48 protein-coding genes and 5 tRNA genes (1 of these 53 only partly in view) are annotated in these 53,869 nt (G+C 72.9%); 21 read left to right on the top strand and 32 right to left on the bottom strand.

The genetic code is table 11. The annotated features are described in order from the left end of the window. Positions 1 to 837 precede the first annotated feature (837 nt). Positions 838 to 1,758 carry an SGNH/GDSL hydrolase family protein gene (locus G339_RS0124455; RefSeq protein WP_019633693.1) on the top strand — a complete coding sequence of 307 codons (921 nt, stop codon included), beginning with the start codon at positions 838 to 840 and terminating at the stop codon, positions 1,756 to 1,758. On the opposite strand, the gene G339_RS0124450 is transcribed toward G339_RS0124455, so the two are convergent. Continuing rightward, the gene (locus G339_RS0124450) at positions 1,739 to 2,242 is read right to left on the bottom strand and encodes a PaaI family thioesterase (RefSeq protein WP_019633692.1); all 504 of its coding nucleotides are present in this window, start codon (positions 2,240 to 2,242) and stop codon (positions 1,739 to 1,741) included. The two genes, G339_RS0124455 and G339_RS0124450, sit on opposite strands and share 20 nt — an antisense overlap. Before the next feature lie 138 nt (positions 2,243 to 2,380). On the opposite strand from G339_RS0124450, the gene G339_RS40035 reads away from it, so the two are divergent. After that, positions 2,381 to 3,394 (top strand): phosphorothioated DNA-binding restriction endonuclease family protein, encoded by a 1,014-nt coding sequence (locus G339_RS40035; protein WP_205625626.1) that lies wholly within the window; start codon positions 2,381 to 2,383, stop codon positions 3,392 to 3,394. A 200-nt stretch (positions 3,395 to 3,594) separates the two neighbouring features. Further along, entirely contained in the window at positions 3,595 to 4,383 is a 789-nt protein-coding gene (locus G339_RS0124440; protein ID WP_019633691.1) for an alpha/beta fold hydrolase, read from the top strand. A gap of 1,797 nt (positions 4,384 to 6,180) precedes the next feature. Here the strand turns inward: G339_RS0124440 and G339_RS0124435 are convergent. The 9 genes from G339_RS0124435 to dnaA form a co-directional block, all read right to left on the bottom strand. Further along, positions 6,181 to 6,254 (bottom strand) — tRNA-Ile (locus G339_RS0124435). 90 nt (positions 6,255 to 6,344) lie between these two features. Continuing rightward, positions 6,345 to 7,511 (bottom strand): DUF3566 domain-containing protein, encoded by a 1,167-nt coding sequence (locus G339_RS40615; protein WP_240489885.1) that lies wholly within the window; start codon positions 7,509 to 7,511, stop codon positions 6,345 to 6,347. A 33-nt stretch (positions 7,512 to 7,544) separates the two neighbouring features. Beyond that, the gene (gyrA, locus tag G339_RS0124425; protein WP_019633689.1) at positions 7,545 to 10,055 is read right to left on the bottom strand and encodes a DNA gyrase subunit A; all 2,511 of its coding nucleotides are present in this window, start codon (positions 10,053 to 10,055) and stop codon (positions 7,545 to 7,547) included. A gap of 232 nt (positions 10,056 to 10,287) precedes the next feature. Then, the gene (gyrB, locus tag G339_RS0124420; RefSeq protein ID WP_476692185.1) at positions 10,288 to 12,249 is read right to left on the bottom strand and encodes a DNA topoisomerase (ATP-hydrolyzing) subunit B; all 1,962 of its coding nucleotides are present in this window, start codon (positions 12,247 to 12,249) and stop codon (positions 10,288 to 10,290) included. A 628-nt stretch (positions 12,250 to 12,877) separates the two neighbouring features. Beyond that, positions 12,878 to 13,531 carry a DciA family protein gene (locus G339_RS35190; protein WP_019633687.1) on the bottom strand — a complete coding sequence of 218 codons (654 nt, stop codon included), beginning with the start codon at positions 13,529 to 13,531 and terminating at the stop codon, positions 12,878 to 12,880. Continuing rightward, positions 13,528 to 14,652 carry a DNA replication/repair protein RecF gene (recF, locus tag G339_RS0124410; protein ID WP_019633686.1) on the bottom strand — a complete coding sequence of 375 codons (1,125 nt, stop codon included), beginning with the start codon at positions 14,650 to 14,652 and terminating at the stop codon, positions 13,528 to 13,530. Before recF ends, G339_RS35190 begins: the two co-directional genes overlap by 4 nt. 246 nt (positions 14,653 to 14,898) lie before the next feature. Continuing rightward, entirely contained in the window at positions 14,899 to 15,867 is a 969-nt protein-coding gene (gene gnd / locus G339_RS0124405; RefSeq protein WP_276203775.1) for a phosphogluconate dehydrogenase (NAD(+)-dependent, decarboxylating), read from the bottom strand. A gap of 33 nt (positions 15,868 to 15,900) precedes the next feature. Then, on the bottom strand, positions 15,901 to 17,031 hold the full coding sequence (dnaN, locus tag G339_RS0124400; protein WP_019633684.1) for a DNA polymerase III subunit beta: 1,131 nt from the start codon (positions 17,029 to 17,031) through the stop codon (positions 15,901 to 15,903). A gap of 525 nt (positions 17,032 to 17,556) precedes the next feature. After that, positions 17,557 to 19,704, bottom strand: coding sequence for a chromosomal replication initiator protein DnaA (dnaA, locus tag G339_RS0124395; protein WP_019633683.1), 2,148 nt, complete (start codon positions 19,702 to 19,704; stop codon positions 17,557 to 17,559). 751 nt (positions 19,705 to 20,455) lie between these two features. Here dnaA and rpmH point away from each other — a divergent pair. The 6 genes from rpmH to G339_RS0124365 all read left to right on the top strand — a co-directional run bounded on the left by rpmH (position 20,456) and on the right by G339_RS0124365 (position 23,379). After that, positions 20,456 to 20,593, top strand: a complete 138-nt coding sequence (gene rpmH / locus G339_RS0124390) for a 50S ribosomal protein L34 (protein WP_019633682.1) — start codon at positions 20,456 to 20,458, stop codon at positions 20,591 to 20,593. A 12-nt stretch (positions 20,594 to 20,605) separates the two neighbouring features. Then, positions 20,606 to 20,977 (top strand): ribonuclease P protein component, encoded by a 372-nt coding sequence (gene rnpA, locus G339_RS0124385; protein ID WP_019633681.1) that lies wholly within the window; start codon positions 20,606 to 20,608, stop codon positions 20,975 to 20,977. Next, positions 20,974 to 21,318 (top strand): membrane protein insertion efficiency factor YidD, encoded by a 345-nt coding sequence (yidD, locus tag G339_RS0124380; RefSeq protein ID WP_019633680.1) that lies wholly within the window; start codon positions 20,974 to 20,976, stop codon positions 21,316 to 21,318. Before rnpA ends, yidD begins: the two co-directional genes overlap by 4 nt. After that, on the top strand, positions 21,311 to 22,249 hold the full coding sequence (gene yidC, locus G339_RS0124375; RefSeq protein WP_019633679.1) for a membrane protein insertase YidC: 939 nt from the start codon (positions 21,311 to 21,313) through the stop codon (positions 22,247 to 22,249). The genes yidD and yidC overlap by 8 nt, the downstream gene beginning before the upstream one ends. Before the next feature lie 37 nt (positions 22,250 to 22,286). Beyond that, positions 22,287 to 22,772, top strand: coding sequence for a Jag family protein (locus tag G339_RS0124370; protein WP_019633678.1), 486 nt, complete (start codon positions 22,287 to 22,289; stop codon positions 22,770 to 22,772). 175 nt (positions 22,773 to 22,947) lie between these two features. After that, positions 22,948 to 23,379, top strand: a complete 432-nt coding sequence (locus G339_RS0124365) for a hypothetical protein (protein WP_019633677.1) — start codon at positions 22,948 to 22,950, stop codon at positions 23,377 to 23,379. A gap of 123 nt (positions 23,380 to 23,502) precedes the next feature. Here G339_RS0124365 and G339_RS40030 read toward each other — a convergent pair whose 3' ends face one another. Then, complete coding sequence (locus tag G339_RS40030) at positions 23,503 to 23,982, bottom strand: DUF6458 family protein (protein WP_019633676.1); 480 nt, start codon at positions 23,980 to 23,982, stop codon at positions 23,503 to 23,505. A 125-nt stretch (positions 23,983 to 24,107) separates the two neighbouring features. Here G339_RS40030 and rsmG point away from each other — a divergent pair, with 125 nt between their 5' ends. From rsmG to G339_RS0124340, 4 genes are all read left to right on the top strand, one after another. Further along, entirely contained in the window at positions 24,108 to 24,758 is a 651-nt protein-coding gene (gene rsmG / locus G339_RS0124355; RefSeq protein ID WP_019633675.1) for a 16S rRNA (guanine(527)-N(7))-methyltransferase RsmG, read from the top strand. A 269-nt stretch (positions 24,759 to 25,027) separates the two neighbouring features. Next, on the top strand, positions 25,028 to 25,915 hold the full coding sequence (locus tag G339_RS0124350; RefSeq protein ID WP_019633674.1) for a ParA family protein: 888 nt from the start codon (positions 25,028 to 25,030) through the stop codon (positions 25,913 to 25,915). Further along, entirely contained in the window at positions 25,912 to 26,880 is a 969-nt protein-coding gene (locus G339_RS0124345) for a ParB/RepB/Spo0J family partition protein (RefSeq protein WP_019633673.1), read from the top strand. Before G339_RS0124350 ends, G339_RS0124345 begins: the two co-directional genes overlap by 4 nt. A gap of 1 nt (position 26,881) precedes the next feature. Continuing rightward, complete coding sequence (locus G339_RS0124340; RefSeq protein ID WP_019633672.1) at positions 26,882 to 27,685, top strand: pentapeptide repeat-containing protein; 804 nt, start codon at positions 26,882 to 26,884, stop codon at positions 27,683 to 27,685. Positions 27,686 to 28,049: 364 nt separating this feature from the next. Here G339_RS0124340 and G339_RS0124335 read toward each other — a convergent pair whose 3' ends face one another. Next, positions 28,050 to 28,991: a D-alanine--D-alanine ligase family protein gene (locus G339_RS0124335; RefSeq protein WP_019633671.1), complete on the bottom strand. Its 942-nt coding sequence runs from the start codon at positions 28,989 to 28,991 to the stop codon at positions 28,050 to 28,052. A gap of 74 nt (positions 28,992 to 29,065) precedes the next feature. Further along, positions 29,066 to 30,301 carry an aminotransferase-like domain-containing protein gene (locus tag G339_RS0124330; RefSeq protein ID WP_157407990.1) on the bottom strand — a complete coding sequence of 412 codons (1,236 nt, stop codon included), beginning with the start codon at positions 30,299 to 30,301 and terminating at the stop codon, positions 29,066 to 29,068. Positions 30,302 to 30,638: 337 nt separating this feature from the next. Between G339_RS0124330 and G339_RS0124325 the strand changes: the two genes are divergently transcribed. Next, complete coding sequence (locus G339_RS0124325; RefSeq protein WP_019633669.1) at positions 30,639 to 31,241, top strand: N-acetyltransferase GCN5; 603 nt, start codon at positions 30,639 to 30,641, stop codon at positions 31,239 to 31,241. A 60-nt stretch (positions 31,242 to 31,301) separates the two neighbouring features. Here G339_RS0124325 and trxA read toward each other — a convergent pair whose 3' ends face one another. Further along, positions 31,302 to 31,616: a thioredoxin gene (trxA, locus tag G339_RS0124320; protein WP_019633668.1), complete on the bottom strand. Its 315-nt coding sequence runs from the start codon at positions 31,614 to 31,616 to the stop codon at positions 31,302 to 31,304. A 54-nt stretch (positions 31,617 to 31,670) separates the two neighbouring features. Continuing rightward, positions 31,671 to 32,651 carry a thioredoxin-disulfide reductase gene (trxB, locus tag G339_RS0124315; protein ID WP_019633667.1) on the bottom strand — a complete coding sequence of 327 codons (981 nt, stop codon included), beginning with the start codon at positions 32,649 to 32,651 and terminating at the stop codon, positions 31,671 to 31,673. Positions 32,652 to 32,779: 128 nt separating this feature from the next. Here trxB and G339_RS0124310 point away from each other — a divergent pair, with 128 nt between their 5' ends. Further along, positions 32,780 to 33,352, top strand: coding sequence for a dienelactone hydrolase family protein (locus tag G339_RS0124310; RefSeq protein WP_019633666.1), 573 nt, complete (start codon positions 32,780 to 32,782; stop codon positions 33,350 to 33,352). Between the two features lie 31 nt (positions 33,353 to 33,383). On the opposite strand, the gene G339_RS37085 is transcribed toward G339_RS0124310, so the two are convergent. The 5 genes from G339_RS37085 to G339_RS35175 all read right to left on the bottom strand — a co-directional run bounded on the left by G339_RS37085 (position 33,384) and on the right by G339_RS35175 (position 40,673). Beyond that, positions 33,384 to 34,160 (bottom strand): anti-sigma factor family protein, encoded by a 777-nt coding sequence (locus G339_RS37085; RefSeq protein ID WP_019633665.1) that lies wholly within the window; start codon positions 34,158 to 34,160, stop codon positions 33,384 to 33,386. 26 nt (positions 34,161 to 34,186) lie between these two features. Further along, positions 34,187 to 34,780, bottom strand: a complete 594-nt coding sequence (gene sigM / locus G339_RS0124300) for an RNA polymerase sigma factor SigM (protein WP_019633664.1) — start codon at positions 34,778 to 34,780, stop codon at positions 34,187 to 34,189. A 158-nt stretch (positions 34,781 to 34,938) separates the two neighbouring features. After that, positions 34,939 to 36,489 (bottom strand): protein kinase family protein, encoded by a 1,551-nt coding sequence (locus G339_RS0124295; RefSeq protein WP_026341739.1) that lies wholly within the window; start codon positions 36,487 to 36,489, stop codon positions 34,939 to 34,941. A gap of 184 nt (positions 36,490 to 36,673) precedes the next feature. After that, entirely contained in the window at positions 36,674 to 38,323 is a 1,650-nt protein-coding gene (gene murJ / locus G339_RS0124290; RefSeq protein WP_019633662.1) for a murein biosynthesis integral membrane protein MurJ, read from the bottom strand. 61 nt (positions 38,324 to 38,384) lie between these two features. Continuing rightward, positions 38,385 to 40,673, bottom strand: coding sequence for a DUF6049 family protein (locus G339_RS35175; protein WP_019633661.1), 2,289 nt, complete (start codon positions 40,671 to 40,673; stop codon positions 38,385 to 38,387). Positions 40,674 to 40,939: 266 nt separating this feature from the next. On the opposite strand from G339_RS35175, the gene G339_RS0124280 reads away from it, so the two are divergent. Next, complete coding sequence (locus tag G339_RS0124280; RefSeq protein WP_019633660.1) at positions 40,940 to 42,370, top strand: CCA tRNA nucleotidyltransferase; 1,431 nt, start codon at positions 40,940 to 40,942, stop codon at positions 42,368 to 42,370. Beyond that, complete coding sequence (locus G339_RS0124275) at positions 42,367 to 43,680, top strand: adenosylmethionine--8-amino-7-oxononanoate transaminase (protein ID WP_019633659.1); 1,314 nt, start codon at positions 42,367 to 42,369, stop codon at positions 43,678 to 43,680. Before G339_RS0124280 ends, G339_RS0124275 begins: the two co-directional genes overlap by 4 nt. On the opposite strand, the gene G339_RS35170 is transcribed toward G339_RS0124275, so the two are convergent. The 9 genes from G339_RS35170 to G339_RS0124230 all read right to left on the bottom strand — a co-directional run bounded on the left by G339_RS35170 (position 43,643) and on the right by G339_RS0124230 (position 48,773). Continuing rightward, a complete protein-coding gene (locus G339_RS35170; protein ID WP_019633658.1) occupies positions 43,643 to 44,452 on the bottom strand; it encodes a patatin-like phospholipase family protein in 810 nt (269 codons plus the stop codon). The genes G339_RS0124275 and G339_RS35170 overlap by 38 nt on opposite strands. A gap of 17 nt (positions 44,453 to 44,469) precedes the next feature. Continuing rightward, positions 44,470 to 45,759, bottom strand: coding sequence for an MFS transporter (locus G339_RS0124265; protein ID WP_019633657.1), 1,290 nt, complete (start codon positions 45,757 to 45,759; stop codon positions 44,470 to 44,472). Positions 45,760 to 45,870: 111 nt separating this feature from the next. Further along, positions 45,871 to 46,071, bottom strand: a complete 201-nt coding sequence (locus G339_RS0124260; protein ID WP_033324144.1) for a hypothetical protein — start codon at positions 46,069 to 46,071, stop codon at positions 45,871 to 45,873. Between the two features lie 231 nt (positions 46,072 to 46,302). Further along, entirely contained in the window at positions 46,303 to 47,469 is a 1,167-nt protein-coding gene (locus tag G339_RS0124250; protein ID WP_019633654.1) for a helix-turn-helix domain-containing protein, read from the bottom strand. Positions 47,470 to 47,585: 116 nt separating this feature from the next. Beyond that, positions 47,586 to 47,659 (bottom strand) — tRNA-Glu (locus tag G339_RS0124245). A 33-nt stretch (positions 47,660 to 47,692) separates the two neighbouring features. Beyond that, a tRNA-Arg gene (locus G339_RS0124240) sits at positions 47,693 to 47,764 on the bottom strand. A 1-nt stretch (position 47,765) separates the two neighbouring features. Then, positions 47,766 to 47,835: transfer RNA gene (locus tag G339_RS0124235), tRNA-Ala, on the bottom strand. Positions 47,836 to 47,867: 32 nt separating this feature from the next. Beyond that, positions 47,868 to 47,939: transfer RNA gene (locus G339_RS39135), tRNA-Trp, on the bottom strand. Between the two features lie 72 nt (positions 47,940 to 48,011). Next, entirely contained in the window at positions 48,012 to 48,773 is a 762-nt protein-coding gene (locus G339_RS0124230; RefSeq protein WP_033324141.1) for a class I SAM-dependent methyltransferase, read from the bottom strand. 273 nt (positions 48,774 to 49,046) lie between these two features. Between G339_RS0124230 and G339_RS0124225 the strand changes: the two genes are divergently transcribed. Continuing rightward, entirely contained in the window at positions 49,047 to 49,325 is a 279-nt protein-coding gene (locus G339_RS0124225; RefSeq protein WP_033324229.1) for a hypothetical protein, read from the top strand. A 38-nt stretch (positions 49,326 to 49,363) separates the two neighbouring features. Here G339_RS0124225 and G339_RS0124220 read toward each other — a convergent pair whose 3' ends face one another. Then, positions 49,364 to 50,809 (bottom strand): DHA2 family efflux MFS transporter permease subunit, encoded by a 1,446-nt coding sequence (locus G339_RS0124220; RefSeq protein WP_019633651.1) that lies wholly within the window; start codon positions 50,807 to 50,809, stop codon positions 49,364 to 49,366. A 172-nt stretch (positions 50,810 to 50,981) separates the two neighbouring features. Beyond that, positions 50,982 to 51,437 (bottom strand): hypothetical protein, encoded by a 456-nt coding sequence (locus tag G339_RS35165; RefSeq protein ID WP_033324139.1) that lies wholly within the window; start codon positions 51,435 to 51,437, stop codon positions 50,982 to 50,984. A 381-nt stretch (positions 51,438 to 51,818) separates the two neighbouring features. On the opposite strand from G339_RS35165, the gene G339_RS0124210 reads away from it, so the two are divergent. From G339_RS0124210 to G339_RS38160, 3 genes are all read left to right on the top strand, one after another. Next, entirely contained in the window at positions 51,819 to 52,427 is a 609-nt protein-coding gene (locus tag G339_RS0124210; RefSeq protein ID WP_019633650.1) for a TenA family protein, read from the top strand. Between the two features lie 80 nt (positions 52,428 to 52,507). After that, complete coding sequence (locus G339_RS0124205) at positions 52,508 to 52,882, top strand: hypothetical protein (protein WP_019633649.1); 375 nt, start codon at positions 52,508 to 52,510, stop codon at positions 52,880 to 52,882. A 69-nt stretch (positions 52,883 to 52,951) separates the two neighbouring features. After that, the gene (locus tag G339_RS38160) at positions 52,952 to 53,194 is read left to right on the top strand and encodes a hypothetical protein (protein WP_157407984.1); all 243 of its coding nucleotides are present in this window, start codon (positions 52,952 to 52,954) and stop codon (positions 53,192 to 53,194) included. Positions 53,195 to 53,236: 42 nt separating this feature from the next. Here G339_RS38160 and G339_RS35155 read toward each other — a convergent pair whose 3' ends face one another. Further along, on the bottom strand, positions 53,237 to 53,869 hold the end of the coding sequence (locus tag G339_RS35155; RefSeq protein ID WP_019633647.1) for a heavy metal translocating P-type ATPase. The gene runs 1,668 nt beyond the window's last position; only the last 633 of its 2,301 coding nucleotides appear in the window; its start codon lies off the right edge, out of view; it ends in the stop codon at positions 53,237 to 53,239.

Raw genomic sequence — 53,869 nt, 5'->3', positions numbered from 1 at the left:
CTGCCCGCTGCCCGCTGCCCGCTGCCCGCTGCCCGCTGCCCGCTGCCCGCTGCCCGCTGCCCGCTGCCCGCTGCCCGCTGCCCGCTGCCCGCTGCGAAGAGCATGCACGGCCGCCCAGCGGCGTTGGGCCTCTTTGGCCACCTGGCATGAACGACCTTCGCGACCCACTCGCCCAGCACCGTGCCATCCGCGCCCCGGACCCCACGGACGCCATCCAGCACTCGGCGGAAGCGATCTCGCGCAGCCCAATCCCGGTGCATCCCGCCTAGGTGTCTCAACGTGCCTCAACGTGCCTCAACCACAGCGCGAGTGCGTTAACTGGCCGATGGAGCGACGCCGGAGGCGAGCTTCGGCGGGCAGACCGCGAAGCGATGCCGCGCTCGCACAGGCCCGGTCAGGCCCGAGCCGCCAGGCGAGAGCCGTGAGCCGGGACTTGGAAACATCGCCTAGACCGCCGACCAGCGCAGGCCACGTCCCATCCCCAACCTGTGGACAGCGGACATCCCCAACCTCGTCATCCTGTGGGTGACGAGTTATCCACCGACTGTCCCCAGTCCATAATGATCAGTCCCGCGCCGTGAGCCCTATCTGCCCAGGTCAGAAGGGGCGAGGCAAGTCCGTCCACAACCTGTGGATAACTCACCGCACAGTCGCCCACACCCCTGTGCGCAACCGTGTCCACACGTTATACGCAGCGTTATCCCCAGATTGACAAGCGCGCGGCCCCGTCCTCCACTGACAGAAAAGCGACACAGTTCGCGCTACCTCGGACATAGGTGACTCACATCACCATGCGGGACAATCGGCTGCCCCCATCGCCGGCCCCCGGGAACCGCCATGCCTCGCCGCGTCCTGTCCCTCGCCGCCCCCGTGCTCGCCGCCACCGCGCTCGCCGCCACCGCGACGGCCCTCGCCCCGAGCGCGGTCACCGCCGCCGCCCGCGCCGACGAGCCGGCCGTCAACTACGTCGCCCTCGGTGACTCCTACACCGCCGCGCCGCTGACGTCCCTCCTCCAGCCGGGCTCCCCCCTCGGCTGCATCCGCGGCGACCTCGACTACCCGAGCCTCATCGCCAAGACGCTCAAGCCCGCGTCGTTCAAGGACGTGAGCTGCAGCGGCGCGAAGACGCAGCACATGACGTCGCCGCAGTCGTTCTCCGTCGGCGACCCGAACCCGCCGCAGTTCGACGCCCTCAACGCCGACACCACGCTCGTCACCCTCACCATCGGCGGCAACGACATCGGCTTCAGCAAGGCCGTGAAGTGCTTCACGCTCAGCTACGGCGACCCCGACGGCTCCCCCTGCAAGGACTCCCTCACCGCCGACGGCACGGACCAGTTCGCGCAGAGCATCGCGAAGGCCGCCCCCGACGTCGGCCGCGCGCTCGCCGGTATCCACAGCCGCGCGCCCAAGGCGAAGGTCTTCCTGCTCACCTACCCGCTGATCCTCCCGGCGCAGGGCGACGGCTGCTTCCCCTGGGTGCCGATCGCGAAGGGCGACGTCCCGTACCTGCGTGGGGTGCAGACGCAGCTCAACACGATGCTCGCCGAGCAGGCCGCGCAGAACGGCGTCACCGTCGTCGACACGACCGAACCCGGCCACGACACCTGCCAGGCGGACCCGACCAAGCGCTGGATCGAGGGCATCCCCACCCAGTGGGCCGCGCCCGCGCACCCCAACCAGAACGGCGAGCGCGCGATGGCCGACCTGACGCTCGCGGCCTACCGCGCGGCGGCCGTCACGCCCGCGGACCGCTGACCGGGACCTGCGCGTTCGGCCGTCCCCGGTCCGCGAGCGGCACGATCATCATCGCGAAGTCGGACGCCGCGACGAGCGCGCCCCCGTCGTCGGTGACCTTGCACTCGACGGTGATGAGCTGCCGCCCGACCTTGAGGACCTCCGCGCGGGCGTGGACGGCCGCGCCCCGCGCCCGCGCGAGGTAGCGGACGTGCAGGTCCACCGTGACGAGCGTCTGCACGGTCGGGTCGAGGCCGCCGGCGCGCGCGGCGGCCGTCCCGGCGGCCTGGTCGATGAGCGTGGCGATGGCCCCGCCGTGCGGCGTCCCCGCGTGGTTGAGCGCGTCGTCGGTGACGGGCATCGTCACGACGGCGTAGCCCTCGCCGAGTTCGGTGATCTCCAGGTCGAGCATGGCGTTCAACGGCGACGCCTGGAACAGCGAGCGCATCGCATCGCGCTCCTCGTCCGGCAGCTCGGCGGCCCGTACAATCCCGACGTCGCCCACGCGAGTTCCCTCCGCCACGGCCCGCAGGCCACCCGACCCACGCGCGCATCCTACAAACGTCCCCGCGCGCCTCCCAGCCCCGGTTCGTCGCAGATCCCTGCTTCACTGCACGCATGGACCTGACGCGGATCTCGCCCGATGCCATCCACCAGGCCATCGCCGAATGCGACGAGCCGGGACGTCTTCCTCGAACGCTACGGATACAAGCCCGCCTACCGGTACCTGGTGGAGTTCGGCGGACGGCTGTACGACTCCAAGGCGATCGTCGGCGTCGCGTACCGGTACGTCGCCGGTCGCCCGCTGACGCCGGACGAGTTCTCCGGAGGCCGCGCGACCGTGGTCAAGACGCTCGCAAACCTTGGATTCACCGTTGTGGATAACCCGTCACCGCCTTTGCACAGGCTGATCGCGCTCGTCCAGGCGCTGCGCGTCCACCGGACCCCGGACGGCCCCGCGCTGCACCAGCCCATCGTGCTGCTGTGGGCGTTCGGACGGGCCGCGCGGCGGCGTCCCCGGCTCACCGCGTGGGAGGACGCGCGGCCGGAGCTGCGGCGCCTTCTGCTCGACCACGGCCGCCCGTCGTCGCGGGCCCAGCCCGAGTACCCGCTGCTCGCCCTCCACCGCGCGGGCCTGTGGGAGTTCACCGGGCACGACGGTCCCGTGCCGACCGCGCACGGCGAACCGGGCCGCTGGCTGGACCGGCAGAACCCGGACGGCGGCCTGCCCGTGTGGGTCGAGAACCTGGCGGCGTCCTCCCCGGTCGCCCGCGCGGCGGTCCTCGGCGAACTGGGCGACCGGTTCTTCGACGGCGACGTGCCCGGCGAACTGCTGCGCGACATCGGCTTGGAGGCTCCCGCGCCGCCGTCGCCGAGCACTGAGCCGAGCCCTGTGGACGAGTACGTGCGGATGTGCCTCGACATCGAGCGGGCCGAGGCACGCGGTGACCACGCCCGGACGGCCACGACGACGCGCGAGCAGCCCGTCCGATCGAGACGGTCCCGAGCGGCGGTCCTGATCCGGAGCGACGGACGCTGCGAGAGCCCCCGATGCGCGGGCCAGCCCGAGGCGTCACCGACGGCGGCGACCCGATCCTGGAGGTCGACCACGTCGTCGAGCGCGCGAAGTGGGGCCGCGACCACCCGGACTAGATGATCGTCCTCTGCCCGAACTGCCACGCGGTGAAGACGCGCGGCCGGACTCGGGCGGAACTGGCGGTCGTACTCGCGGAAGAGGCGCGGGCGCGGCATGCGAGTTGGGTGGCGCGGGGGCGCGGCGTGCGTTGACGTTCTGTCAGACGCGCGTGGCAGGGTACGGGCGTCGGGCAGGGAACCGCGCGCCGGAGGGTGTGAGACATGAGCACGGTCACTTCGCAGGACGGGACGACGATCTCCTACGACCGGTACGGCGACGGGCCCGCCGTCGTCTTCGTCGCGGGCGCGACGCAGTTCCGTGCGCTCGATCCGACCACCGCGCAGACCGCGCGGACGCTCGCGGGCGAGGGGTTCACGACCGTCGACTACGACCGGCGGGGCCGGGGCGGGTCCGGTGACACCGCGCCGTGGTCGCTGGACCGGGAGGTCGAGGACGTCGCCGCGCTGATCGACACCGTCGGCGGCTTCGCGACGCTCTACACCAGCTCGTCGGGCGCGGCGGTCGGCTTGGCGGCGGCCGCGGCGGGCGTCGGCGTGCGGGCGCTCGCGCTGTACGAGCCGCCGTTCTTCCAGGGCACCGACCAGGGCGACCACATCGCGACGCTGCGGAAACTCCTGGCCGAGGGCCGCGCCGAGGACGCGCTGCGCTACAACATGACCTCCGTGATCGGGGTGCCTCCCGAGGTGGTCGACGGCATGGCGCAACAGCCGTCGTGGCCGCTGATGGTCTCGGTGGCGCCGACGATCGTCTACGACCTCACGTCCGTCGCCGCGATCAACGACGACCCGGACTGGCGCGCCCGCTGGGCGAACGTCACCGTCCCCACCGTCGTCCTCTCAGGCGACCAGACCTTCCCCGGAATGCCGGAGGCCGCCGACGCGGTGGCGTCCGCCCTCCCCGCCGCAGCCCGCCGCGTCCTCCCCGGCCAGGGCCACGGCCCGACCACCGAGGCGATCGTCCCGGCCCTACTGGACTTCCTACGCCCCTGACCACCCACCGACCCCGCCCGCCTCACGCCATCCGGCGAGCAAACCGCGCCTACCCGCAGGACGGGACGGGCTTCCCGCACAACCCCCAGATCACTCCGCCCGGCCGTGCAGACGAGGGCGGTCAACAGACATCGGCGTGCCCACCAGCGTCATGCCATACGCTCCGCGCCCTCCACGACGTCCACGCGCAACCCGCCCAGCAACGGCACAGGACGCCCGAGACGAACATTGCGCTTCTGAACGCCAGAAAGCGGGGCGCAGGCACCGAGCGTTGCCCGGCGACCGACGCGGACACCGAACGCACGCAAGTGTGCGCGGTCTGAACGCAAGGGCGCGCGGATACGGGGCTGCGGACATGGGCGCGCGGCCACGAACAATTCCCCAGAACAGCGGCGACCACAGCGAACATCGTCTTTGTCGCGCAGCAGGCGATCGTCCCGCACGTACCAGTTGACGATCGTGGCCAGCGCCGCCCGACCCGAGTGCGAAGCCTGCAAGACCCTCAACCACCGGCCCCCAAGCCCTCAGGCCCCAAGGCCCTAAGGCAACGACGGAAGGGGAAACACGGCGAAGCCACAAGCGAACCGGAAAGCCGAAAAACGAGCATCAGCCGATGAGGCAGGGGAGAAGCCCGAGCGACCGAGCCCGCCGAGCACCCGAGCAAAGAGCAGCGAAGCCCAGGGCGCACAACAACGTGAGAGGCCAGCAGCGAGCATCAGCCGCAGCCGGGCGAATCCCTCACTCGGGCGCAGCCAACCGCGCCCCTACGAAACGGCGAAGCCGCGAGCGTGGGTTGAGGCGCGGAGGCCAACGGCGAGCACAGCCGCAGGCTGCGGGCGAAGCGCCCTAGCGGTCTCTGCCAACCGCGCACCAACGGCGGGAACGGCGATAGGGCAAAGCCGCGAGCGCGGGGTGAGGCGAAAGGTCGACGGCGAGCACCAGCCACAGACCGCAGGCAGAGCCCTTAGCAGCACCAACCAACTGCGCGCCCCCGACGAAAGCAACCAACGAAGCACGAATGCGGCGAAGCCACGGGCGCAGAGCGACCCGGGAGGTGGCAGCAAGCATCAGCCACAACCGGGGATGAAGCCCCAGAACGGCCCTAGCCAACCGCGCGCCCCGACGACACCAACGGAGGGGAGCGACGACGCAGCGAAGCCGCGAGCGCGGAACGAGGCGGGAGGTCGACGGCGGGCATCAGCCACAGGACGGGGGCGCAGCCCCCGAGCGGGCGCAGCCAACCGCGCCCCCGGACGAAACCAACGGCGGGAGCGCCGAAGCGGCGAAGCCGCAAGGGTGGGGCGAAGGGGAAAGCCGACAGCGGCGGCCAGCCGAAGGGGGTGCGGGGACGGAGCCCCCGCCCGAGGGTTCCAGAGGATCACCCGGGCAGAACGACGAAAAGCACCCAGGGATGCGCCGATGCGGCGAAGCCGCGAGCCCGGATCGAAAGGGGAAGGCGGCAGCGAGCACCGGCCACAAGCCAGCGGCGAAGCCGCAGACGTGGAGCGAAGCGGGAGGTCAACGGCGAGCAACAGCCACAGGACGGGGGCGACGCCCCCGAGCGTGCGCAGCCAACCCGCGCACCCGGAACGAAGCCAACGGCGGAAGCGCCGAAGCGGCGAAGCCGCGAGCGCGGGGCGAAGGGGAAGGGGGAAGCCGACAGCGGTGGCCAGCCGGAGGGGGGTGCGGGGGCGGAGCCCCCGCCCGGGGATTCCAGGGGGTCGCCCCCCTGGGCGAAACGACGAGGAGCACCCGGGGAAGCGGCAACGCCGCGACCAGGGTGCTCCCAGCTCCGAGTGGGCCTAGGTGGACTTGAACCACCGGCCTCATCCTTATCAGGGATGCGCTCTAACCGACTGAGCTATAGGCCCGTAACCTGCCGCCGCTCTCGGCGGCGCAACGAGAGGTTACCTCATCCGGTGAGGTAACCGGTAATCCGTTTCGGGAGCGGCGGCGGGGCGTTACTCGGCTTCTTTGAGGGTGACCTCGACGCCGCCGACGATGTCGGCGGCGAGGTTGTAGATGACGGACCCGACCGTGGACAGGGCGGTGATGAGCAGGACGTTCAGCGCGCCGATGAGGACGGTGTAGCCGAAGATCTTGGCGAAGGAGAACCAGCCTCCGGCGTCGACGCCGCCGCCGTTGTCGCTCTTGGTGACGTCGTTGATCGTGGAGCCGATGGCGTCGAAGACGCCGAGGCCCGCGAGGATCATGTAGAGGACGACGACGGCGACGAGCAGCACGACGAAGCAGACGAGCGACATCATGAAGCTGAACTTCATGACGGACCACGGTTCGAGCCGCGCGAGCTGGAGTTGCGCCTTGCGGGCGGGCTTCCCGCCGGTCGAGCCGGCCGGGCCGCTCCCGGGCTTGCCGGCGGCGGACGGCCCGGACGCGGCAGACGCGGACGACGGCCCACCCGGCACGGTGGACGCGCCGGATTCGACGGGCCGGTCCTTGAGGGCGGCCCCGGCGAAGCCGGGCATCCGGTTGGCGCCGGACGCGCGGCTGTCGGCCGATCCACCGAACGGCGCGGGCGGCGGGTCGTCCACGCGGACGGCGGGCTGCGGCCCGGTGCGGGCCGCCGACACCGAGCCGCCGGAGTCGACGGGCTTGGCCCAGTTCGGGGTGTCGTCGTCCACGGCCGCGTCGCGCGCGGGGCGCGGCGCGGGCGGCGCGGCGTCGGGCGTCAGGTCGGGCACGGCGAGGTCGATCGCGGTCTCGTCCACGGCGGGCGCGCTGTCGGCCTCGGAGGCGGACGACGGCGCGGACGACGTGGACGGCGACGGCTCGTCGCCCGGTTTCGGCCCCGGCTTGGCGGGCGGCTTCGCGGCCGCCTGCACGGTCGGCTTCGGCGCGGGCTTGGACGGCCCCGGCTTCCCGGCGCCCCGCCCCGTCCCGGCACCACCGGAACCGCCGGACCCCGTCCCGGACCCGTTGCGGGACCGGGAACCGGACCCGGAGGACCCCGTACGAGAAGCGCCCCCGTTCCGCTTGGCCGCCCCGGAGCGACCGCCCGCACCGCCGCCCTTCCCGGCGGGCGACGCGGGCTTGCGCGCCGCCCCCGGCCCGGGCTTGCCGCCGGACGGCTTCACCGGCTCGTTCTCGCCACCGGGCTGCGTGCTCACGTGTCCTCCTGGCCCTGCCGCAGGTCAGAGGCACTATTCACTGTCGGCCTCCTCGCCCTCGGCGTCCTCCGCGTCCACCATGGACTCTACGTTGCGCGCGATGGCGACGATGCTGCCTCCGTCGGCGAGACTCATCAGGCGCACGCCCATCGTCTGCCGACCGGACTGCTTGACCTCGGCCGCGCGGGTCCGGATGACGCCGCCGCTGGACGTCATCGCGAAGACCTCGTCGTCGGGCCGCACCATGAGCGCGCCGACCAGCCGGCCGCGCGTCTGCACGATCTTAGCCGTGAGCACGCCCTTGCCTCCCCGGCCCTGGCGCGGGTACTGGTCGATCGGGGTGCGCTTGGCGTAGCCGCCCTCGGTGGCGATGAGGACGTCGTGTTCGGCGTCCTGGACGACGAGCATGTTGAGGACCTCGTGCTCGGCGTCGAACCGCATCCCGATGACGCCGCTGGTGGCCCGGCCCATCGGCCGCAGCTCGTCGTCGGACGCGGGGAAGCGGATCGCCTGCGCGCCCGTCGAGACCATGATCAGGTCGTCGCTGCCGGAGACGAGCCGGGCCGCGATGACCTCGTCGTCGTCGAGCAGGTTGATCGCGATGATGCCGCCGCTGCGCGGGGAGTCGAAGTCCGCGAGGGCGGTCTTCTTGACGCGCCCGCGCTTGGTGGCGATCACCAGGTACGGCGCGACGCCGTAGTCGCGCAGGTCCATGACCTGGGCGATGTGCTCGTCCGGCTGGAAGGCGAGCAGGTTCGCGACGTGCTGGCCGCGCGAGTCCCGCCCGGCGTCCGGCAGTTCGTACGCCTTCGCCCGGTACACCCGGCCCTTGTTCGTGAAGAACAGAATCCAGTGGTGCGTGGTGGTGACGAAGAAGTGGTCGACGATGTCGTCCTGCTTGAGCTGCGCCCCGCGCACGCCCTTCCCGCCGCGCCGCTGCGCGCGGTACTGGTCGGTGCGGGTCCGCTTGGCGTAGCCGCCGCGCGTGATCGTGACGACGACGTCCTCCTCGGCGATGAGGTCCTCGTAGGACACGTCGCCGTCGAACGGGATGATCTCGGTGCGCCGCTCGTCGCCGTACTTCTCGACGATCGGGGCCAGCTCCTCGCCGACGATCGCCCGCTGCCGCTCGGGGGAGGCGAGGATGTCGTTGTAGTCGGCGATCTCGGCCATGAGCTTGTCGTACTCGTCGATGATCGCCTGGCGCTCCAGGGCGGCGAGCTTGCGGAGCTGCATGTCCAGGATGGCCTGCGCCTGGATCTCGTCGATCTCCAGCAGGCCCATCAGGCCCTGCTGGGCCTCCTGCGCGGACGGCGACCGGCGGATGAGCGCGATGACGTCGTCGATGCGGTCGAGCGCCTTGAGCAGGGCGCGCAGGATGTGAGCGCGCTCCTCGGCCTTGCGCAGCAGGTACCGGGTGCGCCGGACGACGACCTCGATCTGGTGCTGCACCCAGTGCCGGATGAACTGGTCCACACGCAGGGTGCGCGGCACGCCGTCCACCAGCGCGAGCATGTTCGCGCCGAACGTCTCCTGGAGCTGCGTGTGCTTGTAGAGGTTGTTGAGGACGACCTTGGCGACCGCGTCGCGCTTGAGGACGATGACGAGCCGCTGCCCGGTGCGGCCGGACGTCTCGTCGCGGACGTCCGCGATGCCGTCGAGCTTCCCGTCCTTGACCAGCTCCGCGATCTTCAGCGCGAGGTTGTCCGGGTTGACCTGGTACGGCAGCTCGGTGACGACCAGGCACGTCCGGTTCTGGATCTCCTCGACCTCGACCACCGCGCGCATGGTGATCGAGCCGCGCCCGGTGCGGTACGCGTCCTCGATGCCCTTGCGGCCGACGATCAGCCCGGCGGTGGGGAAGTCCGGGCCCTTGATCCGCTCGATCAGCGCCTCGAGCAGCTCCTCGTCGGACGCGCCGTAGTTCTGCAGGAACCACTGGACGCCGTCCGCGACCTCGCGCAGGTTGTGCGGCGGGATGTTCGTCGCCATCCCGACCGCGATGCCCGCCGAGCCGTTGATCAGCAGGTTCGGGTACCGCGACGGCAGGACGTCCGGCTCCGCGGAGCGGCCGTCGTAGTTCGGCGAGAAGTCGACGGTCTCCTTGTCGATGTCGCGCAGCAGCTCCATCGCCAGCGGCGCCATGCGGCACTCGGTGTACCGCATCGCGGCGGCCGGGTCGTTGCCGCGCGAGCCGAAGTTGCCGTTCCCGTCGACCAGCGGGTACCGCAGCGCCCACGGCTGCGCGAGCCGGACGAGCGCGTCGTAGATCGGGGAGTCGCCGTGGGGGTGGTAGTTGCCCATGACGTCGCCGACGACGCGGGCGCACTTGAAGTACCCGCGGTCGGGGCGGTAGCCGCCGTCGTACATCGCGTACATGACGCGGCGGTGGACCGGCTTGAGCCCGTCCCGGACGTCGGGCAGCGCCCGCGCGACGATCACCGACATCGCGTAGTCCAGGTAGCTCTTCTGCATCGAGACCTGGAGGTCGACCGGTTCGATCCGCTCGGCGGGGCCGCCGCCCTCGGTGGTCACGTCCGTCACTGTGCAAGACCTCGTTCGTGTCGTGGGAAAAGAAGAGTTCGGGGGCCAGCGCGCGGGCTAGCGTCTGTTTCAAAGTGCCTCAGCCACAGCGCGAGTGCGTTACCTGGCCGGGGAAGCGACGCCGGAGGCGAGCTTCCCCGGCCAGATCGCGAAGCGATGCCGCGCTCGCACAGGCCCGGTCAGGCCCGAGCCGCCAGGCGAGGGCCGTGGGCCGGGACGTTGAAAACACTGGCTAGATGTCCAGGAAGCGCACGTCCTTGGCGTTGCGCTGGATGAACTCGCGGCGGGGTTCGACCTCCTCGCCCATGAGGACGCTGAACAGCTCGTCGGCCTGGGCGGCGTCGTCGAGCTGGACCTGCAGCAGGACGCGCTTGTCGGGGTCCATCGTGGTGTCCCACAGCTCGTTGGCGTTCATCTCGCCGAGGCCCTTGAAGCGCTGGACCTGGTCGCGGGGCCGGGGGTCGCGCTTGCCCGCGGCGATCCCGGCCTCGATGATCGCGTCCCGCTCGGCGTCGGAGTAGGCGTAGTCGGAGTCGCCGCCCCGCGCGTCCCACTTGATCTTGTAGAGCGGCGGCTGCGACAGGTAGACGTGGCCCGCCTCGATGAGCGGCTTCATGAACCGGAACAGCAGCGTGAGCAGCAGCGTGTTGATGTGGTGGCCGTCCACGTCGGCGTCCGACATCAGGATGATCTTGTGGTAGCGCAGCTTCTCGATGTCGAACTCGTCGTGGATGCCCGTGCCGAGCGCCGTGATGATCGCCTGCACCTCGTTGTTCTTGAGGATGCGGTCGATCCGTGCCTTCTCGACGTTCAGGATCTTGCCGCGGATCGGCAGGATCGCCTGGAAGTGCGGGTTCCGGCCGCCCTTGGCCGAACCGCCCGCCGAGTCGCCCTCGACGATGTAGAGCTCGGTGACCGACGGGTCGGTGGACTGGCAGTCCGACAGCTTGCCGGGCAGCGACGTCGACTCCAGCAGGCTCTTGCGCCGCGTCAGGTCGCGCGCCTGCCGGGCCGCGACGCGGGCGCGCGCCGCCTGCGTGGCCTTGTTGATGATCTCCTTGGCCTCGCCCGGGTTCTCCTCGAACCAGTCGCGCAGGTGCTCGTTGCACGCCTTCTGCACGAACGACTTGGCCTCGGTGTTGCCGAGCTTGGTCTTGGTCTGGCCCTCGAACTGCGGGTCGGCCAGCTTGATCGAGATGATCGCGGTGAGGCCCTCGCGGACGTCCTCGCCCGTCAGGTTGTCGTCCTTGTCGCGCAGCAGGCCCTTGTCGCGCGCGTACCGGTTGACGATCGTGGTCAGCGCCGCGCGGAACCCCTCCTCGTGGGTGCCGCCCTCCGCCGTGTTGATCGTGTTCGCGAACGTGTGGACGGACTCGGCGTACGACGAGTTCCACTGCATCGCGATCTCGACGGACATGCCCTCCACCTCGTCGCCGAGGTAGATCACCGACTCGTGGACGGCCTCTTTGCGGGCGTTGATGTAGCGGACGAAGTCCTCGATGCCGCCCTCGTAGTGGTAGACCACCTCGCGCGCCGCCGGGGCCTCGCCGTCCGGCTCGGGCGCGGAGCCGTCGTCGGCCTCGGCCTCGACGTGGGACGGGCGCTCGTCGCGCAGCTTGATCGACAGGCCGCGGTTCAGGAACGCCATCTCCTGCATGCGGCGGGACAGGATCTCGAAGTTCCAGTCGAGGGTCTCGAAGATCTCGCCGTCCGGCCAGAACGTGATCGTCGTGCCGGTCTCCTCGGTGGGCTCGCCCTGCACCAGCGGGCCCTCGGCGCCCTGCCACGTGTAGGACTGGCGCCAGTGGCTGCCGTCGCGCCGGACCTCGGCCACCAGCCGCGTCGACAGCGCGTTCACCACCGCCGAGCCGACGCCGTGCAGGCCCCCCGACACCGCGTAGGACTTGCCGTCGAACTTCCCGCCCGCGTGGAGCGTGGTGAGCACCAGCTCGATGGCCGGGCGCTTCTCCACCGGGTGCTCGCCCACCGGGATGCCGCGGCCGTTGTCGTCAACGCTGACGCCCCCGTCGGCCAGCAGGACGACCTCGATGGTGTCGGCGTGGCCCGCCAGCGCCTCGTCGACCGAGTTGTCCACGATCTCGTAGACGAGGTGGTGCAGGCCCTTCTCACCCGTCGACCCGATGTACATGCCCGGTCGCTTGCGGACCGCCTCGAGGCCTTCGAGGACGGTGATCGAACTCGCGTCGTACGCCAAAGGAAGATCCTCCTGCCGGGGAAACCCAACCGCCCCGCGCCGGAGAACGCGGTGTGCCCCGTAACACACGTGCGGGCGCCCGTTTCCCCAGCTCGAACGGCGGAGGGGCGGTAGGCGACCTTAGGCGGCGCAGCATCCTTAAACCGCCTCCCATTCTACTGGGTGGTCGGACAAAAAGTGGCACTCGCGAGCGCTGTGCGCTCGTGTGGCGGCCGGGTGGGCGAGGAGGTGCATCCCCCCATTCGGCAAGGGGGGTCCTCGGGCCTACGACGCGTTCGCGGCGGAACCCGGGGCGCCGACCCCCGAACATCTGTTCGGGTACCGCGGTGGGCCGGGCCGTGCGACGGCGCTTCGGCGGGGGTCCGGCGCCCGGCACCGCCGACCTGCCGCAACCCCGCCGCGGACCCGGGCCGCCTGAACCCGGAGGTAAGCGCGCGGGCGGGGCGGTCCGACACGCGGGACGGACGGACAGGGCGGCCCAGGCGCGCGAGACGGGCAGGCCGGGTGCCGCAGGCCCGGGCTCGCGGCGCGCGGCGCGCGGGACGGGTGGCCGGGCGAGACGGGTGGCCGGGCGAGACGGGTGGCCGGGCGAGACGGGCGGGCGGGGTCAGCGGACGCGCCAGGCGCCGGGGCGGCGGGGGCCGGAGGCCGGGCCGACGACCTTGACGCGCCTGACGGTGCCGTGGCCCAGTTCCTCGTTGAGCCGCCGGACGAGCTGCGCGGCGAGCGAGCGGACCTGCGTCGCCCACGTCGGGGAATCGGCGAAGATCACCAGCTCGCCGTCCTCGAACTTCTCCGGCCGCGTGTGCTCGGCCAGCACCGGGCCGACCATGCCCGCCCAGTTGCCGAACACGCCGCCGACCGCCGCGCGCTGCTCCCAGCCCCGGTCCGCGAGCAGGTCGCGGATCGCCGACCCGAAGCGGCGCGGATCGCCGCCGCGCCCCGGCATCCGCGACGGCGCGGGCACGCGCGGCCCTTTGCGCTTCCCCTGCCCGGGCAGCGTCCCGCGCTTCCGCGCGTCGGCCTTGGCCTGGGCCAGCGCCTCCCGAGCCAGCTCGATCCCCGACTTCGCGGCCCCGCCCGACGCCCCGCCCGCCGCGTCTTCCGACGCCCCGCCCGACGCCCCGCCCGACGCCCCGCCCGACGACGCGCCCGACGACGCGGCCGCCGCCCCGCGCGCCGGGCCGTCCGGCGCGCGCCGCGCCGGGGGAACTTCGCCGGGAGCGCGCGCGTCGTCCCCAGCCTGTGGATCGTCGGTCATGCGGGGACGACCTTGCCATCGGCCACCGCGTAGGACGTTCCGGACAGTTCTTGGGGGACGTCCGCCGGGACGGCCGCGGTGATCAGCACCTGCTCGGCGGGGGAGACCATCTCGGCGAGGCGGCTGCGTCGGCCCGCGTCGAGTTCGGCGAAGACGTCGTCGAGGATCAGCACCGGATCGTCGCCGTCCGCGCGCAGGAGGTCGAACGCGGCCAGGCGCAGCGCCAGGGCGAACGACCACGACTCGCCGTGGCTCGCGTAGCCGCGCGCGGGCAGATCACCGAGGCCGAGCACCAGTTCGTCGCGGTGCGGGCCGACCAGGCTCACGCCTCGTTCCAGCTCCTGCTTGCGGACGGCCTCGACACCGGCGAGCAGGCGTTGCGCAAGTTCTCCACGGTCTGTGGACAACTCGTCGTCCCCCAGGGAACTGCGGTAACGCAGGTCGGCCGCGCCCGAGTGGGGGGCGAGTTCCGCGTAGGCGCGGGCGGCGAGCGGGCGCAGCGCCGCCGTCAGCTCCAGCCGCGCCGCCAGCAGCTCGGACCCCGTGCGGGCGAGGTGCGCGTCCCAGACCTCCAGCGTCGCCAGGACCTCGGGGCCGGGGGAGCGGCGGTGCGCGGCCGCCGATTTCAACAGGGCGTTCCGCTGCTTGAGGACGCGGTCGTAGTCGGAGCGGACGCCCGCGAACCGGGGCGCGCGCAGCGTCAGCAGCTCGTCCAGGAACCGGCGGCGCTCGCCCGGGTCGCCCTTGACCAGCGCCAGGTCCTCGGGCGCGAACAGGACCGTCCGCAGCAGCCCCAGGATCTCGCGCGGCCTGGGGACGGGGCCGCGGTTCAGCCGCGCCCGGTTCGCCTTCCCCGGGTTGATCTCCAGCTCGACGAGCGCCTTGCGCCCGTCCTTCACCAGTCCGGCGCGGACGACGGCGCGCGGCGCGCCCTGCCGGACGAGCGGCGCGTCCGACGACGCCCGGTGGCTGCCGTGCGCCGCGACGTACCCCACGGCCTCGACAAGGTTGGTCTTGCCCTGCCCGTTCGGCCCCACGAACGCGGTCACGCCCGGCTCGAACGGCACCTCGGCGGTGGCGTAGGAGCGGAAGTCCTGGAGCGACAGGTGGGCGACGTACACGGGACACGAGGGTAGAGCCTCCCGCCCGCCCCGTCGCCCCACGAGCCCCGGCGGTTATCCACAGGCGACTCCCCAACCGCCGGGCGACGCACCCGTCGGGCGGTGCGTCGCCGAAGGCGAGCCCGCCCGACGGATCACAGAGTGCCGCGCCCGGCGCCGCGCTCAGACGGCGCGCAGCACGCGTCAGGCCGAACGCAAGCTTTGACCTGGCGTGTGGACAACGGCCGAGCCCACGTCCGGCCGGGATCAGACGGGCGGACGCACGTCCGCGCCGGGGGAGTCCGCGCCCTTCGCGCCCTCGACGGCGTGGCCGCCGAACTGGTTGCGCAGCGCCGCGACGATCTTCATCGCGGGCGAGTCGTCCTGCCGCGACGAGAACCGCGCGAACAGCGACGCGGTGATGGCGGGCAGCGGGACGGCGTGGTCGACGGCGGCCTGCACCGTCCACCGCCCCTCACCGGAGTCGTTGGCGTATCCACGGATCTCGTCGAGCTGTGGATCGTCGGCGAGCGCCCGGTTCATCAGGTCGAGCAGCCACGACCGGATGACCGTGCCCTCCTGCCAGCTCCGGAAGGTGCCCGGCACGTCCTTGACGATGTCGGACGCCTCGATCAGCTCGTAACCCTCGCCGAACGCCTGCATCATCGCGTACTCGATGCCGTTGTGGACCATCTTCACGAAGTGGCCCGCGCCGATCTCGCCGCTGTGGACGAAGCCGAACTCCCCCTCGGGCTTCAGCGTCTCGAAGATCGGCATGACGCGCTCGACGTTGTCGTCGTCGCCGCCGACCATGAGCGCGTAGCCGTTCTGGAGCCCCCACACGCCGCCGCTCACGCCGCAGTCGACGAACCCGATGCCCTTGGCGCGCAGCTCCGCGCCGTGCTTCTGGTCGTCCACATAGTGGGAGTTGCCGCCGTCGATGACGATGTCCCCGGCGTCAAGCGCCTCCCCCAGGCTGTGGATGGTGTCCCGGGTGGGCCCACCGGCCGGGACCATCACCCACACCACGCGCGGCGGGGCGAGGCGCTCGACCAGCTCCTCCAGGGACGACACGTCGCTGACCTTGGGATCGCGGTCGAACCCGACGACCGTGTGCCCCCCTCGGCGCAGGCGTTCGGCCATGTTGCCGCCCATCCTGCCCAGGCCGATCATCCCCAGCTCCATGTTCTGACTCCCCTGTAGAAGACCGCGGGCGGCGTCATTCGCCGTCCACACCCGATGATCCCGGTATGCCCCCCGAAATGTTCCTTACCCCGTGAGACGCACCGGCATGATCAGGTACCGGTAGTTGGGGTTCTCCCCGTCCTGCGGGGGCTTGCCGGTGAGCACGGCGGGCTTCGTCGGCGTCGTGAAGGACAGCCGCGCGGTGTCCGAGCCGATCGCCGAGAGCCCGTCGAGCAGGAAGCCGGGGTTGAAGGCGATGTCGATGTCCTCGCCCTCCAGCGTGGCCTCCAGCGCCTCGACGGCCTGCGCCTCGTCGCCCGTCCCGGCCTCCAGCACGACCTCGCCCTGGCGGAACGACAGCCGCACCGGCGTGTTGCGCTCGGCGACCAGCGAGACGCGCTTGACCGCCTCGATGAACGGCGCGGTGTTGACCTCCGCGAGGCCCGCGTACTCGCTCGGCAGCAGCGAGCGGTACTTGACGAAGTCGCCGTCGAGGAGCCGCGACGTGGTGCGCCGCCCGCCGCCCTCGAAGCCGATCATGCCCTCGCCCGCGCCGCCGCCCGTCGCGGCGAGCGCGATGGAGACCTCGGCCCCGGCCGTCAGCGACTTGGCCGTGTCGGCGAGGGTCTTGGCGGGCACCAGCGCGACGGCGGAGAAGTCGGGCCGCTCCGGCTTCCAGTGCAGCTCGCGCACCGCGAGGCGGTACCGGTCGGTGGACGCGAGCGTGACGGTCTCGCCCTCGATCTCAACGCGGACGCCCGTCAGCATCGGGATCGTGTCGTCCCGGCCCGCCGCGATGGCGACCTGCGCGACGGCCGCCGCGAACTCGTCGCTGCCGACCGCGCCCGCCGCCGGGGGCATCTCCGGCAGCGTCGGGTAGTCCTCCACAGGCATCGTCAGGAGTGTGAACTTCGCGCTGCCGCAGCGGAGCATCACCTTCGCCCCGTCCGTGGTGACGTCCACCGGGTGGGGAGGGAGGCTGCGGCAGATCTCGGCGAGCAGGCGGCCCGACACCAGCGCCGTGCCCGCCTCCTCGGTCTCGATGTCGGTGGCGACCTGCGCGGACACCTCGTAGTCGAATGCGGACAGCTTCAGCCGTTCGCCGGCCTCGATGTGCATTCCGGCGAGCACCGGCACCGGCGGGCGCACCGGGAGGGTGCGCGCCGTCCAGGCCACGGCGTCGGCCAGGGCGTCTCGGTCGATGCGGAACTTCAAGGAACCCGCCTCCTGCAGGTGTCGGACAGCGTGCGGTGCTCGGGGCCCGGCGCGCGCTCGGAGCGCGTTGTCCCCAGGCCCTGATTTGAGCTGTTCATTTTCTTGGATAGAGACATGGGGTAGTACTCGTAATAGGTGCTGTGGATACTGGGGACAACCCCTGTTTCCGCAGGTCGGACCGCGAATTTCCGTCCCCAGGGGCTGTGGGCGGGCGGTGGACGGAGCGCGGCGGCCTGGGGACGGCCGATTCCGTCCCCACAGGCCGTCCCCAGGTCATCCACCGGTTGTCCACGGGTTGTCCCCAGATCATGTGCGGTCTCGTCGCCGAATCGGATTCGGGAGAAGGCGGCCCGGAGCGCGTCGGCACTCCGTCCCCAGGACGTCCACAGGTTGTCCACGACTTCGTCCCCATGATGCCGGGAGCCCCTCCACAGCCGAGGCGAAACAGTCCACACGTTGTCCTCAGCTTGTCCACCGCCGACCCCGGGTTGTCCCCAGAGTTGTCCACAGGGTGTGGGTGTGCGGTCAGTGCTTGCGGGCCTGGTGCTTGATCCGGCCCGTCAGCTCCGTCACCTGGTTGTAGATGGCCCGCCGTTCGGCCATCAAGCTGCGGATTTTACGTTCGGCGTGCATGACCGTCGTGTGGTCGCGGCCCCCGAACTGCGCGCCGATTTTGGGGAGGGATAGGTCGGTTAGTTCCCGGCACAGGTACATCGCGATCTGCCGCGCGGTGACCAGCATGCGAGACCGCGACGGTCCACAGAGGTCCTCGATGGTCGTGCCGAAGTACTCCACAGTCTGCGCCATGATCATCATGGCCGTGATCTCGGGTCCGGAGTCGTTGGGGATGAGGTCCTTCAGGACGATCCCCGCGAGCTTCATGTCCACCGACTGCCGGTTGAGGCTCGCGAACGCTGTCACCCGGATCAGCGCGCCCTCCAGCTCGCGGATGTTCGTCGCGATCTGGGACGCGATGAACTCCAGCACGTCCGGCGGGACCGCCAGGCCCTCCTGCCGCGCCTTCTTCTGCAGGATCGCGATGCGGGTCTCCAGCTCGGGCGGCTGGACGTCCGTCGTCAGGCCCCACTCGAACCGGTTGCGCAGGCGGTCTTCCAACGTCACCAGCTCCTTCGGGGGACGGTCGCTGGAGATCACGATCTGCTTGCTGGCGTTGTGGAGGGTGTTGAAGGTGTGGAAGAACTCCTCCTGCGTCTGCTCCTTGCCCTCCAGGAACTGGATGTCGTCCACCAGCAGGATGTCGACGTCCCGGTAGCGGCGGCGGAACCCGTCGGCCTTGCCGTCGCGGATGGAGTTGATGAAGTCGTTCGTGAACTCCTCGGAGCTGACGTACCGGACGCGCGCCCCGTTGAACAGGCTCTGCGCGTAGTGGCCGATCGCGTGCAGCAGGTGGGTCTTGCCGAGTCCGGAGTCGCCGTAGATGAACAGCGGGTTGTACGCCTTGGCGGGCTGCTCCGCGACCGCGACGGCCGCCGCGTGGGCGAAGCGGTTGGACGAGCCGATGACGAACGTCTCGAACGTGTACTTCGGGTTCAGCCGGGCGTGCTCGCCCGCCGCGCCCTTGCCGTCGCCGCCGCGCGGCTTGGCCTCCTCGGCGCCGCCGCCCCGGTACTGGGCGCCGCCGCCGCTTTCGGCCGCGTACGAGTCGTAGGACTCGTCCTGATCAGGCGTCTCCCGGCCGGGGGCGGGCGGCTCGGGCGGGCCGCCGGAGCGCGGCGCGGCGAGCGTGCGGTCGTTGAGGTGCGAACCGCCCTGGAGCTGCGGCGGGACGGACGGGCCGCCGCCCTCGAACGGGTTCTGCGCCTCGTAGGACGTGTCGAACTGGGCGTCGTACTGCGGCTCGTACTGGGGTTCGAAGGCGTCGCCGCCGGGGATCGGGCGCGGTCGGCCGCCGGGGCCGGGCGCGCCGCCCTGCATTCCGCCCTGCATCCCGCCCTGCATCCCGCCCTGCATCCCGCCCTGCATCCCGCCCTGCATCCCGCCCTGCATCCCGGGCGCGCCCGGGTAGCCGCCCTGGGGGCCGCGGCCCTCGAACGGCCCGCCGCGCCCGCCGAACGCGGGCGGCCGCGCGGACGGGTAGCCCCCGCTGTGCTCGGTCTCGCGCGGCGGCCAGCCCCGCTCGTCCTCAGCCTGTGGATAACTTCCCGGCGCGGGGGCCGGTCCGCGGGCGGCCTCGCCGCGCGGCGGCCGTCCGCCGTACCCCTGGTCGCCGTACCCCGGCTCCTGGTAGCCGCGCTCGCGCTCGGCGTACTCGTAGGAACGGTCCTCGGCGCCGTACGGCTTCTCGGGATAGGGCTTGTCCGGGTACGGCTTCTCGCCGTACGACTCCCCGTACGACTCGGGCCCGTGGTCCCGGTGGCCGCCGGACGGCCCCGGGCCGGGCTCGCGCTCCGCGGGCGGCTCCGGCTGGACGGTCACCGCGACGCGGATCTCCCGCCCCAGCTCGTGCGAGAGCGCCTGCGTGATCAGGTCGCGCAGCCGCGTCTCCAGCGCGTCCTTGGCGAACTCGTTGGGGGCGGCGAGCAGCGCGGTGCCCTCGATCAGCGCGAGCGGGCGGACGAGCGGCAGCCAGGCGCGGTAGCTCGGCGCCAGGTCGCGTTCGGCCAGGGACGCGAGTGCGCGGGACCAGACCGATCCGAGATCCTGACCGTCCATGCGCAAGGCCCCTCCCCAACTTCTCCGCCACATCGGAGTCCCTGACTGCCCGGCCTCACCACGGCCGGCCTCACCACGGGCGCGGGCCGCTCTCGGAGCACCGTGCCGCCGCGGGAGACCTAACTCTCTCATGAGTTGTCCACAGAGTTGTCCACATGCTGTGCATGACGGAGCGGGCCCCTGTGTAAAACCTCACGGCACAGGGACGGACACGAGAGCGGTCTGACGAAGGGGGGTGGCCGCGGATACCGCAGGACCAGGGAGAACGGGGGCCGCTCGAAGGACATCGCAGCGGCGTGCGGTACGACACTAATGCCGGTCGGACCCCGGTCGCAACACGAACCCCGCTCGGCGCGGGGGCGTTCCCCGGCACCCCCGGCGCGTCGTCCACAGGGCGGGCGACGGCCCCGGCATCGCCCCCTGTGGGAAATTCCGGACATCGCACCGCCGAGTTATCCACAGGCCGGGGCCGCGGTGGGGAAGACTCGCGGCGGCGCATAGATTGGTGGGCGCGCCGGGTCGCCCCGGCGGCGGAAGCGCGCCTCGTGCGCCGATGTCTCCCGCCTCACGCCCGTTTGACCTGAGCCCGCGCGGCCCCGTAACGTGCTGAGGTCGAGACGCATCGACGGTGATGACGCGTGCCCGCCGCCGCAAGGACGGTCGGGCCCCCGCTGCGGGGGACCGGACGCGGCCCGCGATGCGAGCTATCGCGCCTCAAGACCGAACCGACCGCAGCACCTGGAGCCTCGAAGTGAGCAAGCGTACTTTCCAGCCGAACAACCGCCGTCGCCACAAGAAGCACGGCTTCCGGCTCCGGATGCGCACCCGCGCGGGCCGCGCCGTCCTCTCCGCGCGGCGCGGCAAGGGGCGCGCCCGCATCGCGGTCTGACCGACCGGGGCCATGCTGCCGTCCGCGAACCGGATGCGGCGGCGGGACGAGTTCACCGTGGTCGTCCGGCGCGGACGCCGCGCCGGACGGCCGACGCTCGTCGTGCATCTGCTGGAGCGGTCCGGGACGCCTGACCCGCCGCTCGTCGGCTTCATCGTCGCGCGCGCGGTCGGCAACGCCGTCGTGCGCAACTCCGTCCGCCGTCGCCTGCGGCACCTCATGCGGGCGCACGCGCACGAGTTTCCGCCGGGTAGCCTGCTCGTAGTGCGCGCCAACCCCGCCGCGGGTCCGGCGCGCCCTGACGAACTGGCCGCGGATCTGGAGTCGGCGCTCGAACGCGTCCGCCGACCCCGCTCGCGGCCCACGTCCAAGGGGCGGAGATGACGAGTCGGCCGGGCGAGGCCACCCACGGCGCGGGCACCGGCCCCGCCGCGCGGGTGCTGATCCTGCTCGTCCGCGGCTACCGGCGCTTCTTGAGCCCCCTGCTCGGGCAGCAGTGCCGCTTCCATCCCACGTGCAGCGCGTACGGCCTGGAGGCCCTGCACGTCCACGGGGCGCTGCGCGGCACCTGGCTGACGGCCCGGCGGATCGGCCGGTGCCACCCCTTCAACCGCGGCGGGTACGACCCGGTCCCGCCGCGCGGGGACGCGCCCCCGGCAACGCCCGCCGACCGCCCTGACGGCGGCCCCGCCCTAGCAGAGCCCAAGGAGCTGCCTGGTGCTTGACTGGCTATACGAGATCGTCTCCCAGCTCATCGTGTGGATTCACGGTGCGCTGAGCCTCGTCGTCCCCGAGGACAGCGGATGGGCGTGGGGCGGCTCGATCATCCTGCTCACCGTGCTGCTGCGGCTCGCGCTGGTGCCGCTGTTCGTCAAGCAGATCCACGCGTCGCGGAAGATGCAGGAGCTGAACCCCAAGGTCCAGGCGCTGCGCAAGAAGTACAAGAACGACAAGCAGCGCATGAACCAGGAGGTCATGAAGCTCTACCAGGACAACGGCGCGAACCCGCTGTCGGGCTGCCTGCCGCTCCTGGTGCAGATGCCGGTGTTCATCGGCCTCTTCCAGACGCTGAAGCGCATTTCGGACGCCAAGCCGGGGCACAGCGTCTTCGCGATGACGCCGGACCTGGTGAAGAGCGCCCAGAACGCCAACATCGTCGGCGCGCACATCCCCAACACCTTCCTCGGCGCGTGGGGCGCGGACCCGAAGGTGTGGAGCGCGATCATCGTCACCGGCGTCGCGGTGATCATCAGCTCCTGCACGACGTTCTTCAGCGTCCGGGCCAGCATGAAGCGGCAGCCCGCCAGCACCGGCGACGCGAACCCGATGGCGCAGGCGCAGAAGCTCATGGTCTTCGTCGCGCCGCTGTTCGGCCTGTTCGGGCTCAACTTCCCGCTGGGCGTCCTCATGTACTGGGTGACGTCGAACAGCTGGACGCTCGTCCAGCAGCACTACATCTTCTCCAAGTACCCGCCGCCCGGCTCCGAGGCCGAGAAGGCCAAGGCCGAGAAGGACGCCAAGCCGTCCGGCGGCATCAAGGCGAAGCTGAAGAAGGAGCCCGAGCCGCCCGCGGAGCCGGAGGCCAAGCCGAAGGTCGTCCGCAACCAGCCGACGCGCAAGCCGCGCAGCAAGCGCAGCGGCACCCCGAAGCGCTAGTTTGTTGTCCGGCCCTCGTCCGAAGAAGGAGATCGCGTTGAGCCAGACCGACACCACCGAGGTCGACGTCCAGGCGCTTGAGCAGGAAGGCGAGATCGCCGCCGACTACATCGAGGGCCTGCTGGACATCGGGGACTTCGACGGCGACATCGACATGGACGTCGAGGGCGAGCGCGCGGTCGTCGCGGTCGTCGGCGCGTCGCTGGACGAGCTCGTCGGCAAGCGCGGCGAGGTGCTGGAGGCGCTGCAGGAGCTGACGCGGCTCGCGGTCCACCGGCAGACCGGCGGCCGCACCCGGCTGATGCTCGACATCGGCGGGTACCGGGAGCGGCGGCGCGCGGAGCTGACCAAGCTCGGTGAGGACGTCGCCGCCGAGGTGAAGCAGAGCGGCGAGGCCAAGCCGCTCGCGCCGATGACGCCGTTCGAGCGCAAGATCGTCCACGACGCCGTCGCGGCGGCGGGGCTGCGCAGCGAGTCCGAGGGCGAGGAGCCCGAGCGTTTCGTGGTGGTCCACCCGGCCTGATCCTTTTCGGTTTTCCACGGCCCCGGCGGTTTTCTGCCGGGGCCGTCGTGTTTTGTGAAACTGCAGCTTGATGCGGGGAAAGTCGGGATTCCGGCGAACTTTGACAGCGATGTACGGCCCGCTGAGACTTGGGTGGCCTCGGGGGGAATGCTCGTCCGGTTCACGGGAGGCGCGGATGTTCGGTGCGGTCGGCGGGCCGGTGCTGGCGACGACGGTTCTGGCGGCCACGGCGTTGGTCGGCGCGGCGGCGGTTCCGGCGCGGGCGGTCCCGGCGGCGAAACCGACGTGCCGGAGCGCGCGGGTGTCGGTCGCCGGGGCGGCGGGCTCGGCGCGGATCTGCTGGACGACCCTCGGCCGGCGCGTCTACCGGGCGTCGGTGGGCGGGACGGTCCGGGACACGGCGGCGGACGGGAAGCGCGCCGCCCTGTTCGTCCACACCTGGGACCGGGACGGCCGCAGCTCGACCCCGCGGCTCGCGCTCGCGACCAAGCACGGCCAGGTGCGGCACGGATCGTGGTCCGGCGGCCGGGTTCGGGGCGGTGTGTACGTCTATGTCTGCACGGTCGACCGGTTCAACACGAGCTACCGGTGCAGCAGGGACGGCTGAGCGCGCCCGGACGCGCGACGGCCCCCGGCGCTCGCCGGGGGCCGTGGACGCGTGCCCGCTCCGCCCGTGTTCAGGTCGGCCGTAGCCGGTAAGTCGGTGGACCGCGGGGTCAAAGGCCGTGCCTCAACGCGGGGGGCGGGGGTTGTTCTCCCAGTCGGGGTCCTGCTGGCGGCCGGGGTCGTTGGCGTAGCGGGGGTCGTTGCCGACGCCCGGCGTCTGCGACCGGATGCCGCCCCGGCGCGGGCTCCGCCGGGCGGCGGGCCGCTCCACCACGGGCCGCTCCGCCACGGGCTCGGCGACGGTCGGCTGCTCGACCACGGGACGTTCCACCACACGCTCGGTCGGAACCTCCGAAACCGGACGCTCCACGACGCGCTCCTCACGGAAAACGGTGTCGCCGCCCGGGCCCGGCTCCACCTCGACGATCTGCGCGGCGCGCCGCCGGGGCCGGGTGTAGGCGAAAGTGAAGACCATGCTCGCGATCCCCACCAGAATGAGGATCGCGCCGACGAGATGAATGTTGATACCGCTCAGATCGAACCGGATGGCGAACGCGAGGATCGCCCCGATGGCCATGAAGGCCAGACTGACTCCGATGCCCATGACCGGAGCCTCCTTCCGTTACGGGCGGACAGCACCGAGGGCTCTGTACCCCACCTTCGCCGAATATGCACGGCGAGCCGCCGGGTGTGTTCGCCCGCCGTGCTTTTTGTGGAACGATTCGTTCGGTGGGGATCGCAAGTGATGTTTTCGGTGATGCGCTGCCGGTCGCGGAGCGGTACGCGGAGTTCCTCGCGGGCGCGGGGGTCGAGCGGGGCCTGATCGGGCCGCGCGAGGCGGACCGCCTGTGGGAGCGCCACCTGGTCAACTGCGCGGTCGCGGCCGAGGCGATCCCCGAGAAGGCCCAGGTCATCGACATCGGTTCGGGCGCCGGGCTGCCGGGTCTCGTGCTCGCCATCGTCCGGCCCGACCTGTCGCTCACGCTGCTCGAACCGCTGCTGCGCCGGACGACGTTCCTCCACGAGGCCGTCGAACTGCTCGGGCTGGCCAACGTCGAGGTGCGCCGGGGGCGCGCGGAGGAGGTCGTGCGCGACTACTCCGCCGACGTCGTGACGGCGCGTGCGGTGGCGCCGCTGGAACGGCTCGTCACCTGGGCTCTTCCGCTGCTGCGGCCGGGCGGGGAAATGCTCGCGCTCAAGGGCGAACGGGCGGCTGCGGAACTCGCGGAGGCGCGGCCCGTCCTCCAGCGATTCGGCGTGCGGACGGCCGAACTGCTCCAAGTCGGGCAGGGTAAGGTCGAGCCGCCGACAACGCTTGTCCGAGTGGTCGCGGAACGCACCCCCCGGCGCGCTCCACGGTCGAGGAAGAGGTCTTCATGAGCACGGGACCAGGGCTGGGCCGGCCCGACCGAGCCGGCGAATCCCCCGACGACGAGCTGCCCGGACCGGAGGAGTCCGGCGCGGCCGACGAGCCAGGGTCCGCGCCGGGGGAGACGGAGCAGGGGGCGGGGGCGCCCCCCTCCGGACACGCAATGTGGGGAAGCACGACGTCCGGTACGGCGGAGAACGTCGGTTACGTTCCGACCGGGAGGGTGGCGACGGTCCCTGATCCGCGCCAAGGACGTCCATCTCAGGGGGAGTCAGAACTCGTGCGTGAGGCGCTCAAGGACGCCAAGGTTTCACGGGAAACCACATCGACCGGAACCGCGGCCCGGGCGGACCGCCGGGGGGACCGCGAATGGCCCCGCCCGCCGCGCTGCCGCGTCATCACGATCGCGAACCAGAAGGGCGGGGTCGGGAAGACCACCAGTTCGGTGAACCTGGCGGCGTCGCTGGCGATCCACGGCGCGCAGGTCCTGGTCGTCGACCTGGACCCGCAGGGGAACGCCTCGACGGCGCTCGGCATCGACCACCACGCGGACGTGCCGTCGATCTACGACGTGCTGATCGAGGACATGCCGCTCGCGGAGATCGTCGTCGCCGCGCCGGAGATCCCGAACCTCTTCTGCGCGCCCGCGACGCTGAACCTCGCCGGTGCGGAGATCGAGCTCGTCTCCAAGGTCGCGCGGGAGTCGCGGCTCCAGCGCGCGCTGGAGGCGTACGACATCGACAAGTACGACTACGTCATCATCGACTGCCCGCCGTCGCTCGGTCTGCTCACGGTGAACGCGCTGGTCGGCGGGGACGAACTGCTCATCCCGATCCAGTGCGAGTACTACGCTCTGGAGGGGCTCGGGCAGCTCATCAGGACCGTGGACCTCGTGAAGGCGCACCTCAACCCGACGCTGAGCGTGTCCACGATCCTGCTCACCATGTACGACGCGCGGACGCGGCTCGCGGCGCAGGTCGCCGAGGACGTCCGCAACCACTTCGGGGACGTCGTCCTCAGCACGGTGATCCCGCGGAGCGTTCGCGTCTCCGAGGCCCCGAGCTACGGACAGTCCGTCATGACCTACGACCCGGGGTCCAGCGGGGCGCTCGCCTACTCCGAGGCGGCGTCCGAGATGGCCCACCGTGGAGCGGGAGCCGTTCAGTGAGTCAGCCACGTCGCGGTCTGGGCAAGGGGCTGGACGCCCTGATCCCGACCGCACCGCCGCCGCGCGCGGCGAACCCCCCGTCCGACGACGCCGCCGCGGACCCGGTTCCGGCCGGTCCGCCGCCGGTCGCCGGGGCGTACTTCGGCGAGCTGCCGCCGGAGTCGATCCGGCCGAACCCGAAGCAGCCGCGCGAGTACTTCGACGAGGAGGCGCTGGCCGAACTCGCGGAGTCGATCGCGATCGTCGGGCTGCTGCAGCCCATCGTGGTGCGGCGGATCGACGATCCGGACCACCAGTACGAGCTGATCATGGGCGAGCGGCGCTGGCGGGCGTCGCAGGAGGCGGGCCTGACGGCGATCCCGGCGATCATCCGGGCGACCGCCGACGACGACCTGCTCCGTGACGCGCTCATGGAAAACCTCCACCGGCAGCAGCTCAACGCGCTGGAGGAGGCGGCCGCGTACCAGCAGCTCCTGGACGACTTCGGCGTCACGCACGACCAGCTCGCCAAGCGGATCGGACGGTCCCGGCCGCACATCAGCAACACGCTGCGGCTGCTGAATCTGCCGCGCGCGGTGCAGGCGCGGCTCGCGGCGGGCGTGATCTCGGCGGGGCACGCGCGGGCGCTGCTCTCGCTGGACACGGTCGAGGCGCAGGAGCACCTGGCGAAGCGGATCGTCGCCGAGGGGCTGTCCGTCCGGGCCGTCGAGGAGATCATCACGCTGCGGGAGCTGGAGGACGGGCCGCCCGCGCCGCGCCAGGGGCGGCGCAAGCAGGCGCCCCCGCCCGAGCTGAAGGAGCTGGCCGACCGGCTCTCCGACCGGTACGAGACGAAGGTCCGGGTCGACATGGGCCGGAACAAGGGCAAGATCGTCGTCGAGTTCTCCGGGATGGACGACCTGGACCGGATCATCCGCTCGATGGTGCCGGACGAGCGGGGCGCGCCGTCCGCGGACGGCTTCTGACATGACCGGCCGGGCGGGGCTGCGGGCCGACTGCGCCCGCTGCTCCGGGCTGTGCTGCGTCGCGCTGCCGTTCGCCGCGTCCGCCGACTTCGCCGCGGACAAGAAGGCGGGCGACCCGTGCGGGCATCTGCGGGCGGACTTCCGGTGCGGCATCCACGCGCGGCTGCGCGACACGGGCTACCGGGGCTGCACGGTGTTCGACTGCTTCGGCGCGGGGCAGCGGGTGACGCAGGAGACGTTCGGCGGGCGCGACTGGCGGGCCGCGCCGGAGATCGCGGGCTCGATGGTGGCGGTCTTCCCGGTGATGCGGGCGCTGCACGAACTGCTCTGGTACATCGCGGACGCCCTGGCGGTGCCGGAGGCGGCGGCGCTCCACGCGGACCTGGAGGCGGCCGCGCGCGACGTCGAACGGCTGGCCGGTGCCGCGCCCGAGACGCTGGCGGACACGGACGTCAACGCGGTGCGCGACTCGGTCAACGCCCTGCTGCTCCGGACGAGCGAACTGGCCCGCGCTCCCTTCGCCGCCTCGCAGCGCACCCGCAGGGGAGCGGACCTGGTGGGCGCGAAGCTCCGCCGCGCTCGGCTGCGCGGCGCGAACCTGCGCGGCGTCCTGCTCATCGCCGCGGACCTCCGCGAGGCGGACCTGCGCCGCGCCGACCTCATCGGCGCGGACCTCCGCGACGCCGACATCCGCGGCGCGGATCTGACGGACGCGCTGTTCCTCACCGCCCAGCAGGTGGCGTCCGCCCGCGGGGACGCGACGACACGCCTACCGGCGCACCTCCCGGCTCCCGCCCACTGGTAGCCGCGCCTCGGACGCGAGGTTTCACGCGAAACCGTCGCTCCCATCAAGTCCTCGAACGCCTCTGTACCGCACCTGAGTCCCTTGTAGCGCGCTGCCCTCGCTCCATGTTTCACGGGAAACCAGCGCTGAGCGGTCACAGGAGCGCGACCAGCGAGCGCACCACGGCGCGCTGCCTTCCCCCGTCGGTCAACACATGTCCGGCGTCAGACCACCGGCCGGACCGGCTGCACCCGAGGTGCGCTTGCCACGCGAGGTTTCACGGGAAACGCGCGACGCTCGGCATCGGCTGATGACCCCGCGTGTGCCCGGCACCCCGACGACCGCTCCGCGCAGGCATGTTTCACGGGAAACCAGGGTGGCGTGGTCAGGTGAGGTGGGTCAGGAGCAGGTCCCGGCAGACCGTCCCGAGGTCCAGGCCCGCGTGGGCGACCGCGCGGGGGAGGAGGCTCGTCTCGGTCATGCCGGGCGCCACGTTGACTTCGAGGAAGTGGACCTCGCCCGAGTCGTCCACGATGAGGTCGGTGCGGGAGAGGTCGCGGAGGCCCAGCGCGCGGTGGGCCGTCACGGCGGCGGCGGTGGCGGCTGCCGCCGCCTCGGGGGCGAGGCGGGCGGGGGTGATGAAGGCCGTGTCGCCCGCGTCGTAGCGGGCGGTGTAGTCGTAGAGGCCGTGCGGGGCGACGATCTCCACGGCGGGCAGCGCGACGGGCTCCCCGTCCCGCTCGATCACGCTGACCGCGACCTCGGTGCCGGAGACGTACTGCTCGACCAGCGCGGCGTCCCCGTAGGCGAAGCAGCCGACCATCGCGGCGGGCAGCTCCGCCGCCGAGCGCACCACGGACGCGCCGAGCGCCGACCCGCCGCGCGTCGGCTTCACGAACAGCGGCAGGCCGAGCCGGTCCACGATGCGGTCCAGGACGGACGCCGCGCCGAGGTCGTGGAAGATCTCCTTCGGCAGCGCCACCGAGCGCGGCGTGGCGACCCCGGCCCGCCGGACGACGGACTTGGCGGTGGGCTTGTCCCACGCGACGCGGCAGGCGTCCGGCCGCGCCCCGACGTAGGGGAGGTCGAGGAGTTCGAGCACGCCCCGGATCGACCCGTCCTCCCCGGCCGCGCCGTGCAGGACCGGGAAGACGACGTCCGGCCGGTCGCGGCCGAGGGCGTCGAGCAGGGCGGCGTCCGCGTCGCGCAGCTCGACCGGGACGTCGAGGGCCCGCAGCGCGTCGGCGACGCGCCGTCCCGAGCGCAGCGAGACCTCCCGCTCGTACGACAGACCCCCCGCGAGGACGACGACGTGCCCGAGTTCCACAGTCCTGCTCCTAACGCGACGAGGGGCCGGCTCCCCCGGAGGAGAGCCGGCCCCTGCAGAAGTGAACGTGCTGATCAGACGATGCCCGGCCCCGGGGTGTGGACCCCGCCGGACACGCCGTCCGGCCGGGCCGCCCCGAAAGTGTCCCGCATCCGGATCTCGTTTTCGATCACGCCGGCGAGGCGGCGTACGCCCTCGCGGATGCGGTCGGGCTCGGCGAAGCAGTAGGAGAGCCGCATGTTGCGCCGCCCGCCGCCGTCCGCGTAGAAGCCGGTGCCGGGCACGTAGGCGACGCGTTCGGCGATGGCGCGCGGGGCCATCGCCTTGGCGTCCAGGCCCTCGGGGAGGGTGACCCAGACGAAGAAGCCGCCGCCGGGCCGCGTCCACGTGCAGCCTTCGGGCATCAGGGAGTCGAGCGCGTCCAGCATGGCGTCGCGGCGGGCGCGGTACAGCTCGCGGAAGTCCTTGATCTGCTCGCGCCACGGCTGGGTCGTCAGGTACTCGCGGACGGCGACCTGCGACAGGGCCGGGTGGCAGAGCACGGCGGACTCGGCGGCCAGGACGAGCTTGGCGCGGACGGCGTGCGGCGCGAGCGCCCAGCCGACGCGCAGCCCGGACGCGATCGTCTTGGAGAACGTGCCGAGGTAGATGACGCGCTCGGCGTCGTCCGCGCGCAGCGCCCGCATGGGCTCGCCGTCGAACCCGAGGAGCCCGTAGGGGTTGTCCTCGATGACGAGCACGTCGTGCGCGGCGCAGATCTCCAGGATCTGGGCGCGCCGCGCGGCGGTCAGCGTGACGCCCGCCGGGTTCTGGAAGGTCGGCACCGTGTAGAGGAACTTGACCCGGCGGCCCTCGCGGGCGAGGCGGTCGAGGGTCTCGCGGAGCGCGGCGGGGATGAGGCCGCCCTCGTCGAGCGGGACGTGGACGACGTCGGCCTGGTAGGCGGCGAACGTGCCGAGCGCGCCGACGTAGGAGGGGGCCTCGGCGAGGACGACGTCGCCGGGGTCGACGAAGACCTTGGTGACGAGGTCGAGGGCCTGCTGCGCGCCGACGGTGACGACGACGTCGTCGGCGGACGCCTGGACGCCCTCCAGCGCCATGACGTCGCAGATCCGCTCGCGGAGCCCGGCGTCGCCCTGCGCGGACCCGTACTGGAGCGCCTCCGCGCCGCGTGTGGCGACGAGGTCGCCGATCATGCCGCCGACGACGTCGAGGGGGAGCGCGGACACGTACGGCGCGCCGCCGGCGAGGGAGACGACCTCGGGGCGGGCGACCATCGCGAACAGTGCGCGGATCTCCGACGGCACCATGCCGGCGGCGCGGGCGGCGTAGCGGTCGGAGTAGGCATCTGTTCGCGCGTGCTGTTCCACGAGGCACCTCCGAGGGGTGAATCGGAATGTTATTGAAACCTACGACATGTCCGTCGTGGGCTGGAACGGCGGGTCCGTGGATCCACGGGAGCGCCCGCCCCTCGTCGGATACGATGCCCGAGGAACCCGGCCAGTCGGCGGGGGTTTCGGCGAATCGGGCGCGTTCGCCTCGCGCGGCCGCCCGGTCGACCGGTCCAGTCTCCCGCCCCGCCGCCCACCCCTCGCACGGTCGGCGGAGCGAGCACAGGGGGTGTCCCTTCCGGTGTCGCGTCGTCTCGTGAACGTCACGCTCGACAACCTCGACGATCTTCCGCACCGCTGCCGCGCGTGCGTGTACTGGGAACTCGACGCCGTCGCCCACGACCGGGCGGTCAAGCTCGGCGGCCCGGCGCTGGAGAAGGAGGCGTGGGTCTCCTCGACGCTGCTGGAGTGGGGGTCCTGCGGGAAGATCGTCTACGTGGACGACGTTCCGGCGGGGTTCGTGCTCTACGCGCCGCCGCTGTACGTCCCGCGCTCGACGGCGTTCCCGACGAGCCCGGTCAGCGCCGACGCCGTCCTGCTCATGACGGCCCACATCACGCCCGAGTTCACCGGCGGCGGCCTCGGCCGGATGCTCGTGCAGGGCGTCGCCAAGGACCTGACGCGGCGCGGCGTCAAGGCCGTCGAGGCGTTCGGCGACGCCAAGGGCGCGGCGGGCGGCTGCATGGTGCCCGCGGACTACCTGCTGTCGGTGGGGTTCAAGACCGTCCGGCCGCACCACCGGTTCCCGCGGCTGCGGCTGGAGCTGAAGTCGGCGCTGTCGTGGCGTGAGGACGTCGAGGTCGCCCTGGAGCGCCTGCTGGGCGCCATGACCCCGGACGCGGCCCTGCGGCCCGCCTGACGCCCGCTGAGCGCGCGAAGGCCCCCGCCCGGTGCTCCGGACGGGGGCCTTCGCGGTGGATCAGAGGAAGTCGGCCAGCTCGCGCAGCAGCGCGCCCTTCGGCTTCGCGCCGAGGATCTGCTTGACGACCTCGCCGTTCTGGAAGACCAGCAGGTTCGGGATCTGCATGATCCCGTACTTGCCGGCGGTCCCCGGGTTCTCGTCGGTGTTCAGCTTGACGATCTCCAGCTTCTCGCCGTGCTCCTTGGAGATGTCCTCCAGGACGGGGGCGATCATCCGGCACGGGCCGCACCACTCGGCCCAGAAGTCGACCAGCACCGGCTTGTCGCTCTTCAGTACCTCGGTGTCGAAGTCGGCGTCGGTCACGGCCTTCATGGCGTCTCTCCTTCGTCGTTCACTGCCGGTCGGCGCGGCGGCGCCGCCCGGACGTCAGCCCTTGACGGACAGTTCCGCGGGGTCCTGCTGGGGGTGGAGGTCGGCGGCGCCGCGGTCGGCGAGCCAGCGCTCGGCGTCGATCGCGGCCGAGCAGCCGCTGCCGGCGGCGGTGATCGCCTGCCGGTAGATGTGGTCCACGACGTCGCCGCAGGCGAACACGCCGGGGATCTTGGTGCGGGTGGTGGGGGACTCGACGGTCAGGTAGCCGTCGGCGTCGGTGTCGAGCTGGCCGGTGAACAGCTCGCTGCGCGGGTCGTGGCCGATCGCGATGAACAGGCCGGTGACGTCGAGCCGCGTCTCCTCGCCGGTGTTGCGGTCGCGCAGCAGCAGCCCGCTGACGCGGTCGTCGCCGAGGACGTCGGCCACCTCGGAGTTCCACACGAAGCGGATCTTGTCGTTGGCGCGGGCGCGGTCCTGCATGATCTTGCTGGCGCGCAGCTCGTCGCGGCGGTGGACCACGGTGACGGTGCGGGCGAACTTGGTGAGGAAGGTCGCCTCCTCCATCGCGGTGTCGCCGCCGCCGACGACGGCGATGTCCTGGTCGCGGAAGAAGAACCCGTCGCAGGTGGCGCACCAGGAGACGCCGCGGCCCGACAGCCGCTTCTCGTTCTCCAGGCCCAGCTCGCGGTAGCCGGAGCCGGTGGCGACGATGACCGCGTGCGCGCGGTACTCGTCGTCGCCCACCCGGACGATCTTGGGGTCGGCGGTCAGGTCGACCTCGGTGACGTCGTCGGTGATCAGCTCGGCGCCGAACCGCTCGGCCTGCTTGCGCAGCCCGTCCATCAGGTCCGGGCCCATGATCCCCTCGGGGAAGCCGGGGTAGTTCTCGACGTCCGTGGTGTTCATCAGGGCGCCGCCGGCGGTGACCGAGCCCTCGAACAGCAGCGGCTTCAGGTCGCCCCGCGCGGCGTAGATCGCCGCCGTGTACCCGGCGGGCCCCGAGCCGATGATGATGACGTTCCGGACGTCGCTCACTGTTCCAGCCTCTCTGATCTTCGCCGCCGCGCGGGTCGGCGCGGTGCGCAGTCGCGTCAACCGATACTAGGCCCCGCTGATTCCCGGGCCCGATCCGCCACGTGCCGGCCAGGCTCTACCCTGGCGAAATGGCGTCGATCATCTTGTTCCACTCGAACCGCGGGCTGCGGCCCGCCGTCCACGCGGCCGCCGACCGGATGCGGGCGGCCGGGCACACCGTCCACGTCCCCGACCTGTACGGCGGGCGCGTCGTGGACGACGCCGAGGAGGGGCAGGCGATCCGCGAGGAGATCGGCAACGAGGAGCTGCTGCGGCGCGCCGTGGCCGCCGCCGCGCCGCACGTCGGGGACGGCCTGGTGTACGCGGGTTTCTCGCTGGGCGCGGCGCTGGCGCAGAACGTCGCGCTGGCCGACGAGAAGGCGCGCGGGCTGCTGCTGATGCACGGCACGTCCGACATCGCGGACGACGCGCGCACGGAGATGCCCGTGCAACTGCACGTCGCCGACCCCGACAGCTACGAGCCGGTGGACTGGCAGAACGCCTGGTATCTGCGGATGCGGCGGGCCGGGGCGGACGTCGAGGTGTTCCGGTACCCGGGCGCCGGGCACCTGTTCACCGACCCGGGCCTGCCGGACTACGACGAGGAGTCGGCCGAGCGGATGTGGCCGGTGGCGCTGGCGTTCCTGGCCGAACTGGGGTGACCGGGCGGCCGCGACGCGCGGCCGCCCGGGATCAGCCGGTGTGCGTGAGGACGTGCGGATTCCGCGCCGAGCAGTCGGGTGCGACGACCCAGATGTCGGCGGGCTCGCCCGAACGCCCGGCCAGGGCGATGACGGTCGCGGGGCGGCCGTCGTAGGTGGCGACGTCCACGAGCGCGGGCGCGCGGCCGTGCGCGACGCCCGTCACGCAGTCGGCGGTGCGGCCGTCCGGCGCGGCGGCTCCCGCGGGCGTCCGGCCGAGCTGCGCCGCGACCTGCGCGGGCAGCGTCGCGGACCGGTAGGCGGTGCCGCTGCGGACGACGCGCCAGCCCGGCGCGGCCGCGGCCCCGACGTGGTCGGGGTCGCTGACGGGCCGGGGCGGCACCGACGCGGCCAGATGGCCGCCGTCGCCCGAGCCGCCGCTCATCGCGCGGCCGACGAGCCCGCCGCCGCCGAGCACCACGATCGCGGCGGCGGCGGCCGACATGATCCGCCAGGGATGCCGTCCGCGCCGCCGCCGATCGAGGTCCACCACCGTCGCGCCGGGCGGATCGGCTCCGTCGCCCGTGCCCGGTCGCCGGGCGCGGGACTCGGCGGCGAGCGCCGCGTCGATCCGGGCGGCCAGATCGTCGGGCATCGCCGGGACGGGAGCGTCCGCCAGGAGCCGGGGCACGTCCGCGAGGTCGGCGGATCGGTCCCGGCACTCGGCGCAAACGGCCAGGTGCTCGTCGACGGAGGCGGCCCGTTCGTCGTCCAGAAGTCCTTCGGCCAGGTCGGCCAGAGTGTCGTAGTCGAGATGCGCGGGGTTCATGAGGGCACGCCACCTCCTTCCACACCTCAGACGTTTCTGGACTCGCGTCGGTTCCTGTGGTGGCGGAGAAGCGGGGCGAGCCGGGCACGGCCGCGGGCGCAGCGGCTCTTGATCGTGCCGGGCGGGACGTCCATCACGCGGGCGGCGTCGTCCACGGTGTAGCCGAGCATGTCGACCAGGACGAGCGCGGCGCGCTGCTCGAACGGCAGCGTCTCCAGGGCGGCGTGGACGTCCAGCGAGACGCCGTGCGCGTCGGTGGGGTCGGGGAGTCTGGGGGCGACGGCGTCGAAGACCTCGTCGTCGCCCATCGGCGTGGCGGGCCGCACGGACCGGCGGCGGATGCGGTCGAGGCAGGCGTTCACCACGATGCGGTGCAGCCAGGTGGTGACGGCGGCGTCGCCGCGGAACCGCCCGGCGGCGCGGAACGCCGACAGGCAGGCGTCCTGGAGCGCGTCGGCGGCCTCCTCCGGGTCGCCGAGGGTGCGGATCGCGACCGCCCACATCCGGTCGCGGTGGCGGCGCACGAGTTCGGCGAACGCGTGTTCCTCACCGCGGGCGTGCAGGGCCAGGAGTTCCTTGTCGGGGACGTCGTTCAGCGCCGCGGCGCTCACCGTGCCCATGAACGACGCCCGCTCTCACCCTGGAGCCGACCAGATCGGACCGGACGAGGGCGCGCTGCTGGGGTACACACCACAGATTCCTGAGGGGAGGGGACATTCTGCTCAGGCGAACGATACCGACTGACCGGCCCCCCGGCACAGTTGCGAAAGAGCGCCGTCTACTTCGTCCCGTAGACGGTGATCTCCCCGATCCGTCCCTTGCAGCTCGGCGGGAGCTTCGTGAACCACACCAGGACGCTGCTGCCGCTGCCGCGCGCCTCGATCACCGTCTCGCCGCGCTGGGCGGCGGATTTCACGGTGTCGCCGTCGCCGACGCGGACGGCGAGGGTGCCGCCGCCCTCCAGCCCGGCGATCCGCACCTTGGTCACCGAGACGGGTCCGCCCATGTCGAGGCGGACGCCCAGCCCGTTGACCAGCCTGCCGAAGTCGGTTCCGGCGTACTCCTGGGTCTCCCAGATCGTGCCGGGCTTCCCGTCGACGACCGCGCCGGGGTTCTTGCGGATCTGGCTGTCGGGGTGCTCGCCCTCGGGGTCCTGGTAGGCGGTCGCGCCGGAGACGGCGAGTTCCTTGGGCTCGGGGGCCTTCTGCGTCGGGGACGCGGAGTGCGACGCGCCCGCGCGCGGGTCCTTGTCCTTGCCGTCGTCGCCGGTCAGCGCCCAGGCGCCGAGTCCGACGATCACCGTGAGCGCGGCGGCGGCGATGCCGATCAGCGCCCGGTTCCCGGGCCGCCGAGCGGGGGGCCGGGGGACGGCGGTGGTCGGCGGCGGCGTGGGCGGCGTCGTGCCGGGACCGGCGGGCGCGGGCGCGCTCGGCGGCCGGACGGGACGCCGCGCGCCGGGCCGGGAGGCGGCCGGTTCCGGCCGCGTGGTGGACGAGCCGTTCACCGGCGCGGCGGGCCGGGACGGCCGCGCGGGCGGCGCGGACCCGAGCCCCGCGAACAGCGGCAGCGGGGTGCGGGGCACGCCGCGCAGGGCCGTGGCCAGCTCGCCGGGCGTGGTGATCGGCGGGCGGCCGGGCTCCTCGGGGCCGAGGCAGCGGCAGACGATCGCGTCGATCGCGTAGGAGATGCCCGCCTGGACCTGGCGGGGCGGTTCGGCGACGCCGTCGGCGGCGGGCGCGGCCGGGAGCGCGGAGCGTTCCGGGTCGCCCGGCCAGTGGGCGGTGAGCGCGGCGTAGAGCATCGCGCCGAGGCCGCGGGCGTCCTCGGCGGCGGGGTCGTCGCTGTAGCGGTCGCCGAGGACGGCGTCGGTGGCGACGCCGAGGATCTTGACGGTGCCGCCGGTCGTCCACACGAGGTCGCGCGGGGACAGGCACAGGTGGGCGAGCCCGGCGGCGTGCGCGGCGGCGACGGCCTCGGCGGCCTCGTGCAGCAGCGTCGCGGCGCGGCCCGGCTCCAGCGGGGCCTTGGCGAGCATCTGCTCCAGCGTCTCCCCGGCGACCCACTCGCTGACGACGTAGGCGTTCTCGCCGCTGTCGTCGGCGTCGAAGACCTGGGTGAGGCGGGGGTCGGTGAGGCGGCTGGCGGCGCGGGCGGCCAGGACGACCTCGGCGACGCGCGGGAACTCGGGGTCGAAGGTGCGCACGGCGACGGCGCGCGCGAGGATCTCGTCGATGGCCCGCCACAGGGTGGAACCGCCCTCGGCGATGCGCTCCTCAAGCCGGTAGCGTCCGGCGAGCCGGGTTCCGGGCTCGATCACTGACGTGCTCACGGCAACGTCCTGCGCAGGTGGTCAGATCCCATGTTCGTGGCGTGGCAGCTTACGCCTCCGACCCTCCTCTTTGCGTTCCCCAGGGTGTCGCCCCGCAAGCCGTAGTCTCCCTCATGGTAGTGGCTGCGCACCGGGGAGGCCGACTTATCCGCGCGCGTCCCGGGCGCCGCCCCGCTCTTGACGGTCACCTTCCGCCGGGGAGCCGGGCCGTGATCGTACCGATCATCGTCTGCACCTCGCCGACCCGTAGGAGTTTCGCAAACAGGAGATAGAGGACGCCACCCCCCGCGCTGCCGACCGCGAGGGCGACGATCCCGGGCACCAGGCCCGCGCCGACGCCCGTCCGCACGAGCGCGTGGACGGCGTACGCGAAGCCGAGCAGCGGCCACAGCGCGACGACGAGCTTGAGGCCGGTGGTGACGACGCGGCGGCCGTCCATCCCGCCGAGCCGGCCGCGCAGGACGGCCCAGCCGACCAGCGCGCCGACCGTCTGCGCGAGCGCGAACCCGCCCGCGATCCCGACGATGATCTTGTTCGTGGGCAGCAGCGCCGAGGCCAGCAGTGCGCAGACGATGTTCGTCGCGACGACGGAGACGCTGATCAGCGCGGGCGTGCGGGTGTCCTGCAGCGCGTAGAAGACGCGCAGCGTGAGCTGGTATGCGGCGAACGGCACGAGCGCGACCGCGAACATCCGCAGGACCTCGGCGATGACCTCGGCGTTCGCGACGCTCGTCCGGCCGTGCGCGAACAGGACCGTCGCGATCTCCGGGCCGAGCACCGCCATCAGCGCCGCCGCCGGGAAGATGACCACCGCGCAGAGCCGCAGGCCGGACGAGAAGTCGTCGCGGACGTCCGCCAGCCGCCCGGACGCGGCGTGCTCGCTCATCCGGGGCAGCAGCGCCGTGATCACCGAGACGCCGATGATCGCGTACGGGAGCTGGAAGAGCTGGTAGGCGTTGAAGTACGGGGTGTACCCGACGTCGCCCAGCCCCTCAGCGCGGCCCTTGACGCCCGCCGAGTTCGCCAGCCGCGTCGTGATGGCGAACCCGATCTGGGTGATGACGACGTAGGACAGCGTCCAGGCCGCCATCCGGCCCATCTCGCCCAGTTCGCCCTTGCGGAAGTCGAGGCGGGGCCGCCAGCGGAACCCGCTGCCGCGCAGGGACGGCCACAGCGCGAGCGTCTGCAGCGCCATGCCGCCGATGGTGCCGCCGGTCAGCAGCGCGACCTGTGAGCCGCCGATCGAGCCGGGGTCGACGCCGCCGGACGCGACGAGCAGGAACGCGCCCGCCGTGCAGCAGATCACGATGTTGTTCAGCACCGGCGCCCACATCGGCGCGCCGAACCGCTTGCGCGTGTTGAGGATCGCGCCGGAGAACGCGCTGACGCCGAGGAAGAAGATCTGCACCGCGAACAGGCGCGCGAACAGCACGGCCAGGCTCCGCTGGTCGCCGTGCATGGAGCCGCCGTAGATGGTGATGAACACCGGGCCGAGCGCGACCGCGACGGCCGTGATCAGCGCGAGGCCGAGCACCGCGAGGGTGAACAGCCGCTGCTCGTAGCGCGCGCCGTGCTCCGGATCGCGCTCGCGCGCCCGGACGATCAGCGGCACGACGACGGCCGTCAGCACGCCGCCGAGCAGCAGGTCGTAGACGATGAACGGGACCGTGTTGGCGGTGTTGTAGGCGTCCGCGAGCGCGCCCGTGCCGAGCGCCGCGACGAGCATCGCCGTCCGCAGGAACCCGGTGACGCGGGACGCGAGCGTCCCCACCGCCATGATCGCGCCGGACCGCAGGATGCCGCCCGCGCCGCCGCCGCGCTCGGCGGCGGGCACCTCGGCGGCCTCGGGCGGGGGCGGCGGGGCCGCCGTGCCGCTCAGGTCGGGGAGTGGCAGGTCAATCGCCGTTTCCGCGGCCGGGGAGTCCGGCCGGGGGGACGTCGCGGGCGGCGGCGTCGGACTCGGCGGGCCGGGCCGGGCCGGCGCTGGGGCCGGTGCCGGGGAGGGCGCCGGGAGGTACTCCGGGGGGTACGGCGTACCCGGTGGGGTCCTCGGGCGTCCCGTCGACCCGTGGTTCCGGTCCTCCGGCTGAGTGGTCACCGGCTGCCTCCGCCTTCCGTCGCCGCCGCGCGCGCGCCGCCCGTGCCCCGACGCCCGCGACGAGCACGGCGAGGCCGCCGCCGGTGATCACCAGGGCGGCGCGGCCGTATCCGGTGGGCCGCACGGTGATGTCCTGTCCGTCGTCGAATTTACGTCCGTCCGCGGACAGGAGCTGCACGTGGATCTGGAAGTTGCCGTTCCCGGCGGCCTGCACGGGTATCCGCTTGGTGGTCTTCTGCCCCGCGTCCAGCTCGATGACGCGGTCGCGGTCGTCGATCCGGCCGATCTGGAGTTTCGCGCTGTTCTTGGACGAGATGTCGAGCACGACGCGGATCTTCTGGTCGGGCAGCTCGTTGACGACCGTCACGAGCACCTGGCCGGAGCGGCCCGCCAGCGACACCTTCTTGTTGAGGACGCGGACCTTGCGGATGCCGCGGTCGAGTTCGGTCGCGAGGGCGTCGCGGGCCTGCTTGGCGCGGCCCGACCGGCCCCGCCACGCGGCGGACTCGGCGCGCAGCACGGCGCGCCGGTAGTCCACGTTGATCGGCGGCTCCATGATCGTCGCGAACGCCGCCGCGCGCCGCTCGATGGACCGGACCTGCGCGAGGTAGGCGGGGCCGAGCTCGTAGCGCTCGAACTCGTCGGGGTAGCCGGTGGACGCGCGCTCCTGCGGGGCGACCTTGGCGATCTTGTCGAGCGGCTGCTTCTTCAGCCAGGGGGCCGCCGCGGTGTAGGTCAGCAGGTTCTTGGCGAACGACGGCGTCGGGTCCCAGTGGCGGCTCGGGGCGACGACGAGCGTCCGCGACGCGTTCGGCGCCTCCGCGGTGATCATCGCGGTCTCCGCGAGGAACCGCTGCTGGGCGAGGACGGCCGCGCCGGGCTCGCTGACGTCGGCGCTGACGATCTGGCTGAGCTTCTCGTCGTAGGCGACCACGCGCTTGGCGCCCGCGCCGGTCTGGACGGTCGTCGTCGCGCGCGGCGTCCCGCCCTGCGGGTCCTGGAACATCGCGTCGCTGAGCAGGAACGACCCGTCCGCCGCGCTGGAGTCCGGGCCGCCGACCTTGCCGAGCTTGGCGAGTTGGTCGAGGGTCGCGGGCCCGGCCATCCCGGCGGGCGGCCACGCGTACCGCGCGGTGGGCTGGCGGCCGAGGACCTGCGCGGCGACGGCGCTCTCGTCGTAGGCGGACGAGAGGTCCTTGTTCATCCGGTAGCGGACGAGCGCGACCGCGTCCGGGTCGGCGTAGGGGAGCGCGAAGTACTGGTCCCCGGCGGACGCCTTCTGGAGCGCGGCGAGCCAGTCCTTGGCGGCCTTGCTCTTCGGCTTCTCCTGCCGCCTGCTCGTGCCGACCGTGTACTCGTGGTCGCGCATGTAGGCGGCGTCGTCCAGCAGCGCCGGGTCGATCGCCCAGGTGACGGGCGTGGAGGTCTGCTCGGCGGCGTCGACCAGGCCGCGCAGCCGCCCGCCCGCCGCCAGCTCGCCCGCGAGCCGGTCGTCCAGGAACGTGCGGTCGTCGGCGCGGTGCATCCGGTCCGCGAGCGGCCAGACCCAGCCGATGTTGACGGGCTTGAAGTCCGACGCGTTCTTCGTCACGAACGTCACGAACGAGACGACGCCGCCGAGCGCCTGCCCCTGCGCGTTCACCGCCTCGACCCCGACCGGGTACACCCCGAACGACTTCATCCCGACTGCGCGCGTGTCCAGCTTGAGCGTGAAGTCCTGTGCGCCGCCCGACGCGGCCGCCTGCGGCAGCGCCGACGGCGTCCCCGTCCCGACGAGCGAGGCGGGCTGCGCCTCCGCGAGCTGGTCGAGCTGCCCGCGGCTCCCGACCGGGCTGCCGTTGTAGCGGAGCCGCACCGACAGGCCCGGGACGGCGTGGCCGGTGCGGTTGGTGATCCGGCCGCGCACCTGCACGACGGACCGCTTCCCGGTCGGCTCCGCGCGCGGCGACAGGTAGCTGAGGGCGATCTGGACCTGCGCGCGGTCGCGCGCGGGGGCGGCGGCGGGCGGGGCCGCGAGGGCGGGCGCCGACCCGAGGAGCGCGGGCAGCAGCAGGAGCAGCGCAGCCGTGCGCTTCGCCGCTCTCACGCCACGTCCGCCCGGGGACCGCCCGCCGTGCGGACGGTTCGGGGACGACGGCCGCCGTTTTCCCGCACCACGGCTCGATGGTAGCCGCGCCGGGATACCCGTCCGACCGGCGACCTGATCTTCGCGCGGGGGCGCGCGCGGGCCGTCCCCGGGGCCGATACCGTGGGGGCTCACGTAAGGCGTGGTCCGCGTGGTGGTGCCCCGGACCGAAAGTGCTTTGCCACTCTCTGACCAAGGAAATACGCTCGATGCCCGTGCCTGAGCCCATGCCTGCAGATGACGTCGATTCCCGGCGGGCCGCCGTCGCGGACCTGCTGCGCGGCGCCGCGCCGGTCGCCGCCGAGCTGGGCGAGCGGTTCGCGGCGGCGGGGCACGAGCTGGCCCTGGTCGGCGGGCCGGTGCGCGACGCGCTGCTGCGCCGCCCGACCAAGGACGTCGACCTGACCACGGACGCGCCGCCGCAGCGCGTCCTGGAGATCATCGACGGCTGGGCCGACGCGGTGTGGACGGTCGGCATCGAGTTCGGCACGGTCGGCCTCCGCAAGCGCGGCGAGGACGTGGAGATCACGACCTACCGCAGCGAGTCCTACGACCCGAAGTCCCGCAAGCCCGACGTCGTCTACGGCACGTCGCTGGAGGAGGACCTGCGCCGCCGCGACTTCGCGGTGAACGCGATGGCGGCGCGGCTGCCCGGCTACGAGTTCGTCGACCCGTTCGGCGGCCTCGCCGACCTCGGCGCGCGGCGGCTGCGGACGCCGGGCCGGCCGGAGGACTCGTTCGGCGACGACCCGCTGCGGATGCTGCGCGCGGCGCGGTTCGCGGCGCAGCTCGGGTTCGCGGTCGCGCCGGACGTCGTCGCGGCGATGACGGAGATGGCGGGCCGGATCGAGATCGTCTCGGCGGAGCGGGTCCGCGACGAGCTGTCCAAGCTGGTCTGCGGCGCGCACCCGCGCGAGGGCCTGGCGCTGCTGGTCGACACGGGCCTGGCCGGGCACGTCCTGCCGGAGCTGCCCAAGCTGCGGCTGGAGATCGACGAGCACCACCGGCACAAGGACGTCTACGAGCACTCGCTGATCGTCCTGGAGCAGGCCATCGCGCAGGAGGAGGACGGCCCGGACCTCGTCCTGCGGCTCGCGGCGCTGCTGCACGACGTCGGCAAGCCGAAGACGCGGCGGTTCGAGGAGGGCGGCCGCGTCTCGTTCCACCACCACGAGATGGTCGGCGCGAAGCTGACGCGCAAGCGGCTGACCGCCCTGCGGTACCCGAAGGACGTCATCGCGGACGTGTCGCGGCTGGTGGAGCTGCACCTGCGGTTCCACGGCTACGGGAACGGCGAGTGGACGGACTCGGCCGTCCGCCGGTACGTGCGGGACGCGGGCGCGCTGCTGCCGCGCCTGCACAAGCTGACCCGCGCCGACTGCACGACCCGCAACCGCCGCAAGGCCGAGCGGCTGCGCCGCACCTACGACGACCTGGAGGTGCGCATCGCCCGGCTCGCCGAGGAGGAGGAGCTGGCGGCGATGCGGCCCGAGCTGGACGGCAACGAGATCCAGGAGATCCTGGGGATCAGGCCGGGGCCGCTGGTGGGGAAGGCGTACAAGTTCCTGCTGGACGTCCGCCTGGACCAGGGGATGATCGGCAAGGACGCGGCGGCGGACGCGCTGCGCCGCTGGGCCGCCGAGCAGGGGATCGCGTGATCGACCTGCGGCTCGGCCGGATGAGCCCGGCGGAGGCGGCGCGGCTGCGCGCGTTCGACCGCGAGCACGTGTGGCATCCGTACGCGCCGCTGCCGGGCGCGGTGGAGCCGGAGCTGGTCGTCGCGGCGTCCGGGGTGCGGCTGACGCTGGCGGACGGCGCGGAGCTGATCGACGGGATGTCGTCGTGGTGGGCGGCGATCCACGGCTATCGCGTGCCCGAGCTGGACGCTGCGGTGACGCGGCAGCTCGGCAAGAACGCGCACGTCATGTTCGGCGGGCTGACGCATCCGGCGGCGATCGGGCTGGCCGAGCGGCTGGTGTCGCTGACGCCGGAGCCGCTGACGAAGGTGTTCTTCGCGGACTCGGGGTCGGTCGCGGTCGAGGTCGCGATCAAGATGGCGCTGCAGTACTGGCGTGCGCGGGGCCGTCCGGAGCGGCACCGGCTGCTGACCGTGCGCGGCGGGTACCACGGGGACACGTTCGGGGACATGGCCGTCTGCGATCCGGTGAACGGGATGCACCACCTGTTCTCGGACGTCCTCGCGCGGCACGTGTTCGCGCCGCCGCCCCCGCTCGGCTACGACGCCGAGCCGGACGCGGCGTACATCGCGGAGCTGGCGCGGCTCGCCGCCGAGCACGCGGACGAGCTGGCGGGGATCATCGTCGAGCCCGTCGTGCAGGGCGCGGGCGGGATGCGGTTCTACGCGCCCGAGTACCTGCGGGCGCTGCGCGACCTCGCCGACGAGCACGGAATCCCGCTGATCCTGGACGAGATCGCCACGGGCTTCGGCCGGACGGGCGAGCTGTGGGGCGCCGACCACGCCGAGGTCGCCGCCGACATCATGTGCGTCGGCAAGGCCCTGACCGGCGGATACATGACGATGGCCGCGACGCTCTGCACCGACGAGGTCGCGTCGGTGATCTCCGGCGGCGAGGGCGGCGCGCTGATGCACGGCCCGACGTTCATGGCGAACCCGCTCGCGGCGGCGGTGGCGTCCGCGTCGATCGACCTGCTGCTGTCCCGCGACTGGCGGGACGAGGTCGACCGGATCGAGGCGTCCCTGACGGCCGGGCTCGCCGGGGCCGAGGACCTGCCGGGCGTGGCGGACGTGCGGGTCCTCGGCGCGATCGGCGTGGTCGAGACGCGCGAACCGGTGGACGTCGCGACGGTGCAGGGCGTCGCGATGGACCACGGCGTCTGGCTGCGGCCGTTCGGGCGGCTGATCTACACGATGCCGCCGTACGTCTGCACCGACGACGACCTGGACCACATCACCGAAGCTCTCTACGCGGCCGCATCGGCGCTTTAGCCCCTGCCGTCGCCGCTTGGGCGCGGCCCGCTTCGTACGCCGCCGTCCAGGCGGCCGGGTCTCCGGGGTCGGCGAAGGGCGCGGGGTCGTCGGGGGTCAGCCAGGACGGGTCGGCGGGGCCGGTGAACGGGGCGATGACGGTCTTCGTGCGCGCTTCGTCGCCCAGGTCGGCGTTGACGCCCGCGCGCAGCGCGCCGTCCATGTAGCGGCGGCCCTCGATGGTGATCGGCGGGGCCATGCCGGGCATCGCCGTGCTCGCCGCGATCACGGCGGGGAGCGGGACGGCGCGGGTCGTCTCGTCGGTGCTGTCGAAGACGCGGGGGACGCCCGTCTCGACGTCCACGGCCGGGATCAGCAGCCGCCGCCTGGGCCACGCGGTGGTGCCCGCGACCGCGTCGAGGAGCTTGGCCATCCGTTCGATGACGGCTTCCTCGGGTTCGACCGCGCCCGCTCGGACGGCCTCGTCCGCCAGTTCCCCGGCGCGCTTCAGCCGATCGGTTCCGGGGCCGGACAGGATCTCGCCCACCCTGCGCAGCCAGGACGGGTCGGGCCGCCGCGCGCCGGGCTTGGGGCCGCGCGCGGCGAAGGCGGCCGGGTCGCCGCCGCACGCGACGGCCGCGCCGACGATCGCGCCCGCGGACGTCCCGACGATGAGGTCCGCGGTCGTCAGGTCCGTGCCGAGGTCGCGCAGTCCCGCGAGGAGGCCCGCCGTCCACGCGGTGCCGGGGAGACCGCCGGGGCCGAGGACGAGCGCGGTTTCTGGAGTCGTCATGACCCCAGGTTCGAACATCAAGAATGGTTGAGGTCAAGCGCGGGCGCGGGCCGCGCGGCGGCGCGGTACAGGACGGCGCCCGCGAGGTACGCGGCCACCACGCCCACCAGCACGCCGGGCGACGCGCCGTCGCCGGGAAGCCACGCGGCGGTCGCGGCGGCCGACGCGGCGAACATCGCGTTGAACAGCATGTCGTAGACGGCGAAGACCCGGCCGCGGTAGGCGTCCTCGACCGATTCCTGGAGGATCGTGTCCACGCACAGCTTCACGCCCTGCGAGACGACGCCGAGCAGGAACGCGCCGACCGCCCACGGCACGCGCGCGAACGGCAGCCCGAACACCAGCAGGGCCGCCGCGCCGCCGCCGAGCAGCACCGTGATCCACGCCTGCTTGCTGACGCGCCGCACGACCGCCGGGGTCGCCAGCGCCGCCGCGAAGTAGCCCGCGCCGGACACGCCGAGCATCGTCGCGAAGACGGCGAGGCCCGCGTCGGCGTCGCCCGGCGCGAACCGCTCGCGGCACAGCAGCAGCGTCATCATCAGGACGACGCCGTACAGCAGCCGGTGGAACGAGATGGCGCCGAGTGCCAGCGCGGCGGGCCGGTGCGCGGCGATGTAGCGCGCGCCGTCGGCCAGGCCGTGCAGGACGCCGCCGAGCGCGGCCCGCGTCCGCTCCGGGGCCTCGTCCAGGTGCGGGCCGAGCAGCCCGCGCGGCAGCCGGGACGCGACGAGCCCGGCGGCGGTGAACAGCGCGGCCGCCGCGACCAGGATCGCGGCCGTGCCGCCCCGGCCGCCGCCGACCGCGAGTCGCAGCAGGTAGCCGACGCCCGCGCCGGCGAAGGCGACGACCGTCCCGGAGGTGACCGCGAACGCGTTCGCCGTCACCAGGTGCGCGCGCCGGACGACGTGCGGGAGCGCCGCCGACAGCGCCGCGAGGAAGAACCGGTTCACGCCGAGGACGACCAGGACGGCGAGGAAGAACCCGCCGCCGTCCCGTCCGGTCGCGACGAGCGCGGCGACGGCGAGGACGAGCAGCGCCCGCAGCAGCGGCGTCCGGACCAGGATCGTCCGCCGCCGCCACCGGTCGATGAGGACGCCCGCGAACGGTCCGAGGACCGAGTACGGCAACAGCGTCACGGCGAACGCGGCGGCGGCCTTCGCGGGCGACGCCTGCCGTTCCGGCGAGAAGAAGACGTATCCGGCGAGCGCGACCTGGAACACGCCGTCGGTGAGCTGCGAGGTGAGCCGCGCGGCGTACAGGCGGCGGAAATCGCGTCCGCGCAGGATCTCCCGTAGCTGACCGGCCATCACCGGTTCACCTTATGCGCCCCCTCCTGCGAGGCCGCCCGTGCCGGGCGTGGAGCCCCCGGCCGGGTCGTCGGGCCATACGGGCGGATGGCATCCCGGCCGGGGGAGTCGTCACCGCTCCGGCGGCGGGTGCGGGCCGCCTGCGCCGAGCCGGTGCAGTTTCCGCACACGCGCAGCCTGCGTCACCAGATCGAGCGCGAGCGCCAGGCCGGGCGGGGACTCGGGGGTTTCCGCCGCCGACCCGCCCGACAGCGGGCAGTAGGTCCGGGGCCAGTAGAAGCGGTTGACGTTGCACACGTGCGCCGACGTCATGTCAGGCCCCGGCGCTGCCGCGCGGGCACTGAGGGATTGCGATGTACCCCACGGCCGCACCGAACACGGTCGCGCCAGCGAACAGACCCGCGAACGTGATCCGCAGAGCGGTCGCCATTTCGTCACTGACCACGTACTCAACGCTACGGAGCCTGCGGAACGGAGTCATTGGCACTCTGCGACGCGCGCGGCGCCAAGTACTCCTGAGCGTCAGACCTGACAGTTCTCCGGTCAGTACTCCAATTGGACGAACGCGGCCATGTCGCGCATCTCGGGGGTCAGGGTACGCCGCTTCGCCACGATGCGGCCCAGCACATCGCGGGCCATGCGCTGGTTGGCGATCCACTCCGGGGACTTGGCGCGAACGTCGCTGAGCACGTCGAACGCGTCGGTGTACCGCTTGAGCTGAACGTTGGCCTTCGCGACGTCGAGTCGGTGGCGAAGGCGGCTCGAAGCGTGCGCGCGGAACCCCGTCGTGGGAATTCTCGCCGCCAGCGACAACACCCGGTCGGGCCGGTCTTCGACCATGTGGTTCTCAATACGGCGGGTGGCGACGGCGATTGGCCCGAAGGAACGGAGGGGATCGGAGGGCGGAGCCCACTCGGTGCTGATCGTGACCGCCGCCGCATGGGCTAGCCGAAGCGCATCGCTCGCTGCGCCCGGTTCGTTGTTGCGGCTCGCGGCGGTCGAGACGCGCAACAACATCCCGCCCCACGCGGCCAGTTCCTCCGGCGTCGCGCGAGACAGCCGGGGTTCAATGTCGTCGGCCGTCTGCGTCGCGAGGTCGAGCGTGCCCGCGAGGTCCCCGCGCCGCATCCGCAGCCAGCACACCGTGTTCGTCACCGCGACCGCTTCGAGTCGGGATGTCGCGTCGTCGGCCGCCCGGCGAAGCGCGATCTCCGCCGCGTCGAACTGCCGCGCCGAGACCATCAGCAGGCCCGCGAGATGCAGCAGGCGCGAGCGGACCTGCCGACCTGCCGCGCCAAGCGCGTCACCGTCGCGCAGCAGCGCGGGGAGCGCGGTCCCGAGGTCGCTGTAGCGGTTCGCGGTGAACAGCGGCTCGGCCGCCGCGACCGCGTCCCGAACACCTTCCACGGTGGGTAGTTCCGGGGGGTGCGCGTGACGTCGAAGGAGGGCTTCACGAACGGGCGCCCACGTGTCCACCGGCCGTTCGTCCGCCGCCGCGTCCGGCGGAACGACGAGTTCGATCGTCGAGACTTCCAACGCGGCGGCGAACTTGCGCAGCGTCTCCATGCGCGTGTCCTCGCGCTCGCCCTGTTCGAGCTTCCGCACGAGCGACAGCGAGACCCCGGCGGCGCTCGCCAGCTCCCGCTGGGTCATGCCCCGGCGCTTGCGGACGGACCGCAGCCGGTCCGCGAGGTTCGGCGTGGTCGTCATATGTTCATCGTAGGTACCGGAACCCCGATCAGCGGGGGCGAATTCGCGTCCCCAATCCGATCGTCGCGGCGGTCGGGCCGAGCGGCCGCGTGGTTGCGGTGGTGATCTTCGCCGAGTAGCCCGTACCGGATTCGAACCGGTGATCTCCTCGCTGAGAACGAGGCGTCCTGACCGACTAGACCAACGGGCCGCGCATTTCCGCCGCACGGGGGAAATGGCGTCGTACCTCAACCGGGAGTCGAACCCGGATCTCCGGTTCCGTAGACCGGCGCTCTTTCCATTGAGCTATCGAGGCGTGGACCCGGCCGGTTCGACCCGGCGTCGTCCCGCTTGCAAGGCGGGGGCTCTACCTTGAGCTACAGGCCCTCGTGCGCGCGTCCGCCGGACGCGGCGGTCCGCATGGGCGGCAGGAGTCGAACCTGCTTTCCACCGGCTTTGGAGGCCGGTCGCCTATCCGTTGGCTCACCCACTCGTCCGCCCCCGCGGAAGCGCACATGAAGAGAATGCCCGGCGGGTCGCAAAACCCGCAACGCATTTTTCGCTCACGCTTTTCGGGCCTCGATCAGGAATCGCGTCGTGGTCGCGACGAACGGTCCCTCGGCCGCGATGAGGTCGTGGAGGTCGCGGAGCCGGTCGCGGTAGGCGTCCACCGTGAACCCCGGGACCATCCAGATCACCTTGCGCAGGAAGTACACGACCGCGCCGACGTCGCGGAACTCGGTGCGGAGCCTGGCCTCGCGCAGATCCACGACGTCGAGCCCGGCCGCCGCCGCGCCCGCGCGCGCCGCGCCCGGGTCGCGCCGCGCGCGGACCTCCGGCGGCTGCGGGCCGAGGAAGAACTCCACCAGCTCGAACACGCTCGCGGGGCCGACCTGCTGCGACAGGTACGTCCCGCCCGGACGCAGGACGCGCGCGATCTCGTCCCACCAGACCGTCACCGGGTGGCGGCTGACGACGAGGTCGAAGGCGGCGTCGCCGAACGGCAGCGGCGGCTCGTCGGTGTCGGCGACGACGACCGCGCCGCGCGGGTGCAGCAGCCGCGTCGCCCGCGCGACGTTCGGCGGCCACGCCTCGGTCGCCGCCGTCAGCGGCGGCAGCACGGGCACCCCGGCGAGGACTTCCCCGCCGCCCGTCTGCACGTCCAACGCGGCCCCGACCCGCGCCAGCCGCTCCCCGATCAGCCGCTGGTACCCCCACGGCGGCCGCTCCTCACTGGCCCGCCCGTCCAACCACGAGAAGTCCCACCCGTCAACCGGAACCGCCGCAGCCTCCGCCACCAGCGCATCAAAATCCCGCGAACCCATAACGAACCCTTCTAGCGAACGTCCAAAACCTCTATTGGACGCCTTCCACCCCGCCAAGCCAAGCTGATTACCGCCCGAGGTTCCCCGTGAAACCTCCGCCCCCGGCAGGACCGCGCCCCGCGCGCTCCCCCCGGCAGCGGACGCCCCGCCGCCGCGGACCCCACCGGTCCCGGCGGCGGCACGCCGCCCGACGATGCCGGGATTTGGGGTGCGGAAGGGCCTGTCACGGGACGCGGCGGGGCAGGTCCGGCGGTGGTCTACGAGGGAGGGATCATGCTCAGCGCGTTGCGCAAAGCCGGGCTGTCGTCGCAGATGATGTATACGGCCGGATTCGGTTCCATCGCCGTGTCGATCATCTCGTGGGGCGTGTCGCGTACGCGGCAGGACGTCAACCGCGCCGACCACTGGGGGCTGTTCGTGGGGCAGTGGGCGCCGACGTTCTTCGCGATGGGCGCGGCGCTGCGCCTGGAGGAGCAGTGGGGCGACGAGGCCCCGCACCGGGAGACCCGCGAGAAGGGCCGCCAGATGCGGGAGTCGATGCCCGTCGGCTAGGGCGGACGGGGGGCGTCGCAGCGGCGCCCCCCGCCCGGTCACTCCTTGCGGGAGAGCAGCGCCGCCGGGATCACGGCCAATGCCATCAGGACCACGGCCAGCAGGTACGTGTGCTGGAACGCGTCCGCGAGGCGCGGCGCGAGCGCGGCGTGCGCGTCCGGCCCGAGCCGGTGCAGCGCCTGGAGCCCGCCGCCGACCGGTAGCAGCGCCGCGAGCAGGACCGCCGCGACGGCCGTGCCGATCGCGCTGACCGTCGTCGTGGTGAGGTTGACGAGGGTGCTGCCGCCCGGCGCGTCCTCGCGCGACAGCTTCCGCGTCGCGACGGTGATCGCGGGCATCATCGTCCCGCCGCCGCCCGCGCCCATCAGGAGCATCGTGGCGCACAGCCGCCAGTAGGGCGCGTGCGCGTCGACCTGCAGCATGAACAGGGTGAACCCGGTCAGCGCGACGAGGATCGAGCACGGCAGGTACCGGCCGGGCGGGACGCGTTCGATGAGCCGTCCCGCGACCTGCATCGTCAGCCCGGACGCCAGCGCGAACGGGATGCCGAGCGCCCCCGCCGCCAGCGCGGACTCGCCGCGCACGACCTGGAAGTACAGCGGCGACAGCAGCATCGTGCCGAAGTAGCCGAGGGCGAACAGCGCGAGCGTCGCGGTGGCGAGCGCGAACGAGCGGTCCCGCAGGAGCCGCAGGTCCAGCAGCGGATGCTGGGCGGTCAGGCCGCGCCGGACGAACAGGCCGATCAGCGCGGCCCCGGCCAGCAGCGGCGGCAGCACCCGCGCGGACGCGAAGCCGCCCGCGTCGCCCGCCGCCGTCACGCCGTAGACGAGCAGCGCGAGGCCGGGGGAGAGCGCCAGCAGGCCGGGGACGTCGAGCGGACGCGCCTCGCCCCGGACGTCCGCCGGGAAGCACCGCCCCGCGAGCGTGATCACGGCCGCGCCGATCGGCACGTTGATCAGGAACATCCACCGCCACGACACGGCGTCGATGAGGTATCCGCCGAGCGTGGGCCCGGCCAGCGGGCCGACGAGCACGGCGAGGCCGAGCAGGCTCATCATCCGGCCGCGCCGCTCGGGCTCGACGGCGCGGATCAGGATCGTCATGCCGACCGGCATGAGCATCCCGCCGCCGAACCCCTGAAGCACCCGGAAGGCGATCAGCGACTCGATGTTCCAGGCGGTCCCGGCGAGCAGCGACCCGGCGGCGAACACGGCGGCGGCGGTGAGGTAGAGCCGCTGCGCGCCGACGCGGCCGACCGCCCACGCGGACGCGGGGATGATCGCGGCGAGCGCGAGCGAGTACCCGGTGGCGACCCACTGGAGCGTGGCCAGCGGCGCGTCGAACGCCACGGAGAGCCGGTTCAGCGCGACGTTGACGATCGTCTGGTCCATCGCGGTCATCACGGACCCGGCGACCAGGATCAGCGTGATCGTCAGCGGGCTGCGCGCGGCGGCGCGGACGGGGGGCGCGGTGAGCGTCGTCATGGCGCGCACGCCCGGCGCGTCGAGGGGTTGGGCATGTCCGCGCTCCTGACGGTGTCGTCGGGGTCCGTCGATCGGACCCCGGTGACCCCACCCTGCGACCTCGACTAATCTTGAGGTCAAGCGCGGCCGGACCCGGGCGCGGCATGAGGCGCCATGCCGCGGCCGCTCCCGGCTAGCCGTTCGGGCTGCGCAGGTACTTCACGCAGTCCAGCGTCGCCGCCTTGAACTTGTTCTGGTCGATGTTCTTGGGGATCGGCTTGCCCGGCTCGATGTTGAAACCGTGCCCGTGCATGCAGTTCATGAAGTCGAGCATGGCCTTGGGCGTCGGGCCGGAGCGGGGCGCGTTGCCGTTGCCCGATCCGCCGGAGCCCGAGCCGCCCGAGCCGTTCCCGTTCGTCCCGCCGGGGTTCTGGCCGTTCTGCGTGCCGGGCGCGCCGGACGTCCCGGAGCCGGGCGCGCCCGGCGAGCCGCCCGACGCCCCGGGCGCGGGCGCGCCGGACGTCGGGGCCAGCGAGGCCCCGGCAGACGGGTTGCCGTCGTCGTCATCGCCGCCTCCGCAGGCGGTGAGTGCGAGCGCGAGCGCCGGAACCAGCGCGAGCGCGGCGAGCCGGCCGCGTTCGATTCTCATCGGTGATCCTCTCCCGGGGGTGGGCGGTCGTGGGCCCGTGTCCGCTGCGCGGGGGACGAACGGGACTGTTCGGGCACCTGCTGCACGCTATGCGCTGTGGCACGTTCCACGCCAGAGGGGGCGGACCGCCCGTCCCGCCGCCGGGCATCCGTGGTGGGGGTCCGTGTCGGGGAACAATACGGGGGCGCGGGGCTGTTACAACTGATGGTCGATGCGTTCGGTGTCCCCGGGCCTCACCTACCGCCTTCGCGGAATACCGTTCGGTCTGGAGCCGCGTTGAGCTTTTCGCCGAGAGGCGACCCGGCGCATCGACCACCGCGGACCTCGTCCGGGCTCGTCCCGGACGGGGTCCGTTTCGCATGAGATGGGAAGATCGGCCGCATGAGCCTCGCCGCCCGCCTCGAAGACCTCGGCCGCCCCCTCGTCCTCGACCAGCTCCGCCACCCCACAGTGGCGGGCATCGCGCGCGGCGACCTGGACGACGCCGTGTTCCGCGCCTGGCTCGAACAGGACTGGCTCTTCCTGCACGACTACGTCCGGGTCTTCTCCCGCCTCGCCTGGCAGGCCCCCGCCGCGCACCTCGGCGACCTCGTGGACCTCGCGCACGCCACGTACCACGACGAACTGGACCTGCACCGCGCCCTGTCCGCCGAGTTCGGCGCGGACCTCGACGGCGCGCGCAAGGGCCCCGCCTGCGCCGCGTACACCGCGTTCCTGCTGGAGAGCGCCGCCGACTACGGCGACGGCCTCGCCGCCCTCTACCCCTGCATGTGGGGCTACTCGACGCTCGGCGCGCACCTGGCCGCCGACCCGCCCGCCGAACCCCGGCTGCGCCGCTGGGTGGACACCTACGCCGACCCGGCGTTCGCCGCCCTCGCCCGCCGCGTCGGGCGGATGATCGACGAGGCCGCGCCCGACCCGGCGCGCGCCGAGCGGTTCTTCCTGGAGGGCATGCGGCACGAGCTGGTGTTCTGGGACGTCCCGGTCTGACGCCGCCGCCCGGCGCGGGGTCAGGGTCTTGCTCACGCATCGTCAGTATTCGGCGACGCTGCGTGAGGTAGGTTCCTTCCGTGCGCGCCCGCCCGAGCCCCGTCCACCGTCGCCGCCTCGCGGTGTGGTGCGCGCTGCTCGTCGCGGTCCTGCTGGCGCTGCCCGGCGCGCCGCCCGTCCCGGAGCTCGGCCCGTCCGGCGACCCGGCCGTCGCCGTCGCGCCGATCGCCCGCGAGGACGCCGAGGACGCGCGCCGCCGCGAGCGCCCGCCCGTCCTCGAACTCGCGCGCCGCGCGGTCCTGCCGCTCGGCCTCCTCGACGATCCCGCCGCCGCCCGCCGCCTCGTCGCGGGCCTCGGCACCCATCCCGCGCTCGCGCTGGACCACGCCGCCCTGCGCGGCGACCGCGCGCCCGGCGCGCGGCTGCTCATCGCGCTGCGGGTGTCCCGTATCTAGAGCGTCCCGCGGCGGAGCCGCCGGTTCCGCCGGTCGTCGCCGGGTTCGTTCGTCCGAGACGGGATGCTCATGTCCATTCGGGATGTCAACGTCAGTACGGAGATCTGGCGGTTCCACTGCGTCGCGTGTCGGCGCGGCTGGGACCGCGAGTTCGAGGCGCGCCGGGTCGAGGGGACCGGCGGCTCGCACGTCTCCTGGAGCCTCGACGGCGTCGCGAGCCAGCCGCCGTGGGTCGAGCCGACCTGCCCCGGCTGCGGGAGCGTGCAGGTGCGGGCCCTGCCGCCGGACACGCCGATCCCGCGGCCCCGCTGACGCGGGCGGCCGGACCCGGCGCGGGTCCGGCCGTCGCCGCGGTCAGCGGGCGGCGGGCTCCCGCTCCGGCGCGCGGGCCGGGGCGGCCGCACCGGGGCCGTCGGCCAGCGGCGCGAACCGGCGCAGCCGCAGGCTGTTGGACACCACGAACACCGACGAGAACGCCATCGCCGCGCCCGCGATCATCGGCGTGAGCAGGCCCGTCGCCGCCAGCGGCAGCGCCGCGACGTTGTAGGCGAACGCCCAGAACAGGTTCCCCTTGATCGTCCCGAGCGTGCGGCGGGACAGCCGGATCGCGTCGGCCGCCGCCCGCAGGTCGCCGCGGACGAGCGTCAGGTCGGACGCCTCGATCGCCGCGTCCGTGCCGGTGCCCATCGCCAGCCCCAGGTCGGCGCGGGCGAGCGCGGCGGCGTCGTTCACGCCGTCGCCGACCATCGCGACCGTGCGGCCCTCCGCCTGGAGGCGTGCGACGACGTCCGCCTTCTCCTGCGGGAGGACGTCCGCGATGACCTCCTCGATGCCGACCTCCGCCGCGACGGCCCGCGCCACGGCCTCGTTGTCGCCGGTGAGCAGGACCGGCCGCAGGCCGAGGGCGCGCAGCCGCGCGACGGCCTCCGCCGAGGTGGGCTTGACCTGGTCGGCGACGGTCAGGATCGCGCGGGCCGCGCCGTCCCA

This window comes from Actinomadura atramentaria DSM 43919 (genome assembly GCF_000381885.1).
GTDB classification, from domain to species: Bacteria; Actinomycetota; Actinomycetes; order Streptosporangiales; family Streptosporangiaceae; genus Spirillospora; species Spirillospora atramentaria.
This window is presented reverse-complemented; position numbering and strand designations above follow the sequence as displayed.

Bases quoted from the DNA above. Each gene is read 5' to 3' on its own strand.
- yidD (WP_019633680.1), top strand. From the start codon at position 20,974: ATGACGAGTCGGCCGGGCGAGGCCACCCACGGCGCGGGCACCGGCCCC.
- sigM (WP_019633664.1), bottom strand. From the start codon at position 34,780: ATGGGCACGGTGAGCGCCGCGGCGCTGAACGACGTCCCCGACAAGGAA.
- G339_RS35170 (WP_019633658.1), bottom strand. From the start codon at position 44,452: ATGACGACTCCAGAAACCGCGCTCGTCCTCGGCCCCGGCGGTCTCCCC.
- G339_RS40030 (WP_019633676.1), bottom strand. From the start codon at position 23,982: ATGGGCATCGGAGTCAGTCTGGCCTTCATGGCCATCGGGGCGATCCTC.
- G339_RS0124455 (WP_019633693.1), top strand. From the start codon at position 838: ATGCCTCGCCGCGTCCTGTCCCTCGCCGCCCCCGTGCTCGCCGCCACC.
- G339_RS35190 (WP_019633687.1), bottom strand. From the start codon at position 13,531: ATGACCGACGATCCACAGGCTGGGGACGACGCGCGCGCTCCCGGCGAA.
- trxA (WP_019633668.1), bottom strand. From the start codon at position 31,616: ATGAAGGCCGTGACCGACGCCGACTTCGACACCGAGGTACTGAAGAGC.
- G339_RS0124250 (WP_019633654.1), bottom strand. From the start codon at position 47,469: ATGACGACCACGCCGAACCTCGCGGACCGGCTGCGGTCCGTCCGCAAG.
- G339_RS35165 (WP_033324139.1), bottom strand. From the start codon at position 51,437: ATGAGAATCGAACGCGGCCGGCTCGCCGCGCTCGCGCTGGTTCCGGCG.
- G339_RS0124225 (WP_033324229.1), top strand. From the start codon at position 49,047: ATGCTCAGCGCGTTGCGCAAAGCCGGGCTGTCGTCGCAGATGATGTAT.
- G339_RS0124330 (WP_157407990.1), bottom strand. From the start codon at position 30,301: ATGGTGCCGTCGGAGATCCGCGCACTGTTCGCGATGGTCGCCCGCCCC.
- G339_RS0124260 (WP_033324144.1), bottom strand. From the start codon at position 46,071: ATGACGTCGGCGCACGTGTGCAACGTCAACCGCTTCTACTGGCCCCGG.
- G339_RS0124280 (WP_019633660.1), top strand. From the start codon at position 40,940: ATGCCTGCAGATGACGTCGATTCCCGGCGGGCCGCCGTCGCGGACCTG.
- G339_RS38160 (WP_157407984.1), top strand. From the start codon at position 52,952: ATGTCCATTCGGGATGTCAACGTCAGTACGGAGATCTGGCGGTTCCAC.
- rnpA (WP_019633681.1), top strand. From the start codon at position 20,606: ATGCTGCCGTCCGCGAACCGGATGCGGCGGCGGGACGAGTTCACCGTG.
- G339_RS0124210 (WP_019633650.1), top strand. From the start codon at position 51,819: ATGAGCCTCGCCGCCCGCCTCGAAGACCTCGGCCGCCCCCTCGTCCTC.
- G339_RS37085 (WP_019633665.1), bottom strand. From the start codon at position 34,160: ATGAACCCCGCGCATCTCGACTACGACACTCTGGCCGACCTGGCCGAA.
- G339_RS0124230 (WP_033324141.1), bottom strand. From the start codon at position 48,773: ATGGGTTCGCGGGATTTTGATGCGCTGGTGGCGGAGGCTGCGGCGGTT.
- G339_RS0124265 (WP_019633657.1), bottom strand. From the start codon at position 45,759: ATGGCCGGTCAGCTACGGGAGATCCTGCGCGGACGCGATTTCCGCCGC.
- G339_RS40035 (WP_205625626.1), top strand. From the start codon at position 2,381: ATGCCATCCACCAGGCCATCGCCGAATGCGACGAGCCGGGACGTCTTC.
- G339_RS0124220 (WP_019633651.1), bottom strand. From the start codon at position 50,809: ATGACGACGCTCACCGCGCCCCCCGTCCGCGCCGCCGCGCGCAGCCCG.
- G339_RS0124310 (WP_019633666.1), top strand. From the start codon at position 32,780: ATGGCGTCGATCATCTTGTTCCACTCGAACCGCGGGCTGCGGCCCGCC.
- dnaA (WP_019633683.1), bottom strand. From the start codon at position 19,704: ATGGACGGTCAGGATCTCGGATCGGTCTGGTCCCGCGCACTCGCGTCC.
- G339_RS0124340 (WP_019633672.1), top strand. From the start codon at position 26,882: ATGACCGGCCGGGCGGGGCTGCGGGCCGACTGCGCCCGCTGCTCCGGG.
- G339_RS0124365 (WP_019633677.1), top strand. From the start codon at position 22,948: ATGTTCGGTGCGGTCGGCGGGCCGGTGCTGGCGACGACGGTTCTGGCG.
- G339_RS0124440 (WP_019633691.1), top strand. From the start codon at position 3,595: ATGAGCACGGTCACTTCGCAGGACGGGACGACGATCTCCTACGACCGG.